General features: G+C 39.3%; 54 protein-coding genes and 5 tRNA genes (1 of these 59 running past the window's edge). 33 read left to right on the plus strand and 26 right to left on the minus strand.

Features of this window, described 5'->3' with window-relative positions:
* Positions 1 to 184: 184 nt before the first annotated feature.
* From K1J09_RS09970 to ychF, 13 genes are all read right to left on the minus strand, one after another.
* Positions 185 to 670, minus strand: a complete 486-nt coding sequence (locus K1J09_RS09970; protein ID WP_002928633.1) for a sigma-70 RNA polymerase sigma factor region 4 domain-containing protein — start codon at positions 668 to 670, stop codon at positions 185 to 187.
* Positions 671 to 883: 213 nt separating this feature from the next.
* Positions 884 to 957, minus strand: a tRNA-Asn gene (locus tag K1J09_RS09975).
* A gap of 5 nt (positions 958 to 962) precedes the next feature.
* Positions 963 to 1034: transfer RNA gene (locus K1J09_RS09980), tRNA-Glu, on the minus strand.
* Positions 1035 to 1139: 105 nt separating this feature from the next.
* Positions 1140 to 3119, minus strand: coding sequence for an ATP-dependent zinc metalloprotease FtsH (ftsH, locus tag K1J09_RS09985; protein WP_125332639.1), 1980 nt, complete (start codon positions 3117 to 3119; stop codon positions 1140 to 1142).
* 17 nt (positions 3120 to 3136) lie between these two features.
* Complete coding sequence (gene hpt, locus K1J09_RS09990) at positions 3137 to 3679, minus strand: hypoxanthine phosphoribosyltransferase (RefSeq protein ID WP_032906688.1); 543 nt, start codon at positions 3677 to 3679, stop codon at positions 3137 to 3139.
* A gap of 4 nt (positions 3680 to 3683) precedes the next feature.
* Entirely contained in the window at positions 3684 to 4961 is a 1278-nt protein-coding gene (gene tilS, locus K1J09_RS09995) for a tRNA lysidine(34) synthetase TilS (RefSeq protein WP_125332641.1), read from the minus strand.
* Complete coding sequence (locus tag K1J09_RS10000) at positions 4958 to 6241, minus strand: serine hydrolase (protein WP_126434930.1); 1284 nt, start codon at positions 6239 to 6241, stop codon at positions 4958 to 4960. Before K1J09_RS10000 ends, tilS begins: the two co-directional genes overlap by 4 nt.
* Positions 6234 to 6362 (minus strand): SP_0009 family protein, encoded by a 129-nt coding sequence (locus K1J09_RS11840; protein ID WP_002928624.1) that lies wholly within the window; start codon positions 6360 to 6362, stop codon positions 6234 to 6236. The genes K1J09_RS10000 and K1J09_RS11840 overlap by 8 nt, the downstream gene beginning before the upstream one ends.
* Positions 6363 to 6364: 2 nt before the next feature.
* Positions 6365 to 6733: a septum formation initiator family protein gene (locus K1J09_RS10005; RefSeq protein WP_023917162.1), complete on the minus strand. Its 369-nt coding sequence runs from the start codon at positions 6731 to 6733 to the stop codon at positions 6365 to 6367.
* Positions 6726 to 6992 carry an RNA-binding S4 domain-containing protein gene (locus K1J09_RS10010; RefSeq protein WP_002894302.1) on the minus strand — a complete coding sequence of 89 codons (267 nt, stop codon included), beginning with the start codon at positions 6990 to 6992 and terminating at the stop codon, positions 6726 to 6728. Before K1J09_RS10010 ends, K1J09_RS10005 begins: the two co-directional genes overlap by 8 nt.
* A gap of 90 nt (positions 6993 to 7082) precedes the next feature.
* Positions 7083 to 10586 (minus strand): transcription-repair coupling factor, encoded by a 3504-nt coding sequence (mfd, locus tag K1J09_RS10015; RefSeq protein ID WP_223323939.1) that lies wholly within the window; start codon positions 10584 to 10586, stop codon positions 7083 to 7085.
* Positions 10579 to 11148: an aminoacyl-tRNA hydrolase gene (pth, locus tag K1J09_RS10020; RefSeq protein WP_223323938.1), complete on the minus strand. Its 570-nt coding sequence runs from the start codon at positions 11146 to 11148 to the stop codon at positions 10579 to 10581. The genes mfd and pth overlap by 8 nt, the downstream gene beginning before the upstream one ends.
* Before the next feature lie 73 nt (positions 11149 to 11221).
* Complete coding sequence (gene ychF / locus K1J09_RS10025; RefSeq protein WP_223323937.1) at positions 11222 to 12337, minus strand: redox-regulated ATPase YchF; 1116 nt, start codon at positions 12335 to 12337, stop codon at positions 11222 to 11224.
* Between the two features lie 166 nt (positions 12338 to 12503).
* Between ychF and K1J09_RS10030 the strand changes: the two genes are divergently transcribed.
* Positions 12504 to 12995: a DUF1307 domain-containing protein gene (locus K1J09_RS10030; protein ID WP_002894297.1), complete on the plus strand. Its 492-nt coding sequence runs from the start codon at positions 12504 to 12506 to the stop codon at positions 12993 to 12995.
* A 127-nt stretch (positions 12996 to 13122) separates the two neighbouring features.
* Here the strand turns inward: K1J09_RS10030 and K1J09_RS10035 are convergent, their stop codons facing one another.
* From K1J09_RS10035 to K1J09_RS10055, 5 genes are all read right to left on the minus strand, one after another.
* The gene (locus tag K1J09_RS10035; RefSeq protein WP_002931702.1) at positions 13123 to 13317 is read right to left on the minus strand and encodes a DUF951 domain-containing protein; all 195 of its coding nucleotides are present in this window, start codon (positions 13315 to 13317) and stop codon (positions 13123 to 13125) included.
* A 127-nt stretch (positions 13318 to 13444) separates the two neighbouring features.
* On the minus strand, positions 13445 to 14581 hold the full coding sequence (gene dnaN / locus K1J09_RS10040) for a DNA polymerase III subunit beta (protein ID WP_223312496.1): 1137 nt from the start codon (positions 14579 to 14581) through the stop codon (positions 13445 to 13447).
* Between the two features lie 154 nt (positions 14582 to 14735).
* Positions 14736 to 16088, minus strand: coding sequence for a chromosomal replication initiator protein DnaA (gene dnaA, locus K1J09_RS10045; protein ID WP_125408296.1), 1353 nt, complete (start codon positions 16086 to 16088; stop codon positions 14736 to 14738).
* A gap of 214 nt (positions 16089 to 16302) precedes the next feature.
* Positions 16303 to 17064, minus strand: coding sequence for a ParB/RepB/Spo0J family partition protein (locus K1J09_RS10050; RefSeq protein ID WP_223323936.1), 762 nt, complete (start codon positions 17062 to 17064; stop codon positions 16303 to 16305).
* A gap of 63 nt (positions 17065 to 17127) precedes the next feature.
* Positions 17128 to 18300, minus strand: a complete 1173-nt coding sequence (locus K1J09_RS10055; protein WP_002901929.1) for a S1C family serine protease — start codon at positions 18298 to 18300, stop codon at positions 17128 to 17130.
* Positions 18301 to 18503: 203 nt separating this feature from the next.
* On the opposite strand from K1J09_RS10055, the gene rlmH reads away from it, so the two are divergent.
* The 7 genes from rlmH (at position 18504) to K1J09_RS10090 (ending at position 21715) form a co-directional block, all read left to right on the plus strand.
* The gene (rlmH, locus tag K1J09_RS10060; protein ID WP_149566278.1) at positions 18504 to 18983 is read left to right on the plus strand and encodes a 23S rRNA (pseudouridine(1915)-N(3))-methyltransferase RlmH; all 480 of its coding nucleotides are present in this window, start codon (positions 18504 to 18506) and stop codon (positions 18981 to 18983) included.
* A gap of 42 nt (positions 18984 to 19025) precedes the next feature.
* Positions 19026 to 19099, plus strand: a tRNA-Arg gene (locus K1J09_RS10065).
* Positions 19100 to 19279: 180 nt separating this feature from the next.
* On the plus strand, positions 19280 to 19387 hold the full coding sequence (locus K1J09_RS10070) for a competence protein (protein ID WP_002905686.1): 108 nt from the start codon (positions 19280 to 19282) through the stop codon (positions 19385 to 19387).
* A 27-nt stretch (positions 19388 to 19414) separates the two neighbouring features.
* Positions 19415 to 20749, plus strand: coding sequence for a competence system sensor histidine kinase ComD (comD, locus tag K1J09_RS10075; RefSeq protein WP_002920029.1), 1335 nt, complete (start codon positions 19415 to 19417; stop codon positions 20747 to 20749).
* Positions 20750 to 20754: 5 nt separating this feature from the next.
* Positions 20755 to 21519 carry a competence system response regulator transcription factor ComE gene (gene comE / locus K1J09_RS10080; RefSeq protein WP_002899424.1) on the plus strand — a complete coding sequence of 255 codons (765 nt, stop codon included), beginning with the start codon at positions 20755 to 20757 and terminating at the stop codon, positions 21517 to 21519.
* 45 nt (positions 21520 to 21564) lie between these two features.
* Positions 21565 to 21636, plus strand: a tRNA-Glu gene (locus K1J09_RS10085).
* Between the two features lie 5 nt (positions 21637 to 21641).
* Positions 21642 to 21715: transfer RNA gene (locus tag K1J09_RS10090), tRNA-Asn, on the plus strand.
* 87 nt (positions 21716 to 21802) lie between these two features.
* Here K1J09_RS10090 and K1J09_RS10095 read toward each other — a convergent pair.
* Positions 21803 to 24388, minus strand: a complete 2586-nt coding sequence (locus tag K1J09_RS10095) for a YfhO family protein (RefSeq protein ID WP_223323935.1) — start codon at positions 24386 to 24388, stop codon at positions 21803 to 21805.
* A gap of 75 nt (positions 24389 to 24463) precedes the next feature.
* Positions 24464 to 26086: an ATP-binding cassette domain-containing protein gene (locus tag K1J09_RS10100; RefSeq protein WP_002899531.1), complete on the minus strand. Its 1623-nt coding sequence runs from the start codon at positions 26084 to 26086 to the stop codon at positions 24464 to 24466.
* A gap of 290 nt (positions 26087 to 26376) precedes the next feature.
* Here K1J09_RS10100 and trpS point away from each other — a divergent pair, with 290 nt between their 5' ends.
* Together trpS and guaB are read left to right on the plus strand one after the other, a co-directional pair.
* Positions 26377 to 27402 carry a tryptophan--tRNA ligase gene (gene trpS, locus K1J09_RS10105; protein ID WP_223323934.1) on the plus strand — a complete coding sequence of 342 codons (1026 nt, stop codon included), beginning with the start codon at positions 26377 to 26379 and terminating at the stop codon, positions 27400 to 27402.
* 205 nt (positions 27403 to 27607) lie between these two features.
* Positions 27608 to 29089: an IMP dehydrogenase gene (gene guaB, locus K1J09_RS10110; RefSeq protein WP_011837725.1), complete on the plus strand. Its 1482-nt coding sequence runs from the start codon at positions 27608 to 27610 to the stop codon at positions 29087 to 29089.
* Between the two features lie 181 nt (positions 29090 to 29270).
* Here guaB and recF read toward each other — a convergent pair whose 3' ends face one another.
* Both recF and yaaA read right to left on the minus strand, forming a co-directional pair.
* Positions 29271 to 30365 (minus strand): DNA replication/repair protein RecF, encoded by a 1095-nt coding sequence (gene recF, locus K1J09_RS10115; protein WP_002899416.1) that lies wholly within the window; start codon positions 30363 to 30365, stop codon positions 29271 to 29273.
* Between the two features lie 2 nt (positions 30366 to 30367).
* On the minus strand, positions 30368 to 30766 hold the full coding sequence (gene yaaA, locus K1J09_RS10120) for a S4 domain-containing protein YaaA (RefSeq protein ID WP_002894275.1): 399 nt from the start codon (positions 30764 to 30766) through the stop codon (positions 30368 to 30370).
* A 187-nt stretch (positions 30767 to 30953) separates the two neighbouring features.
* Here yaaA and yfmF point away from each other — a divergent pair, with 187 nt between their 5' ends.
* The 8 genes from yfmF to K1J09_RS10160 all read left to right on the plus strand — a co-directional run bounded on the left by yfmF (position 30954) and on the right by K1J09_RS10160 (position 38181).
* Complete coding sequence (gene yfmF, locus K1J09_RS10125; protein WP_302479832.1) at positions 30954 to 32201, plus strand: EF-P 5-aminopentanol modification-associated protein YfmF; 1248 nt, start codon at positions 30954 to 30956, stop codon at positions 32199 to 32201.
* Positions 32201 to 33496 (plus strand): EF-P 5-aminopentanol modification-associated protein YfmH, encoded by a 1296-nt coding sequence (gene yfmH, locus K1J09_RS10130; RefSeq protein WP_223323933.1) that lies wholly within the window; start codon positions 32201 to 32203, stop codon positions 33494 to 33496. Before yfmF ends, yfmH begins: the two co-directional genes overlap by 1 nt.
* 33 nt (positions 33497 to 33529) lie before the next feature.
* The gene (gene rodZ, locus K1J09_RS10135) at positions 33530 to 34384 is read left to right on the plus strand and encodes a cytoskeleton protein RodZ (RefSeq protein WP_002894269.1); all 855 of its coding nucleotides are present in this window, start codon (positions 33530 to 33532) and stop codon (positions 34382 to 34384) included.
* A gap of 16 nt (positions 34385 to 34400) precedes the next feature.
* Positions 34401 to 34940, plus strand: a complete 540-nt coding sequence (gene pgsA / locus K1J09_RS10140) for a CDP-diacylglycerol--glycerol-3-phosphate 3-phosphatidyltransferase (RefSeq protein ID WP_002894267.1) — start codon at positions 34401 to 34403, stop codon at positions 34938 to 34940.
* A 1-nt stretch (position 34941) separates the two neighbouring features.
* Positions 34942 to 35778 carry an energy-coupling factor ABC transporter ATP-binding protein gene (locus tag K1J09_RS10145; protein ID WP_223323932.1) on the plus strand — a complete coding sequence of 279 codons (837 nt, stop codon included), beginning with the start codon at positions 34942 to 34944 and terminating at the stop codon, positions 35776 to 35778.
* Positions 35754 to 36593: an energy-coupling factor ABC transporter ATP-binding protein gene (locus K1J09_RS10150; protein ID WP_002894262.1), complete on the plus strand. Its 840-nt coding sequence runs from the start codon at positions 35754 to 35756 to the stop codon at positions 36591 to 36593. Before K1J09_RS10145 ends, K1J09_RS10150 begins: the two co-directional genes overlap by 25 nt.
* Entirely contained in the window at positions 36586 to 37380 is a 795-nt protein-coding gene (locus K1J09_RS10155) for an energy-coupling factor transporter transmembrane component T family protein (RefSeq protein WP_002894259.1), read from the plus strand. Before K1J09_RS10150 ends, K1J09_RS10155 begins: the two co-directional genes overlap by 8 nt.
* Before the next feature lie 210 nt (positions 37381 to 37590).
* Positions 37591 to 38181, plus strand: coding sequence for a LysM peptidoglycan-binding domain-containing protein (locus K1J09_RS10160; RefSeq protein WP_002894257.1), 591 nt, complete (start codon positions 37591 to 37593; stop codon positions 38179 to 38181).
* A 131-nt stretch (positions 38182 to 38312) separates the two neighbouring features.
* Here the strand turns inward: K1J09_RS10160 and K1J09_RS10165 are convergent, their stop codons facing one another.
* From K1J09_RS10165 to sdaAB, 3 genes are read right to left on the minus strand one after another with little or no spacing between them, the layout of a single operon-like run.
* The gene (locus tag K1J09_RS10165) at positions 38313 to 38960 is read right to left on the minus strand and encodes an HAD family hydrolase (protein ID WP_223323931.1); all 648 of its coding nucleotides are present in this window, start codon (positions 38958 to 38960) and stop codon (positions 38313 to 38315) included.
* Between the two features lie 51 nt (positions 38961 to 39011).
* A complete protein-coding gene (gene sdaAA / locus K1J09_RS10170) occupies positions 39012 to 39884 on the minus strand; it encodes an L-serine ammonia-lyase, iron-sulfur-dependent, subunit alpha (RefSeq protein WP_223323930.1) in 873 nt (290 codons plus the stop codon).
* Between the two features lie 8 nt (positions 39885 to 39892).
* On the minus strand, positions 39893 to 40564 hold the full coding sequence (gene sdaAB, locus K1J09_RS10175) for an L-serine ammonia-lyase, iron-sulfur-dependent subunit beta (RefSeq protein WP_002899403.1): 672 nt from the start codon (positions 40562 to 40564) through the stop codon (positions 39893 to 39895).
* A 298-nt stretch (positions 40565 to 40862) separates the two neighbouring features.
* On the opposite strand from sdaAB, the gene mnmA reads away from it, so the two are divergent.
* The 15 genes from mnmA (at position 40863) to K1J09_RS10250 (ending at position 57038) form a co-directional block, all read left to right on the plus strand.
* Positions 40863 to 41984 (plus strand): tRNA 2-thiouridine(34) synthase MnmA, encoded by a 1122-nt coding sequence (gene mnmA, locus K1J09_RS10180; RefSeq protein ID WP_223323929.1) that lies wholly within the window; start codon positions 40863 to 40865, stop codon positions 41982 to 41984.
* Positions 41985 to 42121: 137 nt separating this feature from the next.
* Positions 42122 to 44029: a tRNA uridine-5-carboxymethylaminomethyl(34) synthesis enzyme MnmG gene (mnmG, locus tag K1J09_RS10185; RefSeq protein WP_223323928.1), complete on the plus strand. Its 1908-nt coding sequence runs from the start codon at positions 42122 to 42124 to the stop codon at positions 44027 to 44029.
* Positions 44030 to 44216: 187 nt separating this feature from the next.
* Entirely contained in the window at positions 44217 to 46208 is a 1992-nt protein-coding gene (locus tag K1J09_RS10190) for a DHH family phosphoesterase (RefSeq protein ID WP_455710595.1), read from the plus strand.
* Positions 46205 to 46657 carry a 50S ribosomal protein L9 gene (gene rplI, locus K1J09_RS10195; protein ID WP_176799729.1) on the plus strand — a complete coding sequence of 151 codons (453 nt, stop codon included), beginning with the start codon at positions 46205 to 46207 and terminating at the stop codon, positions 46655 to 46657. Before K1J09_RS10190 ends, rplI begins: the two co-directional genes overlap by 4 nt.
* A gap of 26 nt (positions 46658 to 46683) precedes the next feature.
* Positions 46684 to 48039, plus strand: a complete 1356-nt coding sequence (dnaB, locus tag K1J09_RS10200) for a replicative DNA helicase (protein ID WP_002894241.1) — start codon at positions 46684 to 46686, stop codon at positions 48037 to 48039.
* A gap of 2 nt (positions 48040 to 48041) precedes the next feature.
* Complete coding sequence (locus K1J09_RS10205) at positions 48042 to 48317, plus strand: Veg family protein (RefSeq protein ID WP_002894239.1); 276 nt, start codon at positions 48042 to 48044, stop codon at positions 48315 to 48317.
* Between the two features lie 96 nt (positions 48318 to 48413).
* Positions 48414 to 49037, plus strand: a complete 624-nt coding sequence (locus tag K1J09_RS10210; RefSeq protein WP_223323927.1) for an HAD family hydrolase — start codon at positions 48414 to 48416, stop codon at positions 49035 to 49037.
* 275 nt (positions 49038 to 49312) lie between these two features.
* On the plus strand, positions 49313 to 50092 hold the full coding sequence (locus K1J09_RS10215; RefSeq protein WP_223323942.1) for an ABC transporter permease: 780 nt from the start codon (positions 49313 to 49315) through the stop codon (positions 50090 to 50092).
* Positions 50093 to 50136: 44 nt separating this feature from the next.
* Positions 50137 to 51135: an ABC transporter substrate-binding protein gene (locus tag K1J09_RS10220; protein ID WP_223323926.1), complete on the plus strand. Its 999-nt coding sequence runs from the start codon at positions 50137 to 50139 to the stop codon at positions 51133 to 51135.
* Complete coding sequence (locus K1J09_RS10225) at positions 51135 to 51857, plus strand: ABC transporter ATP-binding protein (RefSeq protein ID WP_223323925.1); 723 nt, start codon at positions 51135 to 51137, stop codon at positions 51855 to 51857. Before K1J09_RS10220 ends, K1J09_RS10225 begins: the two co-directional genes overlap by 1 nt.
* A gap of 262 nt (positions 51858 to 52119) precedes the next feature.
* The gene (rpsD, locus tag K1J09_RS10230) at positions 52120 to 52731 is read left to right on the plus strand and encodes a 30S ribosomal protein S4 (protein ID WP_168956587.1); all 612 of its coding nucleotides are present in this window, start codon (positions 52120 to 52122) and stop codon (positions 52729 to 52731) included.
* A gap of 200 nt (positions 52732 to 52931) precedes the next feature.
* On the plus strand, positions 52932 to 53963 hold the full coding sequence (locus K1J09_RS10235; protein ID WP_223323924.1) for an NAD-dependent epimerase/dehydratase family protein: 1032 nt from the start codon (positions 52932 to 52934) through the stop codon (positions 53961 to 53963).
* A complete protein-coding gene (locus K1J09_RS10240; RefSeq protein WP_223323923.1) occupies positions 53938 to 54765 on the plus strand; it encodes an MBL fold metallo-hydrolase in 828 nt (275 codons plus the stop codon). Before K1J09_RS10235 ends, K1J09_RS10240 begins: the two co-directional genes overlap by 26 nt.
* Positions 54734 to 55993: a F390 synthetase-related protein gene (locus tag K1J09_RS10245; protein WP_223323922.1), complete on the plus strand. Its 1260-nt coding sequence runs from the start codon at positions 54734 to 54736 to the stop codon at positions 55991 to 55993. Before K1J09_RS10240 ends, K1J09_RS10245 begins: the two co-directional genes overlap by 32 nt.
* A gap of 19 nt (positions 55994 to 56012) precedes the next feature.
* Positions 56013 to 57038 carry a 3-oxoacyl-[acyl-carrier-protein] synthase III C-terminal domain-containing protein gene (locus K1J09_RS10250; RefSeq protein ID WP_156788987.1) on the plus strand — a complete coding sequence of 342 codons (1026 nt, stop codon included), beginning with the start codon at positions 56013 to 56015 and terminating at the stop codon, positions 57036 to 57038.
* A 103-nt stretch (positions 57039 to 57141) separates the two neighbouring features.
* Here the strand turns inward: K1J09_RS10250 and K1J09_RS10255 are convergent, their stop codons facing one another.
* A protein-coding gene (locus K1J09_RS10255; protein ID WP_002894223.1) for a TetR/AcrR family transcriptional regulator crosses the window boundary here: on the minus strand, positions 57142 to 57671 show its 3' portion. The gene runs 1 nt beyond the window's last position; only the last 530 of its 531 coding nucleotides appear in the window; only part of the start codon is in view: it crosses the right edge, with 2 bases visible at positions 57670 to 57671; its stop codon occupies positions 57142 to 57144.

The raw sequence follows: 57671 nt of genomic DNA on the forward strand, positions 1-57671 counted from the left end.
TGCACTTGGTTCGTCTTGTTCAGTTTTCAAAGGGCTTTGTCTTTCGCGACAACTATATTAGTATATCACCCAACCACCTCCCTGTCAATACCTTTTTCTAATTTTTTTATCTTTTTATTTAATAAAAAACTTGATGCTCGAACCTGTTCTAGTAAAACAGATTGAGATTCATCAAGTTTGTTCATTATAAAATCGTATTGTCTTGAAAATCTTTTAGGTGATTTTTTAAATCTTTAAGCATAGCTCTTCTTCCTTTAAAGCGTTCATTGCTCATCAGTCTCTGATAATTATCCAATCCAACATCATCAAGAGTTCTTTTATAATTGTCAATCGCTTCTCTGAAGGCAACTAACTCATCTAGAAACAACTCTTTTGATTTTAGTCGATGTCCAATCTCGCTCACTTCTTCATAAGGCTGGCGGTCCAATTTGCGCTTTTGGCTTTCTTGTTTACGAATTTTATCATGTATATGATTTCTGAATTTTGTTTTGAAATAACGATAGAGTTTTTCCTCATCGTTTTCAATTCCTTTTTCTTTAAGCAGAAGTTCGTATAAAACTAACATCCCTTCTTGCTCCCAATCGCTATGTTCCCACAAGTGTATATAGTAATCTTTCTTACACTTCCAAACTATCCATTTCACCTTCTCATAAGTAGCTCTAAAATCCATAGTTCCTCCTTAAATTTTACTTGACTTAATTCTACTGTAAATAGAAAGCAAGGTGAGCTCTTTCTTCTAAAAAGCATTGTTTTGGAACTCTTCTGACTCTAATAATTGTTTTTAAGTCATTTCAGGCACATATTTAGTCATTTGGGAGGATTGTGCGAAGTATGAAAGCAAGAAAAAAATCAAATGCTTACACATTTGATTTTTTAAACCTAGCTCCGCCAGTAGGACTCGAACCTACGACATCATGATTAACAGTCATGCGCTACTACCAACTGAGCTATGGCGGATTATATAGTCCGTACGGGATTCGAACCCGTGTTACCGCCGTGAAAAGGCGGTGTCTTAACCCCTTGACCAACGGACCATTTCTTGTCCTTCTGCAGAACATATTCCATTATATCAGCTTTTCTTCCTTTGTCAATAATTATTTCAGAAAAAGAGAAAAAAGTTGGAGTTTCTCCAACTTCTTTTACTCGGAACTTTTTTCTTCCATTTTAGTTTTAATTTCATCATAAGAAAGCGCATGAGCTTCTTTGTCTAATTCAAGTTCAGACTCTTCTGGCATTTTGCCAGTTTCATACAATGATTTAATCTGATTGCTATCCAAAGTTTCATATTTAAGAAGCGCTTCAGCAATCAATTTATGAGTTTCGCGATGGGACTGGATAATCTCTGCTGCTTTGTTACGAGCTTCATTAAGAAGTTCTCTTACTTCTTCATCAATCTCATATGCAGTCTGTTCTGAAATTGATTTTTGAGGACTGGCTGCACCAAACATAGCATGGTTTCCTTCGTATTGAACTGGACCAAGTTTTTCACTCATTCCATATTCCGTTACCATACTGCGGGCCATCTGAGTTGCCTGTTCAAAGTCATTAGAAGCACCTGTTGTCTGCACATTAAATATAATTTCTTCAGCCACACGGCCACCCATAAGACCAGCTAATTGCTCTTTCATATCTTCTTTAGATAGAAGCATTTGGTCTTCCTTAGGCAGGGCAATCATATAGCCACCAGCACGTCCACGAGGTACGATGGTTACCTTATGTACGACACGCGCATTTGACAATACCAAACCAACAATAGTATGTCCAGCTTCATGATAAGCAACCATTTGACGATCGCGTTCAGACACCGTTTTATCTTTCTTAGAAGGTCCTGCGATTACTCTGTCTTCTGCTTCATCAATATCATCAGCATCGATAACTTTCTTGTTACGACGGGCAGCAACCAAAGCAGCTTCATTCAAGACATTTTCCAAATCAGCACCAACAAAACCTGGTGTCTGCTGAGCAACTAGTTTCAAATCAACATTTTTAGCCAGCGGCTTATTCTTAGCATGAACACGAAGAATGGCTTCCCGACCTTTAACATCAGGACGGCCGACCAACACTTTTCTGTCAAAACGGCCAGCACGCAGCAAGGCTGGATCTAATACATCCGAACGGTTAGTAGCAGCAATGATAATGATTCCTTCATTGCCTTCGAAACCATCCATTTCAATCAAGAGCTGATTGAGGGTTTGCTCACGCTCATCGTTACCACCGCCAAGGCCAACACCACGCTGACGACCGACTGCATCGATTTCATCGATGAAGATAATGGCAGGAGCTGCTTTTTTCGCATCTTCAAACAAAGAACGAACACGGCTTGCTCCGACCCCAACAAACATTTCTACAAAGTCGGAACCTGAGATACTGAAGAAAGGAACTCCAGCTTCCCCAGCAACTGCCTTAGCAAGCAAGGTTTTACCAGTTCCTGGAGGGCCTTCTAGAAGGACACCGGCAGGAATACGAGCACCTAACTTGGTGTAACGTTTCCGATCTTTCAGAAACTCAACAACTTCTACTAGCTCTTGCTTTTCTTCCTCGGCACCAGCTACATCTGAGAAACGAACCTTGATATCTTCTTTGTTAGCTGCACGCGCCTTATTGCGGCCAAAATTCATGGCACCGCGGGCACCACCACCGCCACCTTGATTCATCATGGACATAAAGAAGAAGATGACAATTACAAAAGGAACGATGGAAGTGAGGATTGTAATCCACATTCCGCTTGAACTTTCGCGCTTTATGCTGATTTCAGTGTTATGCTCAGAAGCTAACTTTTGTAAATCAGAAATTGTAATATCTGACGGTAAAATAATACTTGTAAATCTCTCTACTTTAGAAACGTTTGGAGTGAAAAATAAAATCCCTGTATCTTCTTTCGATTCCTGAGGTGTTTTGTAAGTACCTGAAATCTCAACGACGCTGCCATTTGGCTGGTAGCTCATCTCTGTGACATTATTTTCCTTAATTTCCTTCACTAATTCTGTGTAATTGATTTGCTGACTGCGACCGCCAGTATCTCCTGAAAAGAAATACTGAAAACCTGTCACTAGGACAACAATAATCAGAATATAGAGAAATGGATTTTTTATAAAACCATTATTTTGCTTATTTTTCATCTATTAATAGTAAACCTTTATTTTGTATAAACTTCTTCTTTCAAAATACCAATATATGGAGTATTACGATAGTTCTCATTGTAATCTAACCCATATCCAACAACAAATTCATTTGGAATTGTGAAACATGTATAATCTGCATTGATTTCAACAATACGGCCTTCTGGCTTATCCAAAAGTGTGGCAATTTTCACTGATGCAGCATTTCTTTCTCTAAACAAATCGCACAAGCTTTTCAAAGTCTTACCAGTATCAATTATATCCTCAACAAATAGGATATCACGTCCTGTGATGTCTTGATCAATGTCTTTAATAACATTAATGACACCTGAGCTGGTAGTACCACCATGGTAGCTGGAAACCAACATGAAATCAAGCTCAATATGTGTATCAACATGCTTGATCAGCTCAGCCATAAAAGGCACGGAACCCTTTAAAATTCCAACAAAAATTGGATTTTTACCTTGGTAGTCTTTGGTTAATTGCTGGCCAAGTTTTTTTGCGGCATCCACGATTTCTTCATGGGAAATCAATATTTTTTTGATATCTTGTTCTAGCATAATTTTACCCATCTATTTTCTGAATATAAAGTACAGTACTCATTATATCACTTTTTAATGCCTTACTCAAATCACTGATAGCAATATTTAAGATTGCTAAAATTTGATGATTTTGTTCCACGATTACAGATGAATTCCGTTCTTCAAAGGAAACCTTCTTATCAATAAAAAGACGGCGAAGTTTCTTGTGATGACCATTCAGCAAAATACTGTCTCCCTCTTTTCGAAAGCGAAGTGTTAGCGAAGTTTCACGCGAGACAAAAATTTTCTGTATATTTTCACCACTCAAAGGAATCCCGAATGAAAATCGATAATGCCCAAACTCAATCAGATTCTCAAATTCTAACAAAATTGAATCCATTTTTAAATCGGGCTTACGACTGATTTTTCTAATTTCAAAACGCTGGTAATCTTTAACAAGCTCATAGTCTTTTTTCAAAGTGTGCTGATAATTGACCTTAGTCCGCAGGATGTTTAAAATTTCCTCAAACTGCTGCTTACTCAGATTCAGACCAGGAAAGTTTTCGAGATAGTTCTGCAGTAGAAAACGTTGAACCTGAGGGATTTGCTGATGAAAGACTTGGACATTTTCTATATCTAAATCTCTAGTCAAGTGAGACAAAGCGGTCTGCCAATCTTCAATTTCCTTGCCCAGATACCGCAAAGAATCCTTGAATTTCGGATTTTCTTTTTCTAGATCCGGCAGATAAAGATTGCGAATTCGATTTCTGAGATAGTCATTTTGAAAATTACTGCTATCTTCAAAATGTTGAATCTCTGGAAAGTCTGACTTACGAAAAGTAAGCAAAGGACGAATCAGCTCCCCGCAAGCAAAAGACTGGACAGCTTTCATGCCGGACAGATGACGAAGTCTAGCTCCACGCAGCAGCCGCATAAAAACAGTCTCAGCTTGATCATCTGCGTGATGGGCAGTTACTAGAGCTGTATAGTGTTCCTCCTGCATCACTTTCCCAAAAAAATCATAACGAAACTGCCTAGCAGCATTTTCTGAAAAATTACCAGAAAAACTTGATGTAAAAATCTTTACACCAAGCTGTTCCGCAATCTTTACTAATGCCTTTTCTTCTTGATCTGACTCTGGCCGCTGTTTGTGATTGACATGAGCAATCGCAAGCTCGATAGCCAGTTCTTTTTGAGAATCAATCAACAGCTGCAGCAGTGTCATAGAATCCAGTCCACCTGATACAGCAACCAAAACTTTTCGATGGTCTTGGAAATACTTTTTCTCCTGCATTTTTTTAAGAAATTCGTGCTTGATCATTTCAGGACTCCATAGACATCGTCTGCTATCTGGGAAATGGTATCATAGTTTGAATTATTGGTGAAAATAACAATGATAAAAGGAGAATCCGCATAGACAATCGCAGCATCATGCTTGAAATCATAGGCGTCGCCAATTTTATGAGCTACTTTAGCTTCAATATTTTTAGAAATCCGCTGATTATCATAATTTGTCTGAGACAAGGCATCGATAATCATGCCATTTTGCTCATAGATAGCTTCCAAAACATTTCCAGCCATACGTGAAGATGCTTGTCTTTCTTCCACATCCCATTTCTTTCCAGCTATTTTGTTGATCGTCTGCTGAAAATTTTTATCAGATTGATCGGTCACATAATAACCTAAAATATTGTGAGCGACATTATCTGATTCTTTGGCCACTCGATTAATCAAATCCTGAACTGAATATTCCTTGTCATCAGCTGACTTAGCAATACTGCCACTTCCTTCTGGTTCGTAAGCACCTGCAAAATCATTAACTGCTCCAATATACTTGAACTTCTGATCTAAGGAAAGTTTTTTCTGATCCAGCTGTTCCTGCACATAGTAAAGATAAGGCAATTTTGTCACACTAGCTGAATACATCTCTTGATCTTGATTAATGCCTGCTTCTTTGCCAGTGTCCAACTGTTTGACATAGATAGAGTAGTCAGCTTTGTTATACTTACTGCTCAGAATTTCTTGAACTTTGTCCATTCGATTATCAGTCTCATCCAGAAATTCCATAGAAACCCAGCCCTGTCCTTCAATCTGGGCATAAGTTCCTTTGACTGTCTGGACAATTTGAACAATGTTTACTTTTGTATATGGAGCTAATGTTGTATTGATTTTTTTAGCTCCGTTGATATTGGCTTTATCATAAAGAATGAAGCCAGGTTTCAACCACATTTCTTGATGGATATCTTCGATTGACTGGACAGTATCTTCGTAAATTGTGTTTTTGTCCGCTATCACAAACTGCCCATTTTTCAGCTTGAAAATCGGGACTCCTTCTTCATTTACATAAAATCCTGCTATCTGGATAGGCTGGTCTGGAACTAGCTTTCCAGCAGTCTTACTCAGAGTAGAATCTGTAAATGTAGGAGTTTCTTCATAAACATTAGGATTTGTCGGGATGCTATCATAATAGCGTCCATACGTAGTGCTTGTAAAATGATATTTTTCTTCCTCGTCTAATACGAAATCTTTTTCGGTACTAATAACTGTGATACTGCTAAATAAAGCTGGCAGCAAAAATATCAGTAACAAAAACTTACGCATGTTTTCCCCTTTCCTCTTGATTTTCTTGAAGTTTCAAAGTTTGATTTTTTTCAGACAGTTCTTCCAATTTCTCATCTGAAAAGGCCAAGAACTGCTCAATTGTTTTTAATAAATCTTCCATAACTACTGTGGCAATAAATCTGGGATAGTATAAATGTACTCACCCTCTTTTGAAAAAGAGTATTTAGCGCGTGCATACTTAGCCGCATAGCTATCATCTTTTAATTTGGCTGCTATATCAGATTGATAGACCTTTTCTTCGCTGAGCGTCTGATATTTCTCCTGGAGTTTAGAATATTGTTCACGACGCTGCAGCAAGGTTTGATAACTCTGGTACAAATTATAGGTAGGTAGAATAAATAAGAGAATCACCAAAATCAGAACCCAGCCCATAAAACGGTTGCGTTTCCGCCGTTCCTGATCTACATATCTGCGGCGTTGATTTTCATCTTGAATAAAACGATTATTGAGTTGGACGATATTTTTAGGCATCTTCTTCTATCCTTGTTTCACTGACTATTTCGTACATTTTAGCTGCATCTTCTTTTTTAGTACTGTCTTTCATCTCCAGAACCTTTACAGTCAAGAGTTTATTACCAAAGCGTACTTCAACCAAGTCATCCACTTTCAAATCTGTTGAGCTCTTGGCCAAGATACCATTCACCTTTATCCGACCCTTGTCAGCTACTTCTTTAGCCACTGGACGTCGCTTGATAATCCGTGACACTTTCAAATATTTATCTAATCTCATCCTATTACCTCATTTTCTCTTAATTTATTATTCTACCATTTTTTGAGAAAAATAGAGCTTAAAAAGCCAAACTTCACTGAATTGTAACCTTTATTCTGCCTTACGCTGTTTAATTTCTAGCATCTTTTCTCCAAAATTAACCAGACCTTCTAAAATCTCATAATCTTTTTTGTTCCTCACATCAAAGATTACTTCAATCAAGCCATTTTTTTCACCAATTCGAGCCTTTAAATTCGTCATCGAAAGTGCTTCAAAATAGTCCTGCGTCAGATAAAGCTGCTGCGAAATTTTCTCAAAATGAATAATTACTGCATTCTGCTGGCGTTCCACTGACTTTACAAAAGCCTGATCTAAATAAGACTTAGCAAGTCCAATCTCCAACAGATAGGCTACAACATCAGGATACTCCCCAAAACGATCAATCAATTCATCCTGTAAATTTTCATAGTTTACACGGCTGTCAATCTCACGAATTCTCTTGTAAATTTCAATCTTCTGTCTTTCATCAGAAATATAGTCACTAGGCAGATAGGCATCAATCTGCAGATTAAGTTCTGCATTGCTTTTTTGACGTTTGTTTTCTCTACCCTGCTTTTTAGCAATGGCTTCTTCTAGAAGCTGTGAATACATCTCAAAACCAACAGAATCAATAAAGCCAGATTGCATGCTTCCTAGGATATTTCCAGCACCCCGAATAGATAAATCTCGCATGGCAATCTTAAATCCAGAACCTAACTCTGTAAATCCTTTAATAGCCTCCAGACGCTTTTCAGAAACTTCTGTTAAGATTTTATCTGGTCTGTACATCAGATAAGCGTAAGCAATCCGATTGCTGCGGCCAACTCGGCCACGAAGTTGATACAAGGTTGACATCCCCATGTGGTCAGCATTTTCTACAAACAAAGTATTGGCATTTGGGATATCAACCCCAGTTTCAATAATGGTAGTGGTCACCAAAATATCGTATTCTCCATTGATGAAATCCAGTAAAGTGTTTTCTAAACGAATTTCACTCATTTGGCCATGAACATAGCCTATAGAAGCTTCTGGGATTAACTCTCTTAATTCTGAAACTTTCTGTTCGATTGTGTCAACCTTATTGTAAAGGTAGTAAACCTGTCCACCTCGGTCTATTTCACGTAAGACAGCTTCTCGAATCACTGTAGGATTGCTTTCTAAAACATAGGTCTGAACAGGATAGCGATTAGTTGGTGGGGTCTCAATGACTGACAAATCACGAATCCCCAGCATAGACATATGAAGAGTTCGAGGAATAGGAGTTGCTGTCAAGGTTAGGACATCAACTTTCTTTTTCAATTCCTTTAATGTTTCTTTATGTTTAACTCCAAAACGCTGCTCTTCATCAATGATGATTAAACCTAAATCCGCAAATTCTACATCTTTGGATAAGAGTCGGTGGGTCCCAATGATAATGTCAACCTGTCCCTTCTGCAGCTTATCCAAAGTCTGTTTTTGTTCTGCCTTACTCCTGAAACGGCTGAGTACCTCGACATTGACCGCAAAATCATTAAAGCGTTCTTTAAAGTTAGTATAGTGTTGCTGGGCTAAAACCGTTGTTGGCACTAATACAGCTACTTGTTTATGATTATTGACAGCCTTAAAAGCAGCCCGCATAGCTACTTCTGTTTTCCCAAAGCCTACATCACCAACTAAGAGACGGTCCATCGGACGACTGCTTTCCATATCCTTCTTCACTTCTTGAATACTTCTTAGCTGGTCCTCTGTTTCAACATAAGGAAAATCATTATCAAATTCCTCTTGATTGGAATCATCAGCTGAGAAAGCAAAACCTTTTAGCTGGCTGCGTTCAGCATATAGTTTAATCAAATCATCCGCAATATCCTGAACCTGATGCTGAACTTTTTGCTTACTCTTCTGGAAACGACCGTCATTTAGCTTATTTACCTTAGGTATTTTTCCATCGCTGGCAACATATTTTGATAGGAGATCAATCTGGTCAACTGGAATCGAAATACGATCAGAATTTTGATATTGAATTGTCAGATAATCACGGTGGACACCAGAGATTTCAATCGTTTCTATTCCCAGATAACGTCCTATCCCATGAATATTATGGACAACATAATCCCCTTTTTCTAGCTCATTATAATCTTTCAGTCGTTCGGCATTTGAGATATTCTGTCGCCGGATTCTTCGTTTTATTTTCTTGTGAATAATTTCGTATTCTGTAATAAGAACAATTTTCTCATCTACGAAATTAAAGCCTTGAACAAGATTTCCTTCTATAAGCTGAACTGCATTTTTGTGAATCTCAGCCTCTTTTATATAGTCTAAATGAATATCATATTCCTGTAAATTTTTATGTAAATTTTGTAAACCTGACGAAGAATTTGCTTGTAAAATTATTGTATAGCCAGATTTTTTATAACGATTAATCTCTTCCTTGAGCAAGGGAAACTGACTAAAAAATTCTTGCATTGGGTACTGATTGAATTGATACAAAGCATCAAATTTCAGATTTCCCAAACCTTTTTGAAAGCTTGAAAAGAAGGTTGCTGGTTTATATTGACGATAATCTTGGTACTTATCTGCAAAATATTTCTGACTTGATAAAGCTTTACAATTTTGTAAATCATCTGTCAACAAACTAGCTGTTTCCAGTTCAAATTGAGCATGTCGATCCACAATTTTTTGAAAATCATCAAAAAACACAGGACTATGAACAGGCAAGTAGTCTAAAATAGTCCATTCTTTCTGATAAAAATAAGAAAGGAATTTGCGAATATCTGCATGATGGAACTCCTCTTTGGCACTTATTAGTAGCTCTTCTAAGTAAGATTTCAAAGCAGGATCAACAGCTTTTTCTAAAATAGCTTCCAGATTTTCCCGTCCTCGAGCATAATCTTTCTCAGAAAGCAGGATATCAGAAGCAGGTTTAATCAAAATACTTTCTATGTTATCAATTGAAGTTTGATTTTCTGGATTGAAAATCCGAATACCATCAATTTCATCCCCAAAAAACTCCAGGCGATAAGGTGCCTCTGCTGAGCGCTCAAAAATGTCTAAGATGTCTCCTCTTAGACTATATTCTCCCTGACTTAAAACTTGAGACACCTTCTTGTATCCTGATCTTGACAACATCTTTACAAGATTATTTAGGTCATATTCTTGTCCAACTGTCAAATTTATATTGGTATTTTTAAAATCAATAGAATCAGGCAAGAGTAATTTGCTGGCTGCGACATTAGTAACTAGAATTCCAGACTTTTGATGGTCTATTAAAAAGTTTAGAGCATCTAATCTAGAAAATATTTTTTCCTGTGAAGCAAAAACAAATTCTGCTATAGGAGTATCATCTGCTAAGAAAGTATAGACCTTGTCTTCTCCCAACAAAGAAATCAAATCACTAGCCAAACGATCTGCTTCATTTTGACTAGAAGTCAGCACAAGGATTTTCTCTGATTCTTCTAATCCAGCTGCTATAGTAATTGCTTTTGTTGATGCAGACAATCCCATTATCAACTGTCTGCTGTTTTTATGGAGATTTTTCTTCCAATCTGAAATTTGCTGGTTTTGACAAAATAAGTCAATCAGGTTCATTTTATTATCCATTGTATTTCTGCATTGTTTGTTCAAAATTGCCTGACTGTAAATAACATTTTACAGCATTGTCAACCTTATCAAGAGTATTCAGAATCGTTATATAATCATCTTTATCGAATTTTCCTAGAACATGGTGAACCACTGTCACGCCTTCTTTTGGACGGCCAATACCTATCTTTATCCGTTTAAACTCTTGACTTCCAATGTGTTTGATAATAGATTTAATACCATTATGGCCACCAGCTGAACCCTTGCTGCGCAAACGAATCTTACCAACTTCCATATCTAAATCATCATAGATGACCAATAAATCCTCTATATCTAAACCATAATATGCCAGTAAAGCTTGAACAGCCTTTCCGCTCTCATTCATAAATGTAGTTGGTTTGACAAAATAAACTTTTTCACCATTCAGAAAAGTAGAGGCAATATCTGCTTGAAATATTTTATCAGCTGTAAACTTTAAATCAAGATCTTTACAAATCTTGTCAATTAGCATAAAACCAACATTATGTTTGGTTTCAATATATTTTTCTCCTGGATTTCCCAGACCGACTATTAACTTTACCATTTTTCTCCTTTATAAAAGCCAAAAGGGCTGGAAAAAAATTTCCAACCTAGAATTTTTAGACTTTACAAATACTTTACACATTAAATCTAAATTCCATAATATCGCCATCCTGAACGATATATTCTTTTCCTTCTTCGCGCAAACGTCCAGCCTCTTTAACTGCTTTTTCGCTGCCATAGTGCACTAGGTCATCATAAGACATGGTGACTGCTCGAATAAAGCCTTTTTCAAAGTCTGAGTGAATAATGCCAGCCGCTTGTGGAGCTTTCATTCCACACTTAAATGTCCAAGCACGAACTTCCTTTTCACCAGCTGTAAAGTAGGTTCCAAGCCCCAACAGATGATAAGCTGCTCTGGTCAGTTTATCCACACCTGATTCTGTCAAGCCGATAGCTTCCAGAAATTCTGACTTATCTTCATCGTCCAATTCAGAAATTTCTTCCTCTGCACGTGCTGAAATGACAACAACTTCAGCATTTTCTGTAGCTGCAAATTCACGAATCTGCTTCACATAGTCAATATTATCTGGATCAGCCACCTCATCTTCACTGACATTAGCCACGTAGAGAACCGGCTTAGTCGTTAAAAGAAAGAGTCCTTTAACGATTTTTTGTTCTTCTTCTGTGAATTCAATTGTGCGAGCTGACAGACCATCTTCTAGGACAGGCTTAATTTTCTGTAAAACATTAAATTCTGCCACTGAATCCTTATCTTTTTGGGTCCGAGCCATCTTCTCTACGCGCGCATAACGTTTATTGATACTTTCTAGGTCTGCTAAAATCAATTCTAGATTAATGGTCTCAATATCAGCCATTGGATCTACAAATTCAGACTCACGGCCCTGTTCCCGCATGACATTTTCATCATCAAAGGCACGTACTACGTGGACGATAGCATCTACTTCACGGATATTGGCCAAGAATTTATTTCCTAGTCCTTCTCCTTTTGAAGCACCTTTCACAATTCCAGCAATGTCAGTAAATTCGAAGGTTGTTGGAACTTTCTTCTGTGGTTTGATGAGTTCTGTTAATTTATCCAAACGAACATCCGGAACTTCTACCCGCCCGACATTTGGATCAATTGTCGCAAAAGGGTAATTAGCTGCTTCTGCACCTGCTTTTGTAATTGCATTAAATAAAGTTGACTTACCGACATTGGGTAAACCAACGATTCCTGCTGTCAAAGCCATTCTTATCTTCTCCATTCATCTTTTCAATCCAAACCATTATACCATAAATCCTTATCCTAAACAGCGGATTTAAGTTATTTTTTCTAGCTTTCTTTACAAAAATGTAAAATAAATTGAAGAAAAAAATGGTATAATATAGCTAATATTATTATTAAAGGAGTCCCTAATGAAAAAGAATACTTTCAAAACACTTTTTCTTTCCTTCCTTGCGGTTTCCGCTTTGTTTGTTTTAGCTGCCTGCAGCAGTCCTAAAAAAGCTTATTTCCAGCTGATTGACCAAAATACTAAGCAAGATAGCCGCATCACTGTTGAATACAAAGGTGATGAGCTTCTTATAAACGAAACAAACAACACCTTCTACTATAAACCAGTTGGCTTGACAAAAGACACTGCTAAAGAGCAGACAGAAGCCTATGCTAAATCTATTGAGGGTATCAAAGGATTAACTCATAAAATCGAGTACAAAGATGATTATTTAACTGAAAAACTGACAATTGATTTCAGTAAAGCTGATATTGAAGAACTACAAAGTAAACAGCTTCTTCAAACATCTGGTAATCAAAAAGCGGATTATATCAGCTATAAAGAAACTGCTAAATTACTTGAAAAAGCAGGTTATAAAGAAGTTAAAGACGGTAAATTTGAAGATCTTAAATAAAAGCAAAATGGATAGGACTTAAAAAGTCCTATCCATTTTTGATTGAAAAATAAGAAAATAAAATCTAAATCTGATCTTCAGCAATGCAACTTAGTTTTCTACAATAGCATTTATGATGATTTTTAGTTCAATCAATTATTTTCTTCATTTTTCTTTCAAAATCGTGACGACTCATCATCACAAGATGTTCACAATTAGTACAACGGATTTTGATATCTGCACCAACCCTTGTGATTTCCCAGCGATTCGCCTTTTTCCCAGTCGCTTTAATGGTGCAGGCATGGGGCTTTTTCATCTCTATAAAATGACCAATTTCATACATTTTCTTTCTCCTTTCAAGGAACTAGCATAGTCCAGGAAGAAAACTTAAGCATCTATCATACTTTGTAAATGAAAAGAGCTTAGAACCAAGAATTAAAAATCTTTAACTTGGCCCACTGCTTTTCATCTTAATTAGTTCTGACAGGTGTAATCAGCTGAATAAAGTTTTCTGTGTCTTCACTTGGTACCAAGGTGAAAGGACGAACGGATGAGATAAAACTAATCGTTACTTTTTCACTGTCAATGGCCTTCAAAGCATCAATCAAATAAGTTGGATTAAAGCTGATGGTCAAATCTTCGCCAGTTACACTTTCTGTATCAATTTCTTCGTTAACACGGCCAACCTCTGGTGAATGTACATGGGCACTAACAATACCGCCTGCAATCTCCAGTTTAACTGTTCCATTCTGTGTGGCATTAGACAAGAGACGAGCGCGTTCCATAGCTGCGCGCAAATCAGAAGTATTAAAAGTAAGGATACTAGTAAATTCAGTTGGAATCAAACGATCTGTATCTGGATAATTTCCTTCCAAGAGGCGGGTGTAGAAGCTGATATTTTCGCTTCTGAAAAGAATTTGATTGTTAGCAAAGAAAACCTCTACCGTTTCAATTTCATCGGTAAAAACAGCCGTAAATTCACGTAAAGAGCGACTTGGAATGACTACGTCGAAATTATCTCCGTTTTTCTCTAGAGTAATTTTCTTTTGACTCATTCTGTGGGAGTCTGTCGCAACTGTTTTCAAAGAACGGTTATCTGTCAAAACAAAGTGAACCCCTGTTAAAATTGGACGGCTTTCCTGAACACTGGCTGCAAAGGCTGTTTCGTTAATGACATCTTTGAGAATTTTTGTTTCAAGAACCAGGGGATTGCTAGCAGAAATTTCCTGGATTCGTGGATACTGATCAGCGTCTTTTCCTTTCAGGGTAATCTCTGATTTGCCGCTAGTCAAGACGATTTGTTTTTGTTCAATTTCTTTAAAATCCAGAATAATATCTGGCAGACTGGAAACAACATTGATAAAGAAAGTCGCTTCTAATAAAATTGAACCTGTTGAGTTGACAAGCAAGCCTGCATTTTCATTTTGAGTAGAAATAAAGTTTTCAATCGACACTTGACCATTCGAGCCGATTAAGGTGATTCCTTCTTTGGTAACATCGATTTTTACAGTAGAAAGAATAGGAATTGCATTTTTATGGCTGATAGCCCTTTTAGTGGTATTTAACGCTTGTAAGAAGAGATTTTTATTAATAGAAAAATGAATCATAGGATCTCCTTTTTATTTATGATTATAAGATTAATAGTAATAGTAGTTTATGTGAATTATGTGGAAAAATAGCTTGGTCCTTATTCTAACAAGTTTTGAGACTTGTTCACAAAGTGTGGATAAGTTTTGAAAAAAATCTGTAGTTTTCCACACGCTATTTAATTTTATTCTTGATGCTTTCAATTTCTAAACGCAAATTGTCGTCTGATTCAATCATAGTTTTGATTTTTCCATGTGCATGGATAACAGTCGTATGATCTTTTCCGCCAAATTCACGACCAATTTTAGGCAGACTGTTGTCAGTCAGTTCACGAGTCAGATACATAGCTACCTGTCTAGCTAAAACGATATTTTGTACTCGACGGCTGCCTTTCATCTCTTTGACACTAACACCATAGAATTTCCCAACTTCAGACTGAATCTTATCAATCGGGATAACTGTTACCTGGCTTGAATCCTGCTTGCGTGCTCGAATAGCCTCTGCAGCGATATCAATAGTGATTTCCTTCAGATGACGAACTCTAGCAATGAGACTGATGTCATTCAAAGCACCTTCCAAGTCGCGGACATTGGAGTCGAACTGTCCTGCAAGGTATTCCAAGGTATCATTCGGGAAAATATAATCCAAATCTTCTATTTTGTTTCGCAGAATTGCAATTCGTGTTTCAAAATCTGGCGGTGTAATATTTTGAGTTAATCCCCATTTGAAACGTGTCACTAAGCGTTCTTCCAAATTATCCAGATGATCAGGACTGCGGTCGCTGGTTAAAACAATCTGTTTATTTTCACCATGAAGAGCATTGAAAGTGTTGAAAAATTCTTCCTGAGTTGAAACTTTTTTTCCTCCCAAAGATTGAATGTCATCAATCAGCAGAAGATCCAGACTACGATAGATTTTTTTAAAGCTATCCATCTCTCCCAATCTTAAATGTTCAAGGAAGTCGTTAATAAAGGTTTCAGCCGGTATATACTTGACACGCGCATCTGGAATATTTTCTAAAATTTGATTGCCAATAGCATTTAATAAATGAGTTTTGCCTAGGCCAGGTCCTCCATAGATAAAAAGAGGATTATAGGTTGTGGCTAGATTCTCAGACACCGCCAAGGCAGCAGCTTTAGCCCAGATATTTCCGTCTCCCTGAACAAAATTGTCAAAGGTATATTTTGACTTTAATCCAGTATCAATAGGTGGCAAGCTTGGCTGAACAGTGCTGATTTGAGGACTGGTTACTGCAGATTTCGGAGTTTCAGTGTTAGTTTCTTCTTCAAAAATATACTTTCCCGCAATCTGATCATTAAAAATCTCAAATCCTGCAGTAAGAATAACTCCTACTAAGTTTTGTTCCCAAAATAGTTGTTTCACTGGACTATCTAGGAAAATAATAGCTTGTTTTTCTTCAACTTTAACAAGCTTGGCTTCAGCAACAAAGAAATCATAAGTTGTCTGTTTTAGCTGAGCATGAGCCAATTCTAAAATACGATTCCAAAAGTCCTGTTCTTTGGTCATAACTTCCCTCCTTTTCTATAATTTTCTGATTCATACGCATCTTATTTTATCATAAAGGTTCAAAGTTTTCCACAAGAACTGGAAAAGAATTCACATTGTTAGCTGAAGTTATCCACAGAATGTGAATAAAGCTAAAATTTCTTATTTTAATAAGCTTCCTAATTAATTTAACAGTGGATAATTTTGTTATTTTTAAAAAAAGAAAATAACAGTTTTATTTAAAACTGTTTATAATTCTTTGATATTCTTCTTCGCTTTCAAAAGGAATAATCAGCTTTCCTTTACTCTGGTTTTTTAACTGAATAGAAACTTCCAGACCGAGAATTTTTTTAATTTTTTCCTCTTCAGATTTAGCAAATATTTCTTTATTAGGTTTCTTTTTGAGACTCTTTTTTTGCTGAAGAAGCTTTTCAACTGCTCGAACCGATAAATCTTCTCGACAGATCTTTTCCAGCCATAGTAACTGTTCTTCTTCTTTTAAGGGAACCAGTAGGCGAGCATGTCCTTGAGAAATTTCTTCTTCCTTGATAGCTTGGCGAACTTCTTTAGCCAGCTGTAAAAGTCTGACAATATTGCTGATATAGGGTCTAGATTTTCCCATGATTTTAGCAATTTCATCATGTGTCAAGCCTTTGTCAATCAAATTTTGATAAGACTCAGCCTCTTCTATAGGATTCAAGTCTTCTCTTTGAAGATTTTCGATAATGGCCTGTTTCAGCATTTCATCATCAGATAATTCTTTGACGATAGCTGGGATTGTTTCTAGGCCAAGAAAAGAGGCAGCTCTAAATCTCCGTTCTCCTGCTAAAATTTCATAACCAAAAAGTGAAGATTTCCGAAGAATGATTGGCTGAATGAGACCATTTTCTTTAATTGATGCCGCTAATTCTTCAATCTTTTTTTGTGAAAATTGTTTACGAGGCTGATAAGGATTGGTTCGAATGTCTTTAAGTGCAATATATTGAAAGTTTTCCATTTGTATATAGAATAACACACCTTTACGATTGTGTAAAGGTGTGTTGACAATCTTGTAAATAAGTTAATTTGAGCTTAACTCTTTTGTTGATTTAGTGAGTTTGATTTTGACTGTTTGAGATTTACCATCTCGGTAATAAGTAATCTCTACCTCATCTCCAATGCTATGCTTGTAGAGAGCAGACTGAAGGTCACTAGTGGATTCCACATCTGTGTTATCTACTTTTGTAATGACATCATTTTTTTGAAGTTTGCCATCAGCAGGCATTCCTTGCTGAACAGAGCGAACAAGAATACCTGATTTCACTGAAGAAGGAAGATTTAATTTAGAAAAATCAGAAGTTGTCAGATTAGATAAATCCATCATTTGAATTCCTAAAGCAGGACGTGTGACTGTTCCATTTTTCTCAAGTTGATTGATAATATTTACGACATCATTAGATGGAATGGCAAATCCCATCCCTTCAACAGAAGTTTGACCATTTGTTGAAATTTTACTTGAAGTAATTCCAATAACTTGTCCTTGAATGTTAATCAACGGGCCGCCAGAGTTACCAGGATTAATTGCAGCATCTGTTTGCAGTGCAGTTGTTGAAATATTTTCACCATTTTCAGATTGTAACGTAACGTTTCTGCCTAAACTAGAAATAATTCCTTGTGTTACAGAGTTAGCATATTCTGTTCCAAGAGGACTTCCGATAGCGATAGCTGTCTCACCGACTGTCAGAGAACCAGAATCTCCAAATTCAGCGACATCAGTTACTTTTTCAGAGCTAATTTTAACGACAGAGATATCTGAATAAACATCTGATCCAACTACTTCACCTGGAACCTTGTTTCCATCAGCTAGCAAGATATCTACATTGGTTGATCCGTTAAGAACGTGGGTGTTGGTTACCAGATAGGCTGATTTTCCGTCTTTTTTATAAATTACGCCAGAACCTTCACTGGAGATTTGTGATTCATCGTTGGAAGATTCATCATTGATAACGCTGCTGGAAGATTCAGCATAAGTAATTACTGAAACAACGGCATTTTGAACCTTTTTCACAGCTTCTGAAATGTCAGTAGAGTTTTTATATGAAGTAGTTACACTGGTTGTTGAATTTCCATTCATTTTTACACGTGAAGTTACTAATGTAGTAACATAATTTCCTAAACTTCCACCGATAAAACCTACAATTAACACTGCAAAAAGCAATAAAGCCTTTTTGATGGCATTTGAAGAGTTTTTCATGTTTTCCTCCTTGAATTACAATTGATGAAATTATAGTTAGCTAAACTTAATTATAACTTAAATACTCTAAGTTTTCCACACCTTGTGGAAAACTTAGAAAAACTGTTGATAGGCATTAGAAAATACACAGATTAGCCGATTCCCAGATAAATTTTACTTGTTAATAAAGTGTGAAGTATAGATGAATATGATAGAATAAACTTATGAAAATAAAACTTGTAACAGTTGGAAAACTGAAAGAAAAATATTTAAAGGATGGAATTGCTGAATACATGAAGCGTCTCAATCGATTCTGCAAGGTGGAAATGATTGAGCTAGCGGATGAAAAAACACCTGATAAAGCTAGTGATTTAGAAAATCAGCAGATTCTTGAAAAAGAAGGAAATAAAATTCTGGCTAAAATCAATGAGCGTGAATTTGTTATTGCTTTGGCAATTGAAGGAAAGCAATTTCCGTCAGAAAAGTTTAGTCAGCTCATGATGGATACTACAGTGCATGGCTTTTCTGATATCACTTTTGTTATTGGGGGAAGTTTAGGTTTATATCCTGCAGTAAAAAAACGGGCAAATCTTCTAATGAGTTTTGGCAAATTAACCTTACCTCATCAACTGATGCGCCTTGTTTTAATAGAGCAAATCTATCGAGCTTTTATGATTCAGCAGGGGAGTCCTTATCATAAGTAATCTTGACGGCAATCCTATTTTCTGATAGAATGAGATAGTATTGGTCTCATAGCTCAGCTGGATAGAGCATTCGCCTTCTAAGCGAACGGTCGCAGGTTCGAATCCTGCTGAGATCAGAAATGTAAAAAATGCGAAATATTTTACAATATTTCGTGTTTTTTTCTTCTATTTTTTTGGTATAATGTCATTTCGGGGATAAAAAATGACATTTCAGGGAAAATTGTCACTAACTCTTTCTATTTTTCTATAATGATAAATGTAAGGTGACTTACAAGATAAAAAGATAGGAGATAGTTATGAAAATCTATTCTTTTCAAATTGCTTTAAATAGCAATTCACTTGTTCAAACCTTTTGGGATTTAAGAGGTGTTCCAAATCCATGGGGTTGGATTTTTGGAAGATAAGAATTTTAAAGTTTAGGGGAGAAATTTATGTCACTTGAAATAATTGGATTAATTATTCATCCTTTTATTAATGTAGCTGCATTTTTAGTTATTTTATCAAAAATCACTAAAATTAAGCATACTCGCTTTTTTGTATCTGTTTGCTTTGGTCTTGAGATTATAGTTCCGTTTATAATTGCTTTTTTAGGACACATATTTTCATTTTCTAGCACAATTCCATCATATACACTGTCATTTTTTCTCCCTATATTTTTAGTTTGGTATTTTTGTAGAGTTGAAAAAATTAAAAGATACCAATCTTTCTTACTTTCCTTCTTTTTATGTTTGTCAATTGATAGCTCTACTACTTTCTTTTCAGTTATTATTTCATCTGTTTTAGGAGATGATTTTGTAGCTCAGTACATGGGCTTGTTTCTGACATGTATCAACTTAATATCCTTGTTCTTTATGGCAAAGGTTATTGATATTTTTGATTTCAGAATAGATTATTTTAAAAGAAGTTTCTTTAAATCTCAGATTCTGATGATTAGTAGTTTATATGCAGTGAATTGGCTGATTTTAAATCTCTCTCATTGGATTAGTAATATAAGGCATTTCAACAGTTTTAGCAGTATGATTGCTACTATTTGTTTCTTGGCCTTTCTTTCTACCTTGGTGACATTCAAGGACAGCCGTGAGAAATACGAAAAAGAAGAGCGTTTGCATCAAAAAGAGTCTGAACAGCTTCGACTTCAGGAATATACTGATGAAATTGTGAGATTATACTATGAAATCAAAGGATTTCGTCATGATTATGCTAGCATGCTGACAAGTATGCAAGTGGCTATTCAAACTGGAGATATCAAGGAAATTGAGCACATTTATCAAGAGGTCTTGGCTGATGCAAATTTGAACCTACGTTCAGATAAATATACAGTTTTTGATTTGAATAATGTAGGAGATTCAGCTTTAAGAAGTGTCATGACTGAGACAATCTTTCAAGCGCGTGAACATCAGATTCAGCTGACTTTTGAAGTTAAGGATAAAGTGGAACGCCTTCCAATCAAGTTGTTAGATTTGGTGAGAATTGCTAGTATTTTATTAAATAATGCTATTGAGAGTGCCATTGACAGCTTAGAAAAAATTGTCCATGTTTCTCTGGTTCAACTGGATGATAGAACCATTTTTGTTGTTCAAAATTCTCGTAAAGAAGGAAAATTGGATTTGGAAGAACTCTATCAGCCCGAGTTTTCAACTAAAGGAGAAAATAGAGGCTTCGGATTGAATAACATCAAGGAAATTTTAAATAGGTATGAATTTATCACCCTTGATACACAAATTGAGCCAAGCAATTTTACACAGATTTTAACAATTAGGAGATAGAATTTATGAAAGTGTTAGTTTTAGAGGATACCGTATCTCATCAAGTCAGGATGGAAACGACATTAGCAGAAATTGCTGAGGAACTTGGAATTGACATCCAGGTTCAGGTTACAGGAAAAATCAAAGAATTCAAAAAATATATTGAAAATGGAGACGTTAACCAGCTTTATTTTTTGGATATTGACATTAAGGGTGAGGAAACAAAAGGGCTGGAAGTAGCTCAATTTATCCGTCATCATAATCCTTATGCCATTATAGTTTTTGTAACCTCAAAATCTGAATTTGCTACTATGACTTTTAAATATAAAGTATCAGCACTTGATTTTATTGATAAAGATATCAACAATGATGCTTTTAAAAATAGAATCAAAGACAGTATTCTTTACACTAAGAGTACACTAATTGAAAATACCAATATGGTAGATTATTTTGAATATAGTTATCGTGGCAATGATGTTCGAATGCCTTATAACGATATTTTATATATCGAAACGACAGGGAGCTCTCATAAACTTCGGATTGTCGGTAAAAATTTTCTTAAGGAATTTTATGGAACAATAACAGATATTCAAGAAAAAGATCAGCAATCCAAACGATTTTTTTCACCACATAAATCTTATCTGGTTAATATTGGCAACATTGTTGATTATGACAAGAAAAATCGAGAAATTATTTTTTACGAAAATCATCGCTGTCCGGTCACTCGTTTAAGAGTAAAATATCTGAAAGATATTTTCGAAAATAAAGGGAAAAGAGTTGACAAAGCTTAAAAACCTGATATAATGGAATATGTTCTGAAAGAGAGCATACCATATGGTCCGTTGGTCAAGGGGTTAAGACACCGCCTTTTCACGGCGGTAACACGGGTTCGAATCCCGTACGGACTATATTATCCGGCATAGCTCAGTTGGTAGTAGCGCATGACTGTTAATCATGATGTCGTAGGTTCGAGTCCTACTGCCGGAGCTAGAGACACTCCTAGTGGGTGTTTTTTTATTGTTCAAAAAAAGGCCTTCACTAGCATTTTAATGAAGAGCCTTATTTTTTATATATTTACATTCTATGTCGTTTCCTACGTAGAAAATTATAGCAAACAAATAAAATTATGCCAGATATGAAGGCAATGCCACCTTCTTTCAGTCCATTAGGAATGAAAGTGAGGACAACATTTCCTTCTCCTTTTTTCACATCTAATTTCATAAAGCCGTTTTGAGCTCGTTTTAGTGCGATAGGCTTCCCGTTAAGAGTGGCTGACCATCCCTTATCATAAGGAATGGTAAAGAATAATGAAGTATCCTTTTCCGCTCTATAATTTGTTTTTACTGTGTTTAAATCAGTAGTTGTGGAAACGGGCTGCTCTTTTAATTTTTGAATGACATTTTGATATTGCTCAGTATTAACGGCAAAAAATTCTGGCGTATCAAATGAAACTGTCGAATTGTCTGGGAATGTAAAGCGAATAGACACTGTCTGACTTTGACTGAAATAGCCAGCATTAAAGAAAGGAAAGACATTATTAGTTGTATAACGTTCTGTAAAGTTATTGACAGTAATGTCAACATCTGTCTGATCATCATTACTAAAATCAATCCCAGCAACATTAACATATAGTTGACTGTTAGCAGGTACATTGACAGTATAGACTACACTAGCAAAGCTTGTATTATGCTCTCTGTCAACATCCACAGTCACTCTGTTACCAATTTGCTTGACATTTTCATTAGTAGTTATAGCATCTACTTTATCATAATATTTAAAATCAAAGCCAGTTAATTGATTCAAAAATTCTGTCTGATTATCTAAAGTCAAATTTGTAAACTTGACATCATGGTAAACATCATTGGTCAGAAAAGCTAAACCAAGAGCAGCATCATTTTGGTAGAGAGACATTTCTTTTTCAGTTTTCTCAGGAAGAAAACCAAATTTTTGAGGATCTGTTTCAGATAGATTGTAGCGAACACCAAAAATACTGTCCATTAAAATACTGTTGTTTTGATAACGTAGATTCAGATTTGTTCCTGCTGATTTAAAACCAAGTTTATCTAAAGTAGAACTTGCTTGAGTATTTCTGACAGATGAGAACTGGGAAATTCCATTGTAGTTGAATTTCATACTGTCATTTCCCGTTTGTGGATTCAATCTTTCAGTTCTAAAAAAGTCAATATTTTCCTTTTTGGAATAGTTGACAAGCTTGTCAATCTCGTCAAGGTGACTGGAATATGAAGAACGAGTGGCAAATACCCATTCTTTAGCAATTCCTCCAACTTGATAATAGGAATTAAGCGACAATTCAAAAGTAACAAAGAAAAGCAAGACAGGGAGAATGATTTTTGGTTGAATCGAAGATTTTGCTAAGACAAAGCTAATCAAGAGATAAGCCAGCAGAAATTCTAATGTTAGAATATAATTCTCAGGAGCCAAAAAGTCATAATGTTTTCTCTGAATAAAAGTAAGAATGAATCCGAGGCTGAGCAAAGTGAAACTAATGGCAACATTCATTACTTTCACATCTTTCCAACGATTTAAAGTCTCAGCAGCCATATAGATAACTACCAGAGAAAATAGCCAAGAATAACGGTGAAGAAACATGTTCGGTGCATGCATTCCCTGCCAAAGCAAGTCTAAATATTGAAGATAAAAACTAGCTATAAAAATTGCAATGAGTAAAAAGTAGCAAAGTTTCACGTGAAACTTAACAGATTTTAAGGTGAAAAATAAGATAGCCAGAATCAAGGGGAAGGTTCCGACATAAATCATAGGGATAGAACCATATTTGGTTGTATCAAAACTGCCAATAAAATTTTTAGCAAACACATCTAAGAACCAACTTTTTTCTGTCAACAAGGAAGAAACTTTTGTTAAGGTTTCACCATGAGTACTTATGTCTAGGTAAGTTGGCAGAATCATGATTAGGCTAGTCAGACCTGCTAAAGCAGATACGACTGTAAAGTCAAGTAAACTTTTAATTCTATTTTTGAAATCCCAAGATAATTGAAGAAGGTACCAAAAGACCAAAAAGATTGCCATCATATATCCAAAATAATAATTTTGGATGAAGAGGATTGATAGTGTTGTAAAATATAGTACTCTGCCTTTTCCAGTTATCAACCTATGTAAACCTAGCACAATCAAAGGTGCAAGGATAAACACATCCAACCAGGTTTTAATTTCTAATTGACTGACTGAAAAACTCATTAAAGAAAATGAAGTTGAAAGAGTGATGATGAGTAAAGCTGGAATCTTTTTGAATATTCCTTTGATGCTGATAAAGGTAGAGAGTCCGATTAATCCAAACTTGATTAAGGTAAATAGATAGACGGCATCTGGCATTGATTTCAAATCAAAGAAATAAACCAAGGGAGATAAGAAGCTGCCTAAATAATAACTGGATAAAGCATAAAAATTTTGCCCAAGTCCACTGGAGAAAGTATAGAAAATACTATCTGTGCCATGAAGGATATTTCTTAGGTTGGTGTCAAAAATGACATACTGATGAAAACCATCACCAAGCAAGGGAGAAGTTTCGCTATTCCAGTAAATTCCATACATCAAGTAGACAAAGAACATGACGAAAAATGGAAGAAAGAAGGCACAAAAATAAGGCCAATTTTTTTTAAAATATTCTTTAATGTGATTCATATTTCTTATATAGAAAGAGGCAGAAACGTTGTTTCATGCCTCTGTAAAGCTTTGTAAACGTAAATTGACAAGGAATTAATCTTTCCAAAGTTCTTTGACTTTTGCCTGAACTTCTTGATTTTCCAAGAATTCATCATAGGTTTCGTCAATGCGGTCAATCACACCGTTTTTAGACAAGACAATGATATGGTTGGCCAAGGTTTGAATAAATTCATGGTCATGGCTAGCAAAAATAATGGATCCTTTGAAGTTTTTCAATCCATCATTTAAGCTGGAGATTGATTCCAAATCTAAGTGATTGGTTGGATCGTCTAAGACTAAAACGTTGGATTTAAGCAACATCAACTTAGATAGCATGACCCGAACTTTTTCTCCTCCTGACAAGACATTGACAGACTTGTTAACCTCATCTCCAGAGAAAAGCATGCGCCCAAGGAATCCTCGAAGGAAGGTGTTGTCATCCTCTTCTTTGCTAGCAAATTGACGCAGCCAGTCAAGGATTGATTCGCCACTAGCAAAGTCACGAGAATTATCTTTTGGTAGGTAAGATTGACTGGTTGTGACACCCCACTTGACAGTTCCTTCATACTCAATATCACCCATCAAGGCACGAATCAAAGCTGTTGTTTGGATATCGTTTTGGCCAATTAAAGCTGTTTTATCGCCAGGACGTAAAATGAAGTTAATATTATCAAGAATAGTTTCTCCATCTATCTTGACAGAAAGGTTTTCCACTGTCAAGAGATCATTACCGATTTCACGTTCTGCTTTAAAGCTGATAAATGGGTATTTACGGCTAGATGGAACAATTTCTTCTAACTCAATCTTGTCAAGCATCTTTTTACGAGAAGTTGCTTGTTTTGATTTTGAAGCATTGGCAGAAAAGCGAGCAACAAACTCTTGAAGTTGCTTGATTTTTTCTTCTGCTTTGGCATTTCGGTCAGCTAGAAGCTTAGCCGCTAGTTCGCTTGATTCTTTCCAGAAATCATAGTTTCCAACATAGAGTTTGATTTTTCCAAAGTCAAGGTCGGCCATATGAGTGCAGACTTTATTCAAAAAGTGACGGTCGTGGGATACAACAATAACTGTATTGTCAAAATCGATAAGAAAGTCTTCCAGCCAAGTAATAGACTGAATATCCAAACCGTTAGTTGGCTCGTCCAGAAGTAAGACATCAGGTTTACCAAAAAGGGCTTTAGCTAAGAGTACTTTAACCTTGTCTCCGTTAGAAAGCTCGCTCATATTTTGGTAGTGAAGATCTTCCGGAATATTGAGGTTTTGCAATAATTGAGAGGCTTCACTTTCAGCTTCCCAGCCACCTAGTTCAGCAAACTCACCCTCAAGCTCGGCCGCACGTACACCATCTTCATCAGAAAAATCAGGCTTCATATAAATAGCATCTTTTTCTTTCATGATATTGTAGAGATGCTCATTTCCCATGATTACAACATCAATAGCCCGTTCTTCTTCATAGTCAAAGTGGTTCTGGCGAAGGACTGAAAGACGTTCATTTGGTCCTAGAGAGATGTGGCCTGTTGTTGGCTCGATATCGCCAGCTAAAATTTTTAAAAAGGTTGATTTTCCAGCGCCGTTAGCTCCAATCAATCCATAAGTATTTCCTTCTGTAAATTTGATGTTGACTTCATCAAACAATTTTCGGTCACTGAAACGCAGTGATACATCTGATACTGTAAGCAATGTCTTTCTCCTATATATATAATCTTCTTCATTTTACTAGAAAACAGAACTTTTTTCAAATAATTCTGAGATAAAAAGTAAAAAACGAAGCCAAAAGAAAAAAGGAGAATAGAATGAACTAAGACTTTTAGGTTTTACAGCCAGAATAGTTTGTCAATTAAGTTTACAAATGTTGTAAAGGGATGTAAATAAAGTTGTAAAAACTGGATTTTTTGCTTTTTTCTAGAAACTTCTTTCTCATTTTCATTGAAAATGATATAATGAACTCATTATAAATTGAGGAGTAATAAATGACTAAACCAATTATTTTAACAGGAGATCGTCCGACAGGAAAATTGCATATTGGTCATTATGTAGGAAGTTTACGGAATCGCGTGCTTTTGCAGGATCAAGGTAAATATGAGATGTTCGTATTTTTGGCAGATCAGCAAGCTTTGACTGATCATGCAAAGGATCCTCAGACAATTGTTGAGTCTATTGGTAATGTAGCTTTAGATTATCTAGCGGCTGGATTGGATCCTGAAAAAGTAACTATTTTTATTCAAAGTCAGATTCCTGAGTTGGCAGAGTTGTCAATGTATTATATGAATTTGGTGTCATTAGCTCGTCTTGAGCGTAATCCTACTGTCAAGACAGAGATTGCGCAAAAAGGATTTGGTGAAAGTTTGCCGACTGGATTTTTAGTTTATCCAATTTCTCAGGCAGCAGATATCACTGCTTTTAAAGCTAATTATGTACCAGTCGGACATGATCAAAAACCTATGATTGAGCAAACTCGGGAGATTGTTCGTTCCTTTAACCATGCTTATCAGACAGATGTTTTGGTAGAACCAGAAGGAATTTATCCTGAAAACGAAGCAGCTGGACGTTTGCCTGGTTTGGATGGCAATGCTAAGATGTCTAAGTCTCTCAATAATGGCATTTATTTGGCAGATGATATGGATATTCTGCAAAAGAAAGTTATGAGCATGTATACAGATCCTAATCATATCAGAGTGGAAGATCCTGGAAAAATTGAGGGAAATATGGTCTTTCATTATTTAGATGTTTTTGGCCGCCCTGAAGATGCTGCTGATATTGCTGCAATGAAAGAGCATTATCAAAGAGGTGGTCTGGGAGATGTCAAAACCAAACGCTATCTGTTAGAAATTTTAGAGCGAGAGTTAGGTCCGATTCGTGAGCGTCGTGTGGAGTTTGCTAAAGATATGGGACAGGTTTATCAGATGCTGCAAGAAGGATGTGATAAGGCACGTCAGACTGCCGCTCAGACTCTTTCGGAAGTGAAGTCTGCGATGGGGATTAATTATTTTAAATAACGAATATTATTGATTATAAATCACAAAAACTATCGTTTTTAGTTTAAAAAATGATGGTTTTTATTTTTTGTATAATAATGATTGACAATTTCCTATAGAATGGTATGATATTAACAACAAAAAAACCAGCTCTTATTCAAAGAAATCTGAACTTCAATTTTCTTTGGATATTAGTTCAAATAAGAAGGAAAAGAGGAAACTGTGGATGTCTAACTGGGACACTAAATTTTTGAAAAAAGGTTTTACCTTTGATGATGTGCTGCTGATTCCAGCTGAAAGCCATGTACTGCCCAACGATGCTGATTTGAGCACCAAGCTTGCTGAGAATTTGACCTTGAATATCCCAATCATTACTGCCGCTATGGACACTGTTACAGAGAGTCAGATGGCTATCGCTATTGCCCGAGCTGGCGGTCTTGGAGTTATCCACAAAAATATGTCTATTGAGCAACAGGCCGATGAAGTTCGAAAGGTTAAACGTTCTGAGAATGGCGTTATTATTGATCCTTTTTTCCTAACGCCAGAGCATACGATTGCTGAAGCAGATGAGTTGATGGGACGTTACCGTATCAGTGGTGTTCCTGTTGTAGAAACTCTTGAAAATCGTAAGTTAGTAGGGATTCTAACTAATCGTGATTTGCGTTTTATTTCTGACTATGATCAACCTATTTCTCGTCATATGACCAGTGAGAATCTTGTAACGGCGCCTGTTGGTACAGATTTAGGAACTGCAGAGCGCATTTTGCAGGAGCACCGGATTGAAAAGTTGCCTTTGGTTGATGATAACGGCTGCCTTTCAGGTTTGATTACCATTAAAGATATTGAAAAGGTTATTGAGTTTCCAAATGCTGCTAAAGATGAGTTTGGTCGTCTTTTGGTCGCTGGTGCTGTCGGTGTTACTTCAGATACTTTCGAACGTGCGGAAGCTCTCTTTGAAGCGGGGGCAGATGCGATTGTTATTGATACTGCTCATGGCCACTCAGCTGGAGTTTTGCGCAAGATTGCTGAGATTCGTTCTCATTTCCCCGATCGCACCTTGATTGCTGGAAATATTGCAACTGCTGAGGGTGCACGCGCTCTTTATGAAGCAGGTGTAGACGTTGTTAAGGTCGGAATTGGCCCAGGTTCTATCTGTACAACCCGTGTCATTGCTGGTGTTGGTGTTCCTCAAGTAACGGCTATTTATGATGCAGCTGCTGTGGCGCGTAAATATGGAAAAACCATCATTGCTGATGGTGGGATTAAATATTCTGGAGATATTGTTAAGGCCTTGGCTGCAGGTGGAAATGCTGTTATGCTGGGTTCAATGTTTGCAGGAACAGACGAAGCGCCAGGCGAGACGGAAATCTTCCAAGGTCGGAAATTTAAGACTTACCGTGGTATGGGATCTATCGCCGCTATGAAGAAGGGCTCTAGTGACCGTTACTTCCAAGGGTCTGTTAATGAAGCGAATAAGTTAGTTCCAGAAGGGATTGAAGGCCGTGTGGCTTACAAGGGAGCTGCTGCAGATATTGTCTTCCAGATGCTGGGTGGTATCCGCTCTGGAATGGGCTATGTTGGTGCTGCAAATCTGCAAGAACTTCACGATAATGCTCAGTTTATTGAGATGAGTGGCGCTGGATTAAAGGAAAGCCACCCTCATGATGTGCAAATTACTAATGAAGCCCCTAACTATTCAGTTCAATAAAAAAATAAAACGAGGTCGGGAATTTTTCCTAACCTCGTTTTAAATTTACGATTTAAATTGACATATATTTACAATTCAAAAGGCTATAAAAGCTGTTATAACAACAATTCGATATAATTCGTTTACACTATAAGCGATATTTTGTAAATGAAATTTACAAAAACGTAAATCTCATGTAATGCTAGGATTGAGACATGATTTGTCCTTGCTGAATGGTGAAAATTTTAATATCTTGTGGAAGATTTTTTAAATGTTCTAAAGTTGTTGTAGTAATGAAAGTTTGAATATCCTGAGAGATAGTTTCTAATAATTTTAGTTGACGGCTATTGTCAAGTTCGCTCATTACATCGTCAAGCAACAAAATAGGGGTCTCCTTTGTAATGCTTTCTATTAACTTGATTTCGGCTAGTTTCAGTGATAAAACAAGACTGCGATGCTGACCTTGACTACCAAAGTTGGCATCCATTTGATTGATAAAAAAAGCAATATCATCACGATGGGGACCAACACCTGTATTTTTTTTGAATAGGTCGCGTTTACGGCTGCTTATTAAGGAAAAGCGGTAAGTTTCTTCTAAATTGTCAATTTGGTGTAAAGGAATAGATGACAGATACTTGACAGTCAATTTTTCCAAATTTTGAGAGATGTCCCAGTGCTTGTCTTGGGCAAAGCTTTCTAATTTTTGCAAAAAATCCAACCGATGCCTAATTACACGACAGCCATAGTCAACCAGCTGCTCATCAAGGACAGTCAAGAAGGTTTCATCAACTTTATCATTAGCTTTCAGATAGGCATTGCGTTGTTTGAGGACATGGTTGTAATTGGATAAATCTGATAGATAGACTGGCTTGATTTGTCCGAGTTCAATGTCTATAAATTTACGGCGTAGACTGGGAGAACCTTTAATCAGCTGTAAATCTTCAGGAGCAAACAGGACAACATTCATAGTTCCAATGTAGTCTGATAATTTACTTTGTTTCAAGTGGTTGACTTTTGTGATGCGACCTTTTGGTGTCAAGTTAATGTCAAGGGGAACTTTACCAGTCTTTTTTTCTAAGATACCAGAAACAAGGAGGTCATTTTCTGTAAAATGAATCAGATCCTTATCTGAGCGTGTACGGTGGCTTCTTGTCAAGGCTAGGAAATAAATAGCTTCTAAAATATTGGTTTTACCTTGTGCGTTCTGGCCTAGAAAGACATTTAAGCCAGGATGGAAGTCAATATCAGCTTCCTGATAATTTCGGAAATGCTTGATTTTTAATGATTGCAGCCACATGATTAGATACCAGGGAAGCGAACAGGGCTTTTAGTAGTTTTCTGCTTTTTAGGTATCCCTGTATTCTTACGCTTTTCTTTTTTAGAAGTCTGAGATTTTTTTAAATCCTTATTCATGGCTTTGACAAGTTCAGCAACTCGTTTTTTTTCTGCGATTTCTTTCTGGTGTTGCAGAATTTCTTCTTGACTAGGAGCTGTCAGATTAATTTCAATTCCTTGCTCAGGAAGGGAAATCCTATCATTGACACGGAGTTTTTTCCCCCGGCGGTTTTCTGGCTCACCGTTAAAAAGGACTGGATACTCACTTAGAAATGTTTTAATTGCTCCACCGCTTTGGATAATTCCTGTTTCTTTTAAAAGTGCTTGTAGCGTGATGTAGTCATCAAATAATTTATATTCCATATTTCACCTCAACCCTGCCATTATACCATATTTGTTAGTAAAAAGTGCTGAGGTGCTTTGGATAAAAGTGGAAATTTTCTCCTGTTATCAGAAAACGTTTTAATCAGCAAAAAGCTTGGTGGAACAAACAAATCAGAGGCATTTCATGATATAATAGTAGTCTATATTATTCAGTATGAGGGGCGTCATGGAAATCACTAAAGGAGTTCGTCTCCATTTTATTCAATCAGAAAAATTTAAAACAAACAAAATTAGGGTTCGTTTTTCAGCGCCTATGTCCAAAGAAACAGTAGCTGGTCGGGTTTTAACAGCTAGCATGCTAGAGACTGTCAATGCTGTTTATCCTACTTCGCAGGCTTTCAGAGAACGTTTGGCCAATTTGTATGGAGCTGATTATTCTACGAGTCTTTCAAGGAGAGGATTGGTCCATTATTTAGATATCAATCTTTCTTTTGTACGGGATAAATTTTTGAGTCGCAAAAATGTCCTGACAGATGCCATGCTTGATTTTTTGAAAGCTAGCTTGTTTTCTCCATTGGTAAGTCAGGACGCTTTTGATGAATCTGCTTTTGAAATTGAGAAGAAAAATATCTTGAATGATTTGGAAGCAGAAATTGAGAATCATTTTTATCATGCTCATCGAGAATTAGATAAACTCTTTTATGAAGAAGAGGAAATGCAGATGCCTCGTGTTGGGACGATTGAATTAATCCAGAAAGAGACCGCTGTAAGCAGTTTTGCTGCTTTTCAGCAGATGCTTCAGGAAAATCAGATTGACTTTTTCTTTATTGGGGACTTTAATGAAGTGGCTGTTCGGGAGAAAATTCAATCTTTCAATTTTGCACCTCGTCAGCAAGAACTTCAGTTAGTTTATCAACAAGAATATTCCAATGTTTTGCGAGAAGGATTGGAGCAGAAGGATGTGCATCAGTCAATTATTGAGTTAGCCTATCACTTCCCTATTCAGTACGGAGAGAGTGAGCACCTGCCTTTGGTCGTTTTAAATGCTTTGCTAGGTGGTTTTGCCCATTCGAAATTATTTGTCAATCTTCGTGAAAGGGAAGGGCTGGCTTATACAATTTCTAGCAATTTTGATATTTTTTCAGGAATGATGCGGATTTACGCTGGTATTGACCGCAGCAATCGGACCAGAACAGTTGCTTTAATCAACCGACAGATTCTTGATTTGAAGCGTGGGAATTTTAGTCAGGAAGAACTGAATCAAACCAAGAAAATGCTGAGAAATTCGGTATTGTTAGCTCAGGATCGACAGAATACAATCTTAGAGAGAGCTTATATGGCTTCTGTTTTAGGGAACAAATTCTTATCTCTTGAAGCTTGGCTGAAAGCTTTGGAACAGGTTCGTAAGGATGATATTATCAAGGCAGCTGGTCTCTTAAAATTACAAGCTATTTACTTTATGGAAGGAAAATAATGCAGGGAGAAGTGCTAGAAAAAATCAATTATTCAGCAGTAGGAGAAATTGTCTATCAGACAGTATTAGCAAACGGTTTGCGTGTTTTTCTTCTGCCTAAAAATGATTTTAATGAAACTTATGGGATTATCTCAACTAATTTTGGTTCAGTGGATACAGGGATTGTTTCACGTGAAACCAAGCAGGTCACTCAATATCCGGCTGGAATAGCTCATTTTTTGGAACATAAGCTTTTTGAAGGCCCGCAGGGAAAGGATTTGCTGCTGGAATTTACTAAGTTAGGGGCTGAGAGCAATGCCTTTACAAGCTTTACTCGGATCAGCTATCTGTTTTCTGCAACAGATAACATTTCAGAAAATCTACAGCTTTTGCAAGAACTGGTGCATCGGGCTGATTTTACAAAAGAATCCATTTTGCGGGAACAGGATATTATCGGCCAAGAAATTGAAATGTATCAGGATAATCCGGATTATCGTCTCTTTTTTGGAGCCTTGGCCAATCTCTATCCTCAAACACCTCTGGCAGAAGACATTGCAGGAACGAAAGAGTCCATCTCTGAGATTACCGTCGAAAATTTGAAGGAAAATTTCAAGAACTTTTATCATCCTTCTAATATGACTTTGTTTGTAATTGGTAATTTTGATTTGGAACAGATAGCTGCTGAGATTGCTGAACAGCAGGAAAAACTAGTTTTTCCTGGGAGTTCGGAACCTATTGAAAAAATTCCTGTTACCCTTCACCCAGTGGTATCAACGGATACCTACCGAATGGAGGTGGCTAGTCCAAAACTGGCAGTTGGAATTCGAGGGACAGACTTTGTTGATGAATCGGAGTTGTATTGCTATAAAATCACTTTGAAACTTTTATTTGCCATGATGTTTGGCTGGACTTCCAAGCGTTTCCAGTCCCTCTATGAAAGTGGGAAAATGGACAATTCTTTAACGCTGGAAGTGGAAGTAGAAAAAGATTTTCACTTTGTCATGCTGACGATGGACACTCAGGAACCGGTGGGACTTTCTCATCAATTTCGCTCAGCTATCAAGAATTTTGACAAGGATCCGGATGTGACAGAAGAGCATTTGGATACGATTAAAAGTGAGATGTTTGGTGATTTTCTGCACGGTTTAAACTCGCTTGAGTATATTGCAACCCAATATGAACCGTATTTGACGGGTGAGAATCTGTTTGATTTGCCGAAAATTTTACAGGACATCAGCTTGAATGATGTGATAAAACTAGGTCATCGATTTATCGATCAGTGTGATATGACAGATTTCACTATTTTTCCAAAATAATTCCAGAATCGTTTTTAAAATTTTGTTAAAATAGTGAAGAATATAAATAAGGGAAAAGTACGTATGAGAAAAAAAACGATAGGAGAAGTGTTGAAGCTTGCCCGGACTAATCAAGGGCTGAGTTTAGAGGAATTGTCAAAAAAGACAGATATCCAGCAGGATTTACTGGAAGCGCTGGAACGAAATGACTATGATTTGCTTCCTAGTCCTTTCTATGCCCGCAGCTTTTTACGTAAATATGCTTGGGCTGTAGATTTGGATGAATCTATTATTCTGGAGGCTTACGAAGCTGGTGAGATGATTGTCTTTGATGAAGTGGCACTGGCAGCAGATGAGGAATTTAGGAGCAGAAAAAATAAAAATAAAAGCTCTTTTCTGCCCTTGTTCTATTTTCTCTTATTAGCTTCAGCTATTGCTGCTTTCGTAGCTTACTATATCTGGAGCTATGCTCACACCAATTCGGTAAGTTTCAAAGCATCTAACAACAATTATAGTCTGGTTTCCTCTACAAGCACTAACAGTCAGAAGAGTTCCTTTTCTTCGGCTGATTCTAAGTCAGTTTCTTCCTCAGCTGGTAAATTGACAGTTAGTGGAAGCGGAGATAATTTGACTGCTGAGTACAGCGGAGCAAGTCAGCCTGTCAAAGTGACCGTTTCTGTGGAGCAAACGACCAATTTGGTAAGCATAAGCGATTCCGAACTAGCCGAAGGCATCACCTTATCTCCTGAAAAATCAAGCCAGACGGTTGCTCTTGAGCCAGGCAATAAGTATCTTATTACGATAGCACCTGTTAAAGGAGCAACTGTGACGATAGAGGGACAAAAACTAGATACTTCGGCTTTGACTAGCGATAGTGGAACCATTAGTTTGAACATTACGAAAGGATAAAAACGAAGGGAATCCCATGAAAAAAGAAAATATTCCAAATGCCTTAACTCTTGTCAGGATTGCTTTAATCCCTGTATTTGTTGTGATTTTAACATTCGGTCATTCTTCCATCATGCATATTTTGGCAGCTTTTATCTTTGCTTTTGCTAGTATAACTGATTATCTAGATGGTTATTTAGCTCGAAAGTGGGAAGTGGTAACAAACTTTGGTAAATTTGCTGATCCCATGGCTGATAAGCTTTTAGTGATGTCTGCTTTTATCATGTTGATCGAGATGAAAATGGCTCCTGCCTGGGTTGTGGCTATTATTATTTGCCGGGAATTGGCAGTAACAGGTCTACGCTTGCTTTTAGTGGAAACAGGCGGTACAGTCTTAGCGGCTGCTATGCCAGGTAAAATCAAGACCTTCACGCAGATGTTTGCTATTATTTTTCTACTGATTCATTGGACTCTCTTAGGGCAAGTCCTTCTGTATATCGCTTTAATCTTTACGATTTATTCTGGATATGACTACTTCAAGGGAAGTGCCTATCTCTTTAAAGATACCTTTAAATAATATGGAAAATATCATCGAAGTAAGAAATCTTAAGTACAAATATGATAGTGAGTCTGAGAATTACACTTTAAATGATGTCTCCTTTCAAGTAAAAAAAGGGGAATGGCTGTCTATTGTCGGTCATAATGGGAGTGGAAAATCAACCACAGTTCGTTTGATTGACGGTCTTTTAGAAGCGGAAAGCGGAGATATTATTATCTCAGGCGATAAGCTAACAGCTGAAAACGTCTGGGAAAAACGCAGACAGATTGGCATGGTATTCCAAAATCCAGATAATCAGTTTGTCGGTGCAACTGTAGAAGACGATGTAGCCTTTGGTTTGGAAAATCAAGGGCTGGACTATGATCTGATGGTAGAGCGAGTCCAGCAGGCATTAGAGCTTGTCGGCATGCAGGATTTTAAGGAGCGTGAACCAGCTCGTCTTTCTGGAGGTCAGAAACAGCGGGTAGCTGTTGCAGGTGTGGTAGCTCTAAGACCGGATATTATTATTTTGGATGAAGCAACCAGCATGTTGGATCCAGAGGGGCGTTTGGATCTTATCCAGACCGTGAAAAAAATTAAAGATGGTAATCAGCTGACCGTCATTTCTATCACTCATGATCTGGATGAAATAGCCTTAAGCGACCGTGTTTTGGTCATGAAAGAGGGTCAGGTTGAATCTACCGCTACCCCGAGAGAGCTTTTTTCTCGAGAAGATTTGGAAGAGCTAGGATTGGATCAGCCATTTGTTAATCAGGTAAAGGCGGCTTTGCGTCAGTCAGGGTTTCCTCTGCCAGACTCTTACTTAACAGAAAAAGAATTGCAGGATCAACTATGGGCATTACTCTCAAAAATGTAAGTTATACTTATCAAGCTGGCACTCCTTTTGAGGGACCAGCGCTTTTTGGAGTGGATTTGGAGATAAAATCGGGCAGTTATACAGCTCTTATCGGGCATACTGGCAGCGGTAAGTCAACCATTCTTCAGCTTTTAAATGGCTTGCTGGTTCCCAATCAGGGTAGTGTTGAAGTAGGCAGTACAGTCATCACAGCTGATTCTGTCAATAAAGACATTAAACAGGTGCGCAAGAAGGTCGGTCTGGTCTTTCAATTTCCAGAAAGTCAAGTTTTTGATGAAACAGTTTTGAAAGATGTGGCTTTTGGTCCTCAGAATTTTGGTGTTTCTAAGGAAGAAGCGGAAGCTTTGGCGCGTGAAAAGCTGCACTTGGTCGGGATTTCTGAGGATTTGTTCAATCGCAGTCCTTTCGAACTTTCTGGTGGCCAGATGCGTAGGGTAGCCATCGCTGGTATACTAGCCATGGAGCCCGATATCTTGGTTTTGGATGAGCCGACAGCAGGACTTGATCCATCCGGTCGAAAAGAACTGATGAGGCTCTTTGAAGAGCTGCATCGAGCTGGAATGACCATTGTTTTGGTAACTCACCTAATGGATGATGTAGCAAACTTTGCTGATACAGTCTATGTTTTAGATAAGGGCAGAGTAGTCAAGAGTGGTCAGCCTGCTCAGGTCTTTCAAGATCTTGATTTTATGGAGAGTATTCAATTGGGTGTTCCTAAGATTACAAAATTTGCTCACGAATTGGCGGAGAAAGGGATGAATTTCTCGCATTATCCTATTACAATTGAAGAATTCAAGGAGATCTTGCATGGATAAGTTGATTTTAGGTCGCTATATTCCCGGAAATTCAATCATCCATCGTTTGGATCCGCGGAGCAAGTTGCTGGCGATGTTTCTTTTTATTCTATTAATTTTCTGGGCTAATAATCTTGTGACCAATCTGCTGTTGTTTGTTTTCGTTTTTAGTTTGGTCTTGCTGTCCAAGGTTCCTTTGAAGTTCTTTTTAAAGGGTATCCAGTCCATGGTTTTTATCATAGCTTTTACCACCTTGTTTCAGCTGTTTTTGACCTCGGGAGGGGCCACAATCTTTCGATTCGCTTTTGTCAGAATTACAGAACTAGGACTGTCACAGGCCGGCATTATTTTTAGCCGCTTTATTCTGATTATTTTCTTTTCTACTCTTCTGACTCTGACAACGACACCCTTAAGCTTGTCTGATGCCGTAGAGTCTTTGCTGAAACCTCTGAAGGTTTTCAAGGTGCCAGCACATGAGATTGGCCTGATGCTTTCTATGAGCCTACGTTTCGTTCCAACTTTAATGGATGATACTACTAGGATTATGAATGCTCAGAGGGCGCGTGGTGTTGACTTTGGCGAGGGAAAGCTTGTTCAAAAGGTTAAATCTATTATTCCCATTCTAATCCCTTTGTTTGCTTCTAGTTTTAAAAGGGCAGATGCTCTAGCGATTGCCATGGAAGCTCGTGGCTATAATGGAGGTGAGGGCCGGACACGTTTTCGCCGTTTGGCATGGAAAAGAAATGACAGCTTGGCTATTATTAGCTTATTTATATTAGGTATTCTACTTTATATATTGAAAAACTGACCTGTTGTTTAAAGTGTCTTTAGAGAATAGTATAAGTTAAACTTGTCTATTTTTTGCTTGGTCAAAGAAAATATTTGGCAAAAAAGCTGTAAAAGTCTGTTTTTAACGTCTAAACTAAATGTTCTTGTAACGTTTGACTTGGTAATGTAACTTTTTGGTAATATTTTATGTGTAAGATAGTATTATCACCGAAAGGAGAATTACATTTTAATGAACAAAAAAACAGCAAAATGGACTTTAACAGGTGCAGTCGCTGCAGCGGCTTTCTTGGTTTCAGGTATTGCGAATGCTGAGACCTATACAGTTGAAGCCGGTGATACTTTATCAGCTATTGCTAACGAAAAAAATACAACTCTTGAGAAATTAGTAGAGTTAAACAAGATTGCAGATCCAAATCACATCCGTGTTGGTCAAATCTTGGAACTTGGAAATAGTGCCAAAACGTCTGAAACAAGCGTAGCAGCAACTGCAACTCCCGTAAATAATTATGCAGCACCTGCAGCAACAGCTAATTCAGCAGCAACATCAGGAGGCCTTGTACTGAGCAATGGTAATACTGCTGGTGCAACTGGCTCTTATGCAGCATCACGTATGGCAGAAATGACTGGTGTTCCTGCATCAACTTGGGAAGCTATCATTGCCCGTGAATCAAATGGTCAAGTAGATGCTTACAATCCTTCAGGTGCAAGTGGTCTTTTCCAAACAATGCCAGGTTGGGGATCAACAGCTACTGTTGATGATCAAATCCAATCAGCATATAGTGCCTACAGTGCTCAAGGACTTTCAGCTTGGGGTTACTAAAATAGAAATAAAAAACCACAGATTTCTGTGGTTTTTGGTTTACAAAAAATTGACTATTTATAAGCAGAAAATGGTAGTGTAGATTAAGATTTAAAGGTAACAATCTTATCTAGATTGACAGCTATGTAAAGTTATGAAAAGTGCTCTTTCAATATTTTTAAAATGTGCTTGGGAGAATTAGACAACAAATCTGCTCCATTTTCTAGTAACTCTCTTTGGCTACCAAACCCCCAAAGAACTCCTAGAGTTGAGATCCCTACTTCTTTACCGCCAATTATATCAAACTTTGTATCGCCTATAATTATGGTTTCTTCTGGATTTGCATCTAGTGTTTGCAGGGCTCGGCGCAGAACATCTGCTTTGTGGAATGAATCTGGCAGTGAGCCAAAAATATCATCAAATTGGTCAGAGATAGCTAGATTTGCTAATAAATCTTGTGCTGTGGGTTGATTTTTACTCGTTGTTACATAAATCTGATAGCCGGCTTCTTTTAACTGTTTCAGCAATTCTGGTATCCCCTCATAGAGGCGGACGCCCCAGATGCCTTTTTCCTTATAGAAGCTGCGATAATAGTTAATTGCTTCTGGAACTTGGCTTTCTTCAAGAACAGAAGCGAAGCTTACTTCCAGAGGAGGACCCATAAAACTTTTTATAATACTTTCTTCAGGACACTCTTTTCCAAGTTGTTTAAAGCTGTATTCAAATGATTCTTGGATGCCCTTTGAACTGTCAACTAAAGTTCCATCCAAATCAAAGAAGATATATTTCAAATGATTCATCTTGTCTCCTTGTTTACTATCTAGTAAATCTACTTGACAAATTTGTAAAGGTTATTCTCCAAAGATTTCTTTTGAAAGTCTGCGTCCTGTAGGTGTTGTAGCTAGACCGCCTTCAGCTGTTTCTCTGAAAGCAGTAGGCAGGCTTGACCCAACTTGATACATAGCGTCAATGACTTCGTCAACAGGAATTTTAGACTCGATTCCCGCAAGAGCCATATCAGCTGCAATAAAGGCGTAGCTGGCTCCCATGGCATTTCGCTTGACACAAGGCACCTCCACTAGACCAGCTACTGGATCACAAATCAAGCCCAGCATGTTTTTAATGACAAAACAAATAGCTTGACTGGCTTGAAAAGGTGAACCTCCAGCAGCCAGAACTAAAGCAGCTGCACTCATAGCAGAAGCGGAGCCGACCTCAGCTTGACAGCCACCTTCAGCACCCGAAATTGAGGCGTTATTGGCAATGACGAGGCCGAAAGCACCTGCGGCTAATAGAAAGTTTAGCTGTTCTTCTTCTGAGAGTCCCAACTTTTCAATTGCAGATGTGAGAACAGCTGGCAGACAGCCAGCGCTGCCGGCCGTTGGTGTGGCACAAACTAAACCCATTTTAGCATTATGCTCATTGACAGCAATAGCATTTTTTGCAGCAGTCAGCACAGTGTGGTCTGATAAAGCCTTTCCTGACTGGATATAATGGTCAAGTTTTGCCGCGTCTCCACCAGTCAATCCGCTTCGAGACCTGCTCTCATCGAGTCCAAGAAGGACAGAGGCTTTCATGACTTCCAGATTGCGATGCATCAACCGCAGGACTTCATCTCTTTCACGACCAGTCAATTCATACTCGGTAGCAATCATCAATTCAGCAACATTTCCTTGGTAATCCAAGTCAGCTTGTTCTACCAATTCTTTGATGGAATAAAACATATTTTCTCCTATTTAAAGAAATTCACATTATGCAGATGAGGAATATTACGAATTTCATCGATGGCTTCCTCACAGCTGCGGCTGTCGACTTCAATAATCATAATCGCTTTTTCTCCAGCCTTCTCACGAGTGACATTCATCTGAGCTATATTGATATTGTAGCGTGATAGAGCTTCTGTGACATGAGCAATCATACCTGGGACATCCTGGTGGACGATAATGATGGTCGGAGTATTCATGCTCAGAGATACTGAAAAGCCATTCAACTCTGTTACTTGAATGTTGCCGCCACCGATAGAGACTCCAGTCACACTGATTGTTTTATGGTCATTTTTGACAGTAATCTTTGTCGTATTTGGGTGAGGTGCATTGCTATCCTTTTGAATGGTCCAGACAATCTTGATACCGCGTTTATGGGCGATTTCAAGGCTGTTAGGAATCTCTGGATCATCTGTATCCATACCTAAAATCCCTGCTACAAGAGCCAAGTCAGTTCCGTGACCTCGGTAAGTTTTGGCAAAAGAGTTAAAGAGCTGGAACTCTACCTCTGTTGGCTCATCGTTAAAAATAGAGGAGACAATTTTTCCAATACGGACGGCACCTGCCGTATGGCTGCTTGATGGACCTATCATCACAGGTCCGATAATATCAAAAACAGATTGAAATCTTAGTGAAGTCATGATTTCTCCTTGCAGCTTATTTATTATTTTCATTATAACAAAGTTAAGGGCTTTCTGCTGATTTTTTAAATGAATTAAAAGTGGAGATTATAAAATTTCATTAGATAGGAAAGTAAACGAGAAAATCAATGAATTTACAACTTTGTAAACATTCTTTACAGTTGATAATTCTAGTTGAATTTCTGATTTGTTTTCCTAGGCCTTTCATGCTATAATAGGCCTTGCTCAAGCGACCTTCAATCGTTGAAAGCACAGCACGACCTTCAATCGTGAAATAACGAAAAGATGGGAGAACACAATGAGTGATAACTCTAAGATTCGTGTCGTTGTTGGTATGAGCGGAGGTGTTGATTCATCAGTAACTGCCTTGCTCTTGAAAGAGCAAGGTTACGATGTAATTGGCATCTTCATGAAAAACTGGGACGACACAGATGAATTTGGTGTCTGCACAGCCACAGAGGACTACAAGGATGTAGCTGCTGTTGCAGATCAGATTGGCATTCCTTACTACTCTGTCAACTTTGAGAAAGAGTACTGGGATCGCGTTTTTGAATACTTCTTGGCGGAATACCGAGCTGGTAGGACTCCAAATCCAGATGTCATGTGTAACAAGGAAATCAAGTTTAAAGCCTTCCTTGACTATGCCTTGACACTGGGTGCAGATTACGTTGCAACGGGTCACTATGCTCAGGTGAAGAGAGACCAAGATGGCTTGGTTCACATGCTGCGTGGCAAGGACAACAATAAGGATCAGACTTACTTCCTAAGCCAACTATCACAGGAACAACTGCAAAAGACTATGTTTCCTCTGGGTCATTTAGAAAAAACAGAAGTTCGAGCAATTGCTGAAAGAGCTGGTTTAGCTACAGCTAAGAAAAAAGACTCGACAGGTATTTGCTTCATTGGTGAGAAGAATTTTAAAGAATTTCTGAGTCAATATTTACCAGCCCAGCCGGGTCGCATGATGACCTTGGAAGGCCGAGATATGGGCCAGCATGCTGGCTTGATGTATTATACCATTGGCCAGCGAGGTGGTCTTGGAATTGGTGGTCAGCACGGGGGAGATAATGAGCCTTGGTTTGTGGTTGGAAAAGATCTCAGCCAAAATATTCTTTACGTAGGTCAGGGCTTTTATCATGACAATTTGATGTCAACCAGTCTTGACGCTAGTCAGGTTCATTTCACAAAAGAAATGCCAGAAGAATTTACTATGGAATGTACAGCTAAGTTCCGTTATCGTCAGCCGGATTCCAAGGTGACAGTTACTGTAAAGGGTGACAAGGCTGTTGTCAACTTTGATAAACCACAAAGGGCTATTACTCCAGGTCAAGCAGTCGTCTTCTATGATGGAGATGAGTGCCTGGGTGGAGGCTTGATTGACAGAGCTTATAAGAATGGTCAAGTCTTGCAGTACATTTAGATTGACAATTCAGCTCAATCTGCTAAAATAAGATAAGCAATACCTATGATGGTCAAAGCTCATGGATGTTGCAGGCTTTTTTGTCCTGCACTTCTAGAGACTTGGCCTTTTTTGGTGAAAAAATGAAGGAAAAAGAAATGTCACACAATTTTACTGAAAGTTATGATATTATCGTGATTGGAGCAGGACATGCTGGGGTTGAGGCATCGCTTGCTGCTAGTCGAATGGGTTGTAAGGTTCTTTTGGCAACCATCAATATTGAGATGCTGGCTTTTATGCCCTGCAATCCATCTATCGGAGGGTCTGCAAAAGGCATTGTCGTTCGTGAAGTAGATGCTTTGGGCGGGGAGATGGCCAAGAATATTGACAAGAGCTATATTCAGATGAAGATGCTCAACACGGGTAAGGGACCTGCAGTTCGGGCTCTTCGGGCGCAGGCGGATAAGGAAGTCTACTCCAAAGAAATGCGGAAGACTGTCGAAAATCAAGAAAATCTGACTCTGCGGCAAACCATGATTAATGAAATCTTGGTAGAAGATGGTAAGGTCATTGGGGTTAAGACAGCGACGCAACAGGAATATGCAGCTAAAGCCGTCATTGTTACGACTGGAACAGCCTTGCGGGGAGAAATTATCATTGGTGATCTCAAGTATTCATCTGGTCCTAACCATAGTCTAGCAGCCATTCCTTTAGCTGATAATCTGCGTGATCTAGGTTTTGAAATTGGTCGTTTTAAAACCGGAACGCCTCCGCGTGTTAAGGCGTCATCTATCAATTATGATGTGACCGAGATTCAGCCAGGTGATGAAAAGGCCAATCATTTCTCTTACACGTCTCGTGATGAGGACTATGTGAAAGATCAAGTTCCTTGCTGGTTGACTTATACCAATGCAGAAAGTCACGAAATTATCCAAAATAACCTGCACCGGGCTCCTATGTTTTCAGGTATCGTTAAGGGTGTGGGTCCTCGCTATTGCCCGTCAATCGAGGATAAGATTGTCCGTTTTGCGGATAAGGAACGCCACCAGCTTTTCTTAGAACCTGAGGGTCGTGATACAGAAGAAGTTTATGTGCAGGGGCTGTCAACCAGTCTGCCAGAAGATGTACAGAAGGACTTGGTTCACTCTATCAAGGGTCTAGAAAATGCTGAGATGATGCGGACAGGCTATGCCATTGAGTACGATATGATCATGCCCCACCAGTTGCGGGCAACCTTGGAAACAAAGAAAATTTCAGGACTCTTTACAGCAGGGCAGACCAATGGAACTTCTGGTTATGAAGAAGCAGCGGGTCAAGGGATTATTGCTGGGATTAATGCGGCCTTGAAGATCCAAGGGAAGCCAGAATTGATCTTGAAGCGAAGTGATGCTTACATTGGAGTCATGATTGATGATTTGGTGACTAAGGGGACGGTAGAACCTTACCGACTCTTGACCAGTCGAGCTGAGTACCGTCTGATTCTCCGTCATGACAATGCAGATATGCGTTTGACAGAGATGGGACGGGAAATTGGACTTGTAGATGATGAGCGCTGGGCTCGTTTCGAGATTAAAAAGAATCAATTTGACAACGAGATGAAGCGTTTGGAATCGATCAAGCTAAAACCTGTCAAGGAAACAAATGCTAAGGTAGAAGCGCTAGGCTTTAAGCCTCTGACGGATGCAGTAACTGTCAAAGAATTTATGCGGCGTCCAGAAGTGTCTTACCAAGATGTGGTTCAATTCATTGGTCCGGCGGCAGAGGAGCTTGATGAAAAGATCATTGAGCTGATTGAGACAGAGATTAAGTACGAAGGCTATATTTCTAAAGCTCTCGATCAGGTTGAAAAGATGAAGCGCATGGAAGAGAAGCGCATTCCAGCTAATATTGACTGGGATGATATTGACTCGATTGCGACAGAAGCACGACAGAAGTTTAAGAAAATTAATCCAGAAACAATTGGTCAGGCAAGCCGTATTTCTGGTGTCAATCCAGCAGATATTTCTATTTTGATGGTTTACCTAGAAGGCAAGTCTAGAAGCATTTCTAAAAATCAAACGAAGTAACTCTTGTAAAAGGCTGAGTTTCCTTTGGGAAGCAGCCTTTTTGTGTAAATTTACAAGGGCTTGACAAGATTGTAAACTTTGAAAGACTATTTTTCGCTTCCTTTACCATTGTTAAATGCTTTGATTATTGGGAGAAATTCGCTTTTTTCTAGGATTTATGGTAAAATGGCGGAATAAGAGGTCTATGATGAAAAAATTTCGTTTTGCCCCAATTCACTTGGCGATGGCGGGTCTAATTTCCTTTATAATCTTAGCCATCTGTCTGAGGCTTTTTGGTGATAGTTTAGCCATGCTAGCTGCTCTCATGCTTGTGCTGGCTCTTTTGATTGTGCTTTTTATCCAGCAACAGAGAGTATCCGAGCTAGATGAGATTGAGCAGATTCATTATGTCAATCATCAAGCAGAAGGAAGCCTCGCTTCCTTGCTGGATAAGATGCCAGTTGGTGTCATTAAAATCAGTGAAGATAATGGTGATGTAGAGTGGTTTAATCCCTATGCAGAACTGATTTTTACAACCGAAGATGGTGATTTTGATGCAGATATGCTCAAGAATATCATGAAGGCTGCTTATTCAGACTCTGGTCATTATGCTACGGTTGGAGACAAGAAATATTCGGTTTATTTGGACCGTGCATCCAGTGTGTTTTATTTTTTTGATGCATCCAATGAATACGAAGCCACTGTTGGTCTGGTAACAACGCGCCCGGTGATCGGGATTATCTCGGTGGATAATTATGATGATTTGGAAGATGTCGTTTCAGACACGGATATCAGTCATATCAATAGCTTTGTAGCCAACTTCGTGGCAGAATTTTCTGAGCAGTTTCACATGTTTTACCGTCGGGTTGGCATGGATCGGTTCTATCTTTTTACGGATTACACAGTGCTGGAACAGCTGATGGAAAATAAATTTTCTATCATTGATCAATTCCGGACGGAAGCTAAAAATCGAGAGCTGTCACTGACACTCAGTATGGGCTTTTCTTATGGTGATGGCAATCATGATGAAATCGGTCGGGTTGCTCTTCTCAACCTCAACTTAGCTGAAGTTCGGGGTGGGGATCAAGCTGTCGTCAAAGAAAATAACGACAACATGAACCCAATTTTCTTTGGTGGAGGAACGGCGTCAGCTGTTAAGCGGACGCGCACCCGAACTCGGGCTATGATGACTGCGATCTCTGATAAGATTAAGAGTGTGGATCAGGTCTTTATAGTCGGACATAAAAATCTGGATATGGATGCCTTGGGCTCTTCTCTTGGTATGCAGCTCTTTGCCAGTAATATCATTGAGAAAGCTTATGTGGTCTATGATCCGTCCCAAATGGCTTCTGACATTGAGCGCTCCATTACAAAGCTCCAGCAGGAAGGGGCTGACTATCTGGTTCCGCTTTCTGAAGCAGTAAATATGGTGACCAATCGTTCGCTCTTGATTATGGTTGACCACTCCAAGATATCTCTGACTCTGTCTAAGGATTTCTTTGATCAATTCAGTCAGATTATCGTAGTCGACCACCATCGCCGTGATGAAGATTTTCCGGAAAATGCTGTGATTGCCTATATCGAAAGTGGGGCTAGCAGTGCTAGTGAGTTGGTGACGGAGCTGATTCAGTTCCAGAATTCTAAAAAGAATCGTCTCAGTAAGATGCAAGCCAGCATTCTCATGGCGGGGATCATGCTTGACACCAAAGGATTTTCATCTCGGGTCACCAGTCGGACCTTTGATGTGGCCAGCTATCTACGGACTCGTGGCAGTGACAGTGTTGTGATTCAGGATATTTCGGCTACGAATTTTGAGGAATATCGTGCGATTAATGAGCTGATTTTAAATGGTAAGAAGATTTTGCCAAATGTCATTGTAGCAGCTGGTCCAGAGGAGAACACTTATGATACGGTTGTCATCAGTAAGGCAGCTGATACCATGCTCTCTATGTCAGGAATTGAAGCCACTTTTGTTGTGAGCAAGAATACCAAAGGCTATGTGTCTATTTCAGCTCGCAGTCGCAGCAAGATCAATGTTCAGCGAATTATGGAAAAGCTGGGCGGTGGCGGTCATTTCAATCTGGCTGCAGCTCAAATTGAAGGTAAAACAGTTTCTGAGGTCCTTCAGTCGCTGAATCAAGAAATTATGGACCAAGTCATTAAAGAGGAAGTAATAATAGACGAGGAGAAAAAAGGATGAAAGTAATTTTTTTAGCTGATGTAAAAGGCAAGGGCAAAAAAGGCGAAATCAAGGAAATGCCGACTGGCTATGCTCAAAATTTTCTGATTAAGAAAAATTTAGCCAAGGAAGCAACAGCCCAGGCTATCGGAGAACTGCGCGGTAAGCAAAAGTCCGAAGAAAAAGCCCACGCTGAACTAGTGGCAGAAGCTCAGGCTATTAAAACTAAGTTAGCAGAAGAAGCTACTCTTGTTGAATTTACTGAAAAAGTTGGTCCGGACGGCCGCACCTTTGGCTCTATTACCAGCAAGAAAATAGCAGAAGAGCTGCAGAAGCAGTTTGGCATCAAAATTGACAAACGCCATATTAAGGTGGACTCACCGATTCGCTCCATTGGTCTGATAGATGTTCCAGTGAAAATTTATCAGGATATAACTGGGGTGATTCGTTTGCGGGTTAAAGAAGGATAATAGTGATTTGAAGGAAGGATTTACCGATGGCAGAGATTGATGAACTCCGAGCTCAGCCTCAGGATATTTTAGCGGAGCAGTCCGTCTTAGGAGCTATTTTCATTGATGAGAGCAAACTAGTCTTTGTTCGTGAGTATATCGAGCCTGCTGACTTCTTTAAGTATGCCAATCGCTTGATTTTCAAGGCTATGATTGACTTGGCTGACCGCGGGGATGCCATTGATGCAACGACGGTTCGTAACATTTTGGACAGTCAGGGTGACTTGCAGAATATCGGCGGTCTCAGTTACTTGGTGGAAGTGGTCAATTCTGTGCCAACATCTGCCAATGCTGAATACTATGCTAAAATCGTTGCAGAAAAGGCCATTCTGCGGCGGCTGATTTCGCGTCTGACAGAGTCTATCAATCAAGCCTACGATGGTGACCGTCTGTCAGAGGAAATTATCGCTGGAGCTGAAAAAGCCCTAATTGATGTCAGTGAAACAGCTAACCGTAGCGGTTTTAAGAATATCCGTGATGTGCTGAACCTTAATTTTGGCAATCTGGAGGCTCGGTCTCTGCAGACATCAGATATCACTGGGATTGCGACTGGCTACCGTGAGCTGGACAAGATGACGACTGGTCTGCATGAGGAAGAATTAATCATTTTGGCGGCTCGGCCAGCGGTCGGAAAGACGGCCTTTGCCCTTAATATCGCTCAGAATATCGGAACCAAGTTGGATAAGACTGTAGCCATTTTCTCTCTGGAAATGGGGGCGGAAAGCTTGGTGGACCGGATGTTGGCTTCAGAAGGGGTGATTAACTCTCACTCCATTCGTACGGGGCAACTGACAGATGAAGAGTGGCAAAAATATACCATTGCGACAGCTAATCTGGCCAACGCTAGTATCTATATCGATGATACACCAGGGATTCGGATTACAGAGATTCGCTCGCGGGCTCGAAAACTGGCTCAGGAAACGGGCAATTTAGGGCTGGTCTTGATTGACTATCTGCAGCTGATTACGGGAACTGGTCGTGAAAACCGCCAGCAGGAGGTTTCGGAAATTTCCCGGCAGTTGAAAATCTTGGCTAAGGAGCTCAAGGTGCCGGTCATTGCGTTGAGTCAGCTCTCGCGTGGCGTGGAGCAGCGGCAGGATAAGAGACCAGTGCTGTCTGATATTCGGGAATCAGGTTCCATTGAGCAGGATGCGGATATCGTTGCCTTCCTTTACCGAGATGATTATTATGATCGAGCTGGTGAGGAGGAAGAAGGCATTCCCAACAACAAGGTTGAAGTCATTATTGAGAAAAACCGGAGTGGGGCGCGTGGTACAGTTGAGTTAATTTTCCAGAAAGAGTATAATAAATTCTCAAGTATTTCCAAAAGAGAGGACGAATAAAGATGAGTGATGCATTTACAGATGTGGCAAAAATGAAAAAAATCAAAGAAGATATCAAGGCGCATGAAGGACAAATCGTTGAGATGACGCTGGAAAACGGTCGTAAGCGCCAAAAAAGCAAGCAAGGCCGTCTGATTGAAGTCTATCCGTCTTTGTTTATCGTGGAATATTCCAATGAAGGCGGTCAGCCAGGGGAAATTTCCAATACCTATGTGGAGTCTTATACTTATTCTGACATTTTGACAGAAAAGAACCTCATCCGTTATTTTGATGAATAGAAAGGTCCAGTGGGCCTTTTTACTTATATTTGAAGCAATTCCTCAGTCAAATCGACGTATATAGAGGATGATAAGCAAAGAAAACAGGTGGTCATCATGATTAAAAATTTGGTTTTTGATTTGGGCAATGTCTTAATTGAATGGAATTCTGAGAAAATCTTGACATATTTTGAACCTGAGAAAGAGCGGCGGCAGGTTCTTAGGCAGGCTATTTTTGAGTCAGGTGTCTGGCATAAGACAGACAAAGGAGAGCTGAGTTTGAAAGAAGCCTGTGAGGAGGTTCTGACTCAGCTGGATGTTTCTTATCATTCCGCAATTAAGAATATCTTTTATCATTGGTATGAGGTTGTGCATGTTTACAGTGGTTTACAGGAAAGGATTCGGCTATGGTCTGATCAAGGTTATCGAATCTATATCTTGTCAACCACTTGTGAGATTTTTTATCATATTGAAAAAGCTGGTTTGTTGCCCATTTACCCACTGCTGTCGGGCTATATCCTTTCCTCAGAGGTCGGTGTCGTCAAGCCAGAAGTAGAGATTTACCACAAGCTGTTGAAAAAATATGGTCTGGATCCAGTGGAATCCGTCTTCATTGATGATATTCAGGCTAACTTAGATACGGCAGCTGAATTGGGCTTTGAAACCATCTTATCCACAAGCGAGACAGAGAATATCAGGGCTATGGAGACTTTGCTGGCTGCGAAAGGGAAGTTTGACTGATTGATGATCGTTTGCTTTACTTATCGTTGAAAAGGAGTGAGTCCAAGCTTCAACCTTGACATTTGCTGATGATTGCGCTATCATAGTCCTATATATGGGAGTCTGTGTACAGTCTGAGAGGAAGTGTAAGCTTCGACCGCACCTGATCTGGGTAATGCCAGCGTAGGAATCATACCGAAAATAGTGGTATTTGTGCGCCTTTTCCATATATGGAAAAGGCCTTTTCTTTTATCATCTTTATCGATGGTGATATCTTGAAGAATTGCAGCACCAAAATGCAGGAAGGGAGGAAAATCGTTCTAATGAAAGCACTACAAAGGCTGATGCGACAGCAAATCGGTCTCTTAGGTATGCTGGGTGTACTTGTCATCTGGCAGGTCATGGGCTGGCTCAAGCTCTTGCCTAAGTTTATCCTGCCGACACCTCTGGAGATCGGTCAGGCCTTTATCAGAGATGCTGGATTTCTAGCAAGTCATAGCTGGGCGACCTTAAAAGTAGCCTTGTTGGGTTTAGTCTTGGGCGTCTTCTTGGCTTGTATACTAGCTATACTCATGGACAGCATGAGCTGGCTCAATGATTTAATTTACCCCATGATGGTCGTGGTGCAGACGATTCCGACTATTGCTTTGGCGCCAATCTTGGTTCTCTGGCTGGGTTATGGGATTTTGCCCAAGATTGTGCTCATTATTCTGACGACAACTTTTCCGATTATCGTCAGTATTCTGGATGGTTTTCGGCATTGTGACCGAGATACTATGACTCTCTTTGAGCTTATGCAGGCCAATCGCTGGCAGATTCTTTGGCATTTTAAGATTCCAGCTAGTTTGCCCTATTTCTATGCGGGCTTGCGTGTCAGTGTTTCCTATGCCTTTATCACGACTGTGGTTTCCGAATGGCTGGGCGGTTTTGAAGGCTTGGGTGTTTATATGATTCAGTCTAAGAAGCTTTTCCAGTACGACACCATGTTTGCTATTATCATATTGGTTTCAGTTATCAGTCTTCTGGGGATGAAGCTTGTGGCTGTCAGTGAAAAATATGTCATCAAGTGGAAATAGGAGCTCAGCTCTTCTATTTTCCAAATAAAGAAAAGAGGATAATGATGAAAAAAAGTTATAAAGTCTTGTTGGCAGGTTTGGCTGCCGTGTCAATCATTGGCCTAGCGGCCTGCGGTCAGTCGAAATCTACGTCTGAGAGCAAGGATAAAAAGATTGATTTTATCTTAGACTGGTCACCTAACACCAATCATACCGGCCTTTATGTAGCTCAAGAAAAGGGATATTTCAAGGAAGCCGGCGTGGATGTGGATATCAAGTTGCCGCCTGAAGATAGCAGTTCGGATCTGATTATCAACGGCAAGGCGCCTTTTGGTATTTACTTCCAGGACTCCATGGCTAAAAAACTGGATAAGGGCGCAGAAATCACAGCTGTCGCGGCCATTGTAGAGCATAATACTTCGGGCATTATTTCAAAGAAGTCTGCAGGGATTACAGGGCCTAAGGATTTGGTTGGGAAGAAATATGGCACCTGGAATGATCCAGTGGAGCTAGGCATGCTCAAAACTTTGGTTGAAAGCCAAGGTGGTCAGTTTGATGAGGTAGAAAAGGTTCCTAACAACGATTCCAACTCTATTACGCCGATTGAAAATGGTTTGTTTGATGCAGCGTGGATTTATCATGGCTGGGACGGCATCATGGCTCAAACTCAGGGCATGGACACTAATTTCTTTTATATGAAGGACTATGTAGAGGAGTTTGACTATTATTCTCCTGTCATCATTGCTAATAATGACTATCTCAAGAAGAATCCGGACGAGGCGAAAAAGATCCTGCAGGCTATTAAGAAGGGTTATCAATATGCCATGGAGCACCCTGAAGAAGCAGCAGATATTTTAATCAAGCATGCGCCAGAGTTGAAAAACAAGCGTGACTTTGTCTTGGCTTCTCAAAAATATCTGTCTGAGCAATATGCATCGGATAAGGACAAGTGGGGTCAGTTTGAGGCTAGCCGTTGGAATGCCTTTTACAAATGGGCCAAGGATAAGGGTATCGTAGACAATGACTTGAGTGACAAGGGATTTAGCAACGATTATATAAAATAATGACAGAAATTAAACTTGAAAATGTAAGCTATGCTTATGATGAGCAGCAGATTTTGAAAGATATCAGTCTACAGGTGGAAGCTGGCCAGGTCGTAGCGATTTTGGGACCAAGTGGAGTCGGGAAAACGACCCTCTTTAATCTGATTGCTGGGATTTTGGAGGTCCAGTCGGGCAGGATTGTCCTAGACGGGCAGGAAAATCCCAAGGGTCGGGTGAGTTATATGCTGCAGAAGGACTTGCTGCTGGAGCACAAGACGGTGTTGGGCAATGTCATCTTACCCCTGCTAATCCAAAAAGTATCCAAAAAGGAAGCGACGGAGCAGGCAACTCAGATTTTGAAGGAGTTCGGGCTCTTTGATGTGGCAGATAAGTATCCACATGAGCTGAGCGGGGGGATGCGACAGCGCGTGGCACTGCTACGGACCTATATGTTCGGCCACAAGCTATTTCTTCTAGACGAGGCCTTTAGTGCTTTGGATGAGCTGACCAAGATGGAGCTGCATGCTTGGTATCTGGATATTCATCGTAGGCTGGGTCTGACGACTCTCCTCATTACCCATAGCATCGAGGAAGCTCTGGCTCTCAGTGACCGTATCTATATTTTGAAAAATCGCCCTGGGCAAATCGTTGCAGATCTCCAACTGACTTGGTCAGACAGCGAGGATAAAGAACTGCAGAAGCTGGGATACAAGCAGGAGATTTTGGGGATTTTGGGAGTGTGAAGGAATGGCCTGAATTTATTTGCTTTAAAGAAACAACCTAAATCAAGCCTTTTGGCTTGATTTTTTGGATGAGCCCCTTTACTTTTGAATTTATTCATGGTACAATAACCTTTGTGTGAAATAGCAGCAGGAAAGCATGGAGCTCGTCAACAGAACATCAGCTATAAAAGTAGCCTTAGCTGTTTGGGCGAAAATGTTCTGCACGAATCAGGGCTTTCTAAGTGACTATTTCCTCAAAAATATTTTACAGGAGGACATTTTTATGTCACGTTATACAGGACCATCTTGGAAACAAGCTCGTCGTTTGGGTCTTTCTCTTACTGGTACAGGTAAAGAATTGGCTCGTCGTAACTATGTACCTGGTCAGCATGGACCAAACAACCGCAGTAAATTGTCAGAATACGGTTTGCAATTGGCTGAAAAGCAAAAACTTCGTTTCACTTACGGTGTAGGTGAAAAACAATTCCGTAACTTGTTTGTTCAAGCTTCAAAAATCAAAGAAGGAATCCTTGGTTTCAACTTCATGCTTCTCTTGGAGCGCCGCTTGGATAACGTTGTTTACCGTCTTGGTCTTGCGACTACTCGTCGTCAAGCTCGTCAATTCGTAAACCACGGTCACATCCTTGTTGACGGCAACCGCGTTGATATCCCATCATACCGCGTAACTCCAGGTCAAGTGATCTCAGTTCGCGAGAAATCATTGAAAGTTCCAGCAATCCTTGAAGCTGTTGAAGCAACTCTTGGACGTCCAGCATTCGTATCATTCGATGCTGAAAAATTAGAAGGTTCATTGACTCGCCTTCCAGAGCGCGACGAAATCAACCCAGAAATCAACGAAGCACTTATCGTTGAATTCTACAACAAAATGCTTTAATTTGTATTTGTTCAGAAGTCGGTTTCCCGGCTTCTTTTTTAATATTCTCAGTGAACTAATAAAGCTGATTTTAACTAAAAAATGTTAATGGATTGAGACAGCTGTTTTGGGAAATTATCTGATTTTTTTCTGCTCCTATCCAATCAGGTGAGACACTCTGTAAAGATTTTTTCCAGCTTTTTTACGGAAGATTTGCTGAAATGGTGTATAATGGGGACAAGACAGAAACAGAAAATTGTATGAAAGGAGTAGCGATGAAGGTTCTAGTGACAGGAGCGACTGGCTTTCTAGGAAAGTATGTTGTTGAAGAGCTGGCTGAACAAGGCTATCAGGTGCGGGCTTTTGGTCGTAATCTGAAGGCTGGTCGGCAGTTAGAAGGTCCTTTAGTAGAGTTTTTTGCTGGTGATTTTACCAGAGAAGAAGAAATTTTTGCAGCCTGCGAAGGAGTGGATGCAGTGGTGCATGCTGGTGCCCTTTCAACGATTTGGGGACCCTGGGAGCAGTTTTATCAGACTAATGTAGTAGGAACCAAACTGGTTATGGAAGCCTGCCGACATTTTGGAGTGCAACGACTGGTCTATATTTCCTCTCCAAGTGTTTATGCTGCTGCGCGTGATCAACTTGATATTAAAGAAGAGGCTGCTCCTCAGGAAAATGAGCTGAATTTTTATATCAAAAGTAAGCTCATGGCTGAGCGGATTGTCCGAAGTTATTCTGAAGTTCCATCGGTTATCTTGCGTCCTAGAGGGCTTTTTGGTATTGGAGATACCAGTATCTTTCCTAGGATTCTGAGGTTGAGCCAAAAACTGGCGATTCCACTCATCAGAAATGGCCAGCAAATGATGGACATGACCTGTGTGGAAAATGTGGCCTTGGCTGTTCGTCTAGCTTTGGAAATTCCAGCAGCGCAAGGACAAGTTTACAACATTACCAACGGAGAATCGCGTAGTTTCAAGGATATGCTGGATGAAGCTTTAGATGGTTTACAGGTTCGTAAACGTTATGTTAAGTTGCCTGCTGCTTTTCTAGGTGTTCTGGCACAGGGATTTGAAAGCTTTTATCGCTTCTTTCATATTGAAAAAGAGCCACCGCTGACTCTTTACACCTATTACTTAATGCGTTATAGTCAAACGCTGGATATATCAGCAGCAGTAAGGGATTTGGGCTATCAACCCAAGTTGACAATCAGTGAAGGGATTGCAAAATATGTCCAACATTATCGAGAAAATTGAGTATCTTCAGCCTGGGCGCTGCAGCAGTCACTTGCAGCAAATGTTTAAGGGAGTTGCTAAGAAGAAAATTATTTTTCCAGCTGGTGTTTTCCTCTTGAAGCATCGTGAGAAAGGCTATATTCTCTACGACACTGGCTATTCTCCAGCTATTCTGAAGCCCAACTTCAAATACTGGCTTTATGGTCTGGGAACGCCTGTTGATATGTCAGAAGAGGAGCGTGTAGACCGGCTACTTGAGCAAAAAGGAATTGCACCAGAAGATATTTCTTATGTCATTTTGTCGCACTTACATCCAGATCACATCGGCGGAGCCGCTTTCTTTCCCAAGGCCCGCTTCATTCTGACCAAGGCTGTCTTCAAAACTTATCAGCATGCCAAACTGAATGATTTGATTTTCAAGGAATTTCTTCCGCAGGATTTTGAGAGTCGGTTGGAAGTAGTGGAACCTCAGCAGGTCCAAGCAGCATTCCTCTATCGCAAGACAGTTGACTTGTTTGGCGATGGCAGTATATATCTGGCCTCAGTTGATGGGCATGCTGCTGGTCAAGCTTGTCTCTTTTTGCCAGATTATCATCTGTTTATCGGAGCTGATTTGTGCTGGGGCGTGGATCTGTTGCCTTATACGGAGCAGATGCGTCTCTTGCCGTCACTCATCCAAGATAGTAAGGAAGAATACATGGCCGGTGTGGCCTTGCTACGGCAGTTGCTTGCTGTTGGCTATCAGGTGCTAGTCAGTCATGATCCGGCTGAGAGAGCGGAGCAGATTTTGTATGAAACTAGGAACATTTCTAAAAACCTTTAGCGTCATGCGCTGGGGGTATCGATTTAAGGATCGACAGGCCTTGGAATGCTATCAAATCAAGGCTTTAGCAGCCTATCGGGAATTTCTGCAGCAGGAATCACCTTATTTTATATCAGGTATTCCAGCAGATTTTAAGATGAATAAGGCCTTCATGATGGAGCATTTCAATGAGCTCAATACTCAGGGACTGGATCGTGATGAGTTGCTAGCTTTGGCCCTAGAGAGTGAGCGGACACGTGATTTCAGTCCCATGATAGGAGAAATCGCTGTCGGCCTGTCTTCAGGAACATCTGGTCACCGAGGTTTATTTGTTACCACTGAAAAGGAGCGCAGTATGTGGGCGGCAGCCATCTTGGCCAAGATGCTGCCTAAAGGCAAACTCTTTGGACATAAAATAGCCTTCTTTCTTCGGGCAGATAACCAACTCTATCAGACTGTCAATTCAGGCTTGATTTCTCTGGAGTACTTTGATACTTTTCAGGGAGCCGAAGAGCATGTAGAGCGCTTGAATGCTTATCAGCCGACAATTTTGGTAGCACCAGCATCAATGCTCTTAGAGCTGGCAAAACAAGTCCAGGCAGGGAATTTGCAGATTGCCCCTAGCAAAGTCGTATCAGTGGCAGAAATTTTGGAAGAGCCAGATCAGCAGAGTATTCAAGAAGGATTTGGTCTAAAAAAGGTGGATCAGGTTTACCAAGCGACCGAGGGCTTTTTAGCCTGCAGCTGTGCCTACGGTAATCTTCATCTAAATGAAGACATTGTCCATGTAGATAAGCACTACTTGGATGATAGGCGCTTTTACCCAATTATTACGGATTTCAAGCGGACTTCTCAGCCAATTTTTCAATATGAGCTGAATGATATCTTGGTGGAAAATCCTGAACCTTGCCCCTGCGGTTCGGTCTTTACACGGATTGATAGGATTGAGGGGCGTTCAGATGATATTTTTATTTTTGAAAATGCTGCAGGTCAGTCGGTGGAGGTCTTTCCAGACTTTATCCGCCGTTGTCTGCTCTTAGTTGATGGGATTGGAGAATATCAAGTCGCTCAGAAAAAGGACTATTCGCTGACCATTGCTATCGAACATCGTAGTCAGCAGCGAGAAGACGAGCTTGTCCAGCAATTTCAAAACTTAGCGACTGATAAGGGCTTTCTTATGCCTGCTATTTCTTTTGAAGGTTATCAGCGGGACAGAAGCCGTAAGTTGAAACGTATCTATCGGGCTTAAGAATGCTCCAAGTGGAAAAATATATGAATCAGAGGCTGAAGCGCTTTGGCAGTTTACCCAACTGTCAAGCAGTCTCAAGTCTGACAAGAAGGAGTTTAATATGACTGCAGTAAAGAATCATATAAAGATAGTTGGTTACGGTACGCATCTACCTAGAAATACCGTGACTTTTAAGGATCAGACTCGATATCGGGTGGTGGAAAATGAAGAAACCCAGCTTTCTATGGCTGTTAAGGCGATTGAAAAAGCCCTGCAGCAAGCGGGCTTGACTATCAAAGACATCGATTGTATCGTGTCAGCCAGTGCAGTGGGCGTTCAGCCTATTCCTTGTACCGCTGCCCTGATTCATGAGTTGGTAGCTAAGGGGCTGTCCATTCCAGCCATGGATATCAACACGACCTGCACCAGTTTTATCTCGGCTTTGAGTCTCATGTCTCATTTGTTGGAGGCTGGTGAGTACCAAAGGATCCTCATCGTGTCCAGTGAGGTTGGAAGTTTGGGTCTCAATCCCAATCAGAGGGAAAGTTTTGAGTTGTTCAGTGACGGAGCGGCAGCTTTGATTTTTGAAGCAACAGAGGAAGAAAGAGGGGTCATCTCCAGCTTGCAGCGGACCTGGTCTGAAGGAGCTCATGATACAGAGATTCGCGGTGGTTTGACATCATTTCAGCCTAAGGAGTATTCGGATGCTACCAAGACTCACTACATGTTTGACATGAATGGTAAGAAGATACTCTTGCTCTCTGCCAGAAAAATTCCGGAAATGTTTAAAGAGTTTAAGGAAAAGAGTGGTCTCAGCCTGTCTGACTTGGATTATATTATTCCGCATCAGGCCAGTCGTGCCCTGCCAATGGTCATGCGCAGCTTGGGTATTCCTGATGATAAATACCTTAATATTGTGCAAGACTATGGGAATATGGTGTCAGTGGCAGTGCCTTTTTCTCTCTGCTATGCTCTGGAGCGCAATCTAGTCAAGGAAGGGGACACCATCGCTCTGATGGGAACAGCAGCTGGTATGACAGTTAATATGCTGGCTATGAAACTATAATATAAGGAAAATAGGGTGTACAGAACCAAAAGAGGTTTTGTACACCCTGTTTAATTTTTCAAAATATGAAAAGAGCTGGAACCCATTGGGTTCCAGCAACTTCTTACAGCATTTTCAAAAGAAATTCTGCTATTTGTTCAGGACTTTCTTTTTTTCCTCTAGCAATCCACATTTGGCAGACACCAAAGAAGGCATTGGCGAGAAAGACTCTGCTGTATTCTTTTTCAAAATGATTGTAAACACGTCTACTAAAACGGTCCTGCAGACTATCTGCCAACATTACCTGCAGCTTATGGCGCAGAAAATTCTGAATCTCTTTCGTGCCGTTTTCTGTCAAAAGAGCAGCCAAGAGTGGCTCTAGCTGGAGGAACTGAAAGACCTCTGTAATCGCAGTTTGAACATCTTCTTGATTATTCTCAAAAATATATCCCAACTGATGAAAGAGGTTTTGCTGATAACGTTCAATCATATCGTACTTGTCCTTGTAGTGAGTATAGAAACTACTACGGCTGATGCCAGCAGCTTGAGCTAGCTGTACAGTAGTGATATGGTCGAAGGACTGCTTATGCAGTAGTGAAACCATGGCTCTTTCAATAATAGCCTTGGTTTTTCGGCGTTTATTGCTTTCTAACA

The organism is Streptococcus sanguinis (assembly GCF_019928825.1).
GTDB classification, from domain to species: Bacteria; Bacillota; Bacilli; order Lactobacillales; family Streptococcaceae; genus Streptococcus; species Streptococcus sanguinis_L.

Bases quoted from the DNA above. Each gene is read 5' to 3' on its own strand.
- hpt (WP_032906688.1), bottom strand. From the start codon at position 3,679: ATGCTAGAACAAGATATCAAAAAAATATTGATTTCCCATGAAGAAATC.
- comD (WP_002920029.1), top strand. From the start codon at position 19,415: ATGTCACTTGAAATAATTGGATTAATTATTCATCCTTTTATTAATGTA.
- K1J09_RS09970 (WP_002928633.1), bottom strand. From the start codon at position 670: ATGGATTTTAGAGCTACTTATGAGAAGGTGAAATGGATAGTTTGGAAG.
- K1J09_RS10210 (WP_223323927.1), top strand. From the start codon at position 48,414: ATGATTAAAAATTTGGTTTTTGATTTGGGCAATGTCTTAATTGAATGG.
- rlmH (WP_149566278.1), top strand. From the start codon at position 18,504: ATGAAAATAAAACTTGTAACAGTTGGAAAACTGAAAGAAAAATATTTA.
- ftsH (WP_125332639.1), bottom strand. From the start codon at position 3,119: ATGAAAAATAAGCAAAATAATGGTTTTATAAAAAATCCATTTCTCTAT.
- sdaAB (WP_002899403.1), bottom strand. From the start codon at position 40,564: ATGACTTCACTAAGATTTCAATCTGTTTTTGATATTATCGGACCTGTG.
- mfd (WP_223323939.1), bottom strand. From the start codon at position 10,586: ATGGATAATAAAATGAACCTGATTGACTTATTTTGTCAAAACCAGCAA.
- comE (WP_002899424.1), top strand. From the start codon at position 20,755: ATGAAAGTGTTAGTTTTAGAGGATACCGTATCTCATCAAGTCAGGATG.
- yfmF (WP_302479832.1), top strand. From the start codon at position 30,954: ATGGAAATCACTAAAGGAGTTCGTCTCCATTTTATTCAATCAGAAAAA.
- K1J09_RS10205 (WP_002894239.1), top strand. From the start codon at position 48,042: ATGAGTGATGCATTTACAGATGTGGCAAAAATGAAAAAAATCAAAGAA.
- tilS (WP_125332641.1), bottom strand. From the start codon at position 4,961: ATGATCAAGCACGAATTTCTTAAAAAAATGCAGGAGAAAAAGTATTTC.
- K1J09_RS10005 (WP_023917162.1), bottom strand. From the start codon at position 6,733: ATGCCTAAAAATATCGTCCAACTCAATAATCGTTTTATTCAAGATGAA.
- K1J09_RS10215 (WP_223323942.1), top strand. From the start codon at position 49,313: ATGCAGGAAGGGAGGAAAATCGTTCTAATGAAAGCACTACAAAGGCTG.
- dnaB (WP_002894241.1), top strand. From the start codon at position 46,684: ATGGCAGAGATTGATGAACTCCGAGCTCAGCCTCAGGATATTTTAGCG.
- K1J09_RS10240 (WP_223323923.1), top strand. From the start codon at position 53,938: ATGTCCAACATTATCGAGAAAATTGAGTATCTTCAGCCTGGGCGCTGC.
- K1J09_RS10155 (WP_002894259.1), top strand. From the start codon at position 36,586: ATGGATAAGTTGATTTTAGGTCGCTATATTCCCGGAAATTCAATCATC.
- sdaAA (WP_223323930.1), bottom strand. From the start codon at position 39,884: ATGTTTTATTCCATCAAAGAATTGGTAGAACAAGCTGACTTGGATTAC.
- K1J09_RS10010 (WP_002894302.1), bottom strand. From the start codon at position 6,992: ATGAGATTAGATAAATATTTGAAAGTGTCACGGATTATCAAGCGACGT.
- K1J09_RS10070 (WP_002905686.1), top strand. From the start codon at position 19,280: ATGAAAATCTATTCTTTTCAAATTGCTTTAAATAGCAATTCACTTGTT.
- dnaA (WP_125408296.1), bottom strand. From the start codon at position 16,088: ATGACCAAAGAACAGGACTTTTGGAATCGTATTTTAGAATTGGCTCAT.
- rpsD (WP_168956587.1), top strand. From the start codon at position 52,120: ATGTCACGTTATACAGGACCATCTTGGAAACAAGCTCGTCGTTTGGGT.
- K1J09_RS10235 (WP_223323924.1), top strand. From the start codon at position 52,932: ATGGTGTATAATGGGGACAAGACAGAAACAGAAAATTGTATGAAAGGA.
- recF (WP_002899416.1), bottom strand. From the start codon at position 30,365: ATGTGGCTGCAATCATTAAAAATCAAGCATTTCCGAAATTATCAGGAA.
- K1J09_RS10225 (WP_223323925.1), top strand. From the start codon at position 51,135: ATGACAGAAATTAAACTTGAAAATGTAAGCTATGCTTATGATGAGCAG.
- K1J09_RS10145 (WP_223323932.1), top strand. From the start codon at position 34,942: ATGGAAAATATCATCGAAGTAAGAAATCTTAAGTACAAATATGATAGT.
- K1J09_RS10030 (WP_002894297.1), top strand. From the start codon at position 12,504: ATGAAAAAGAATACTTTCAAAACACTTTTTCTTTCCTTCCTTGCGGTT.
- guaB (WP_011837725.1), top strand. From the start codon at position 27,608: ATGTCTAACTGGGACACTAAATTTTTGAAAAAAGGTTTTACCTTTGAT.
- K1J09_RS10035 (WP_002931702.1), bottom strand. From the start codon at position 13,317: ATGTATGAAATTGGTCATTTTATAGAGATGAAAAAGCCCCATGCCTGC.
- K1J09_RS10055 (WP_002901929.1), bottom strand. From the start codon at position 18,300: ATGAAAAACTCTTCAAATGCCATCAAAAAGGCTTTATTGCTTTTTGCA.
- mnmA (WP_223323929.1), top strand. From the start codon at position 40,863: ATGAGTGATAACTCTAAGATTCGTGTCGTTGTTGGTATGAGCGGAGGT.
- K1J09_RS10160 (WP_002894257.1), top strand. From the start codon at position 37,591: ATGAACAAAAAAACAGCAAAATGGACTTTAACAGGTGCAGTCGCTGCA.
- K1J09_RS10150 (WP_002894262.1), top strand. From the start codon at position 35,754: ATGGGCATTACTCTCAAAAATGTAAGTTATACTTATCAAGCTGGCACT.
- K1J09_RS11840 (WP_002928624.1), bottom strand. From the start codon at position 6,362: ATGGAAGATTTATTAAAAACAATTGAGCAGTTCTTGGCCTTTTCAGAT.
- K1J09_RS10050 (WP_223323936.1), bottom strand. From the start codon at position 17,064: ATGGAAAACTTTCAATATATTGCACTTAAAGACATTCGAACCAATCCT.
- rplI (WP_176799729.1), top strand. From the start codon at position 46,205: ATGAAAGTAATTTTTTTAGCTGATGTAAAAGGCAAGGGCAAAAAAGGC.
- dnaN (WP_223312496.1), bottom strand. From the start codon at position 14,581: ATGATTCATTTTTCTATTAATAAAAATCTCTTCTTACAAGCGTTAAAT.
- yfmH (WP_223323933.1), top strand. From the start codon at position 32,201: ATGCAGGGAGAAGTGCTAGAAAAAATCAATTATTCAGCAGTAGGAGAA.
- K1J09_RS10220 (WP_223323926.1), top strand. From the start codon at position 50,137: ATGAAAAAAAGTTATAAAGTCTTGTTGGCAGGTTTGGCTGCCGTGTCA.
- K1J09_RS10190 (WP_455710595.1), top strand. From the start codon at position 44,217: ATGAAAAAATTTCGTTTTGCCCCAATTCACTTGGCGATGGCGGGTCTA.
- K1J09_RS10000 (WP_126434930.1), bottom strand. From the start codon at position 6,241: ATGCGTAAGTTTTTGTTACTGATATTTTTGCTGCCAGCTTTATTTAGC.
- ychF (WP_223323937.1), bottom strand. From the start codon at position 12,337: ATGGCTTTGACAGCAGGAATCGTTGGTTTACCCAATGTCGGTAAGTCA.
- K1J09_RS10245 (WP_223323922.1), top strand. From the start codon at position 54,734: ATGAAACTAGGAACATTTCTAAAAACCTTTAGCGTCATGCGCTGGGGG.
- yaaA (WP_002894275.1), bottom strand. From the start codon at position 30,766: ATGGAATATAAATTATTTGATGACTACATCACGCTACAAGCACTTTTA.
- pgsA (WP_002894267.1), top strand. From the start codon at position 34,401: ATGAAAAAAGAAAATATTCCAAATGCCTTAACTCTTGTCAGGATTGCT.
- pth (WP_223323938.1), bottom strand. From the start codon at position 11,148: ATGGTAAAGTTAATAGTCGGTCTGGGAAATCCAGGAGAAAAATATATT.
- mnmG (WP_223323928.1), top strand. From the start codon at position 42,122: ATGTCACACAATTTTACTGAAAGTTATGATATTATCGTGATTGGAGCA.
- K1J09_RS10095 (WP_223323935.1), bottom strand. From the start codon at position 24,388: ATGAATCACATTAAAGAATATTTTAAAAAAAATTGGCCTTATTTTTGT.
- K1J09_RS10165 (WP_223323931.1), bottom strand. From the start codon at position 38,960: ATGAATCATTTGAAATATATCTTCTTTGATTTGGATGGAACTTTAGTT.
- trpS (WP_223323934.1), top strand. From the start codon at position 26,377: ATGACTAAACCAATTATTTTAACAGGAGATCGTCCGACAGGAAAATTG.